The sequence below is a fragment of the Ideonella lacteola genome (assembly GCF_038066555.1).
Classification (GTDB): Bacteria; Pseudomonadota; Gammaproteobacteria; order Burkholderiales; family Burkholderiaceae_C; genus Ideonella; species Ideonella lacteola.
Window position 1 is genome coordinate 113,006 of record NZ_JBBUTG010000015.1, and the last position, 54,643, is coordinate 167,648.

General features: G+C 67.4%; 44 protein-coding genes, 1 other RNA gene and 1 pseudogene (1 of these 46 only partly in view). 23 read left to right on the forward strand and 23 right to left on the reverse strand.

Annotation, left to right across the window (positions count from 1 at the left end; translation table 11 throughout):
• The 4 genes in view from AACH06_RS20990 to AACH06_RS21005 are tightly spaced (at most 19 nt apart) and all read right to left on the reverse strand, a layout consistent with a single transcriptional unit that may run on beyond the window.
• A protein-coding gene (locus tag AACH06_RS20990) for an ABC transporter ATP-binding protein (RefSeq protein ID WP_341427723.1) crosses the window boundary here: on the reverse strand, positions 1–885 show its 5' portion. Its footprint begins 258 nt before the window's first position; the window shows 885 of its 1,143 coding nt (coding positions 1–885); its start codon is at positions 883–885; the stop codon falls past the left edge of the window.
• Between the two features lie 18 nt (positions 886–903).
• On the reverse strand, positions 904–1,803 hold the full coding sequence (locus AACH06_RS20995; RefSeq protein ID WP_341427724.1) for a carbohydrate ABC transporter permease: 900 nt from the start codon (positions 1,801–1,803) through the stop codon (positions 904–906).
• Positions 1,804–1,814: 11 nt separating this feature from the next.
• Entirely contained in the window at positions 1,815–2,744 is a 930-nt protein-coding gene (locus tag AACH06_RS21000; RefSeq protein ID WP_341427725.1) for a carbohydrate ABC transporter permease, read from the reverse strand.
• Between the two features lie 19 nt (positions 2,745–2,763).
• Complete coding sequence (locus tag AACH06_RS21005) at positions 2,764–4,014, reverse strand: ABC transporter substrate-binding protein (RefSeq protein ID WP_341427726.1); 1,251 nt, start codon at positions 4,012–4,014, stop codon at positions 2,764–2,766.
• Between the two features lie 362 nt (positions 4,015–4,376).
• On the opposite strand from AACH06_RS21005, the gene AACH06_RS21010 reads away from it, so the two are divergent.
• The 8 genes from AACH06_RS21010 to AACH06_RS21045 all read left to right on the forward strand — a co-directional run bounded on the left by AACH06_RS21010 (position 4,377) and on the right by AACH06_RS21045 (position 13,411).
• Positions 4,377–5,570, forward strand: coding sequence for an ABC transporter substrate-binding protein (locus tag AACH06_RS21010; RefSeq protein WP_341427728.1), 1,194 nt, complete (start codon positions 4,377–4,379; stop codon positions 5,568–5,570).
• Positions 5,571–5,586: 16 nt separating this feature from the next.
• Entirely contained in the window at positions 5,587–6,450 is an 864-nt protein-coding gene (locus tag AACH06_RS21015) for a TIGR02452 family protein (protein ID WP_341427729.1), read from the forward strand.
• A gap of 139 nt (positions 6,451–6,589) precedes the next feature.
• Positions 6,590–7,150 (forward strand): 3'-5' exonuclease family protein, encoded by a 561-nt coding sequence (locus tag AACH06_RS21020; protein ID WP_341427730.1) that lies wholly within the window; start codon positions 6,590–6,592, stop codon positions 7,148–7,150.
• A complete protein-coding gene (locus tag AACH06_RS21025) occupies positions 7,147–7,875 on the forward strand; it encodes a response regulator (RefSeq protein ID WP_341427731.1) in 729 nt (242 codons plus the stop codon). The genes AACH06_RS21020 and AACH06_RS21025 overlap by 4 nt, the downstream gene beginning before the upstream one ends.
• Positions 7,868–9,403: an ATP-binding protein gene (locus tag AACH06_RS21030; RefSeq protein ID WP_341427732.1), complete on the forward strand. Its 1,536-nt coding sequence runs from the start codon at positions 7,868–7,870 to the stop codon at positions 9,401–9,403. The genes AACH06_RS21025 and AACH06_RS21030 overlap by 8 nt, the downstream gene beginning before the upstream one ends.
• Positions 9,404–9,466: 63 nt before the next feature.
• The gene (locus AACH06_RS21035) at positions 9,467–9,811 is read left to right on the forward strand and encodes a hypothetical protein (RefSeq protein WP_341427733.1); all 345 of its coding nucleotides are present in this window, start codon (positions 9,467–9,469) and stop codon (positions 9,809–9,811) included.
• 246 nt (positions 9,812–10,057) lie between these two features.
• Positions 10,058–11,647, forward strand: a complete 1,590-nt coding sequence (locus tag AACH06_RS21040; protein ID WP_341427734.1) for an MFS transporter — start codon at positions 10,058–10,060, stop codon at positions 11,645–11,647.
• Positions 11,648–11,857: 210 nt separating this feature from the next.
• The gene (locus tag AACH06_RS21045; RefSeq protein ID WP_341427735.1) at positions 11,858–13,411 is read left to right on the forward strand and encodes a methyl-accepting chemotaxis protein; all 1,554 of its coding nucleotides are present in this window, start codon (positions 11,858–11,860) and stop codon (positions 13,409–13,411) included.
• A gap of 154 nt (positions 13,412–13,565) precedes the next feature.
• Here the strand turns inward: AACH06_RS21045 and AACH06_RS21050 are convergent, their stop codons facing one another.
• The 3 genes from AACH06_RS21050 to AACH06_RS21060 form a co-directional block, all read right to left on the reverse strand.
• Positions 13,566–13,787: a helix-hairpin-helix domain-containing protein gene (locus AACH06_RS21050; protein WP_341427736.1), complete on the reverse strand. Its 222-nt coding sequence runs from the start codon at positions 13,785–13,787 to the stop codon at positions 13,566–13,568.
• Between the two features lie 37 nt (positions 13,788–13,824).
• Entirely contained in the window at positions 13,825–14,115 is a 291-nt protein-coding gene (locus tag AACH06_RS21055; RefSeq protein WP_341427737.1) for a hypothetical protein, read from the reverse strand.
• Between the two features lie 370 nt (positions 14,116–14,485).
• Positions 14,486–14,872: a winged helix-turn-helix transcriptional regulator gene (locus AACH06_RS21060; RefSeq protein WP_341427738.1), complete on the reverse strand. Its 387-nt coding sequence runs from the start codon at positions 14,870–14,872 to the stop codon at positions 14,486–14,488.
• A gap of 188 nt (positions 14,873–15,060) precedes the next feature.
• On the opposite strand from AACH06_RS21060, the gene AACH06_RS21065 reads away from it, so the two are divergent.
• The 3 genes from AACH06_RS21065 to AACH06_RS21075 all read left to right on the forward strand — a co-directional run bounded on the left by AACH06_RS21065 (position 15,061) and on the right by AACH06_RS21075 (position 20,099).
• Positions 15,061–15,957 (forward strand): SDR family oxidoreductase, encoded by an 897-nt coding sequence (locus tag AACH06_RS21065; RefSeq protein ID WP_341427739.1) that lies wholly within the window; start codon positions 15,061–15,063, stop codon positions 15,955–15,957.
• A 278-nt stretch (positions 15,958–16,235) separates the two neighbouring features.
• On the forward strand, positions 16,236–17,894 hold the full coding sequence (locus AACH06_RS21070) for a glycoside hydrolase family 44 protein (RefSeq protein WP_341427740.1): 1,659 nt from the start codon (positions 16,236–16,238) through the stop codon (positions 17,892–17,894).
• A gap of 300 nt (positions 17,895–18,194) precedes the next feature.
• On the forward strand, positions 18,195–20,099 hold the full coding sequence (locus tag AACH06_RS21075) for a glycoside hydrolase family 9 protein (protein WP_341427741.1): 1,905 nt from the start codon (positions 18,195–18,197) through the stop codon (positions 20,097–20,099).
• A 65-nt stretch (positions 20,100–20,164) separates the two neighbouring features.
• Here AACH06_RS21075 and AACH06_RS21080 read toward each other — a convergent pair whose 3' ends face one another.
• Both AACH06_RS21080 and AACH06_RS21085 read right to left on the reverse strand, forming a co-directional pair.
• Positions 20,165–21,853: a phytase gene (locus tag AACH06_RS21080; RefSeq protein WP_341427742.1), complete on the reverse strand. Its 1,689-nt coding sequence runs from the start codon at positions 21,851–21,853 to the stop codon at positions 20,165–20,167.
• Positions 21,854–21,858: 5 nt separating this feature from the next.
• Complete coding sequence (locus tag AACH06_RS21085; protein ID WP_341427743.1) at positions 21,859–24,384, reverse strand: TonB-dependent receptor; 2,526 nt, start codon at positions 24,382–24,384, stop codon at positions 21,859–21,861.
• Positions 24,385–24,785: 401 nt separating this feature from the next.
• Between AACH06_RS21085 and AACH06_RS21090 the strand changes: the two genes are divergently transcribed.
• Positions 24,786–25,733 (forward strand): GGDEF domain-containing protein, encoded by a 948-nt coding sequence (locus AACH06_RS21090; protein WP_341427744.1) that lies wholly within the window; start codon positions 24,786–24,788, stop codon positions 25,731–25,733.
• The gene (locus AACH06_RS21095; RefSeq protein ID WP_341427745.1) at positions 25,730–26,806 is read left to right on the forward strand and encodes a helix-turn-helix transcriptional regulator; all 1,077 of its coding nucleotides are present in this window, start codon (positions 25,730–25,732) and stop codon (positions 26,804–26,806) included. The genes AACH06_RS21090 and AACH06_RS21095 overlap by 4 nt, the downstream gene beginning before the upstream one ends.
• 21 nt (positions 26,807–26,827) lie before the next feature.
• On the opposite strand, the gene AACH06_RS21100 is transcribed toward AACH06_RS21095, so the two are convergent.
• Positions 26,828–27,265 carry a PACE efflux transporter gene (locus AACH06_RS21100; RefSeq protein WP_341427746.1) on the reverse strand — a complete coding sequence of 146 codons (438 nt, stop codon included), beginning with the start codon at positions 27,263–27,265 and terminating at the stop codon, positions 26,828–26,830.
• A 446-nt stretch (positions 27,266–27,711) separates the two neighbouring features.
• Here AACH06_RS21100 and AACH06_RS21105 point away from each other — a divergent pair, with 446 nt between their 5' ends.
• A complete protein-coding gene (locus AACH06_RS21105) occupies positions 27,712–28,902 on the forward strand; it encodes a M20/M25/M40 family metallo-hydrolase (protein ID WP_341427747.1) in 1,191 nt (396 codons plus the stop codon).
• Between the two features lie 78 nt (positions 28,903–28,980).
• On the opposite strand, the gene AACH06_RS21110 is transcribed toward AACH06_RS21105, so the two are convergent.
• The 4 genes from AACH06_RS21110 to AACH06_RS21125 form a co-directional block, all read right to left on the reverse strand.
• Positions 28,981–32,094 carry an efflux RND transporter permease subunit gene (locus AACH06_RS21110; RefSeq protein WP_341427748.1) on the reverse strand — a complete coding sequence of 1,038 codons (3,114 nt, stop codon included), beginning with the start codon at positions 32,092–32,094 and terminating at the stop codon, positions 28,981–28,983.
• A complete protein-coding gene (locus AACH06_RS21115; protein ID WP_341427749.1) occupies positions 32,091–33,281 on the reverse strand; it encodes an efflux RND transporter periplasmic adaptor subunit in 1,191 nt (396 codons plus the stop codon). The genes AACH06_RS21110 and AACH06_RS21115 overlap by 4 nt, the downstream gene beginning before the upstream one ends.
• A gap of 53 nt (positions 33,282–33,334) precedes the next feature.
• Positions 33,335–33,724: a MarR family winged helix-turn-helix transcriptional regulator gene (locus tag AACH06_RS21120; protein WP_341427750.1), complete on the reverse strand. Its 390-nt coding sequence runs from the start codon at positions 33,722–33,724 to the stop codon at positions 33,335–33,337.
• A gap of 326 nt (positions 33,725–34,050) precedes the next feature.
• Positions 34,051–35,865: a tetratricopeptide repeat-containing diguanylate cyclase gene (locus AACH06_RS21125; protein WP_341427751.1), complete on the reverse strand. Its 1,815-nt coding sequence runs from the start codon at positions 35,863–35,865 to the stop codon at positions 34,051–34,053.
• Between the two features lie 234 nt (positions 35,866–36,099).
• On the opposite strand from AACH06_RS21125, the gene AACH06_RS21130 reads away from it, so the two are divergent.
• Positions 36,100–37,875 carry a serine/threonine protein kinase gene (locus AACH06_RS21130; RefSeq protein WP_341427752.1) on the forward strand — a complete coding sequence of 592 codons (1,776 nt, stop codon included), beginning with the start codon at positions 36,100–36,102 and terminating at the stop codon, positions 37,873–37,875.
• A 15-nt stretch (positions 37,876–37,890) separates the two neighbouring features.
• On the opposite strand, the gene AACH06_RS21135 is transcribed toward AACH06_RS21130, so the two are convergent.
• The 6 genes and pseudogenes from AACH06_RS21135 to AACH06_RS21160 all read right to left on the reverse strand — a co-directional run.
• Complete coding sequence (locus AACH06_RS21135; RefSeq protein WP_341427753.1) at positions 37,891–41,466, reverse strand: ABC transporter permease/M1 family aminopeptidase; 3,576 nt, start codon at positions 41,464–41,466, stop codon at positions 37,891–37,893.
• A gap of 77 nt (positions 41,467–41,543) precedes the next feature.
• A complete protein-coding gene (locus tag AACH06_RS21140; RefSeq protein WP_341427754.1) occupies positions 41,544–42,455 on the reverse strand; it encodes an ATP-binding cassette domain-containing protein in 912 nt (303 codons plus the stop codon).
• 286 nt (positions 42,456–42,741) lie between these two features.
• Positions 42,742–43,356 (reverse strand): hypothetical protein, encoded by a 615-nt coding sequence (locus AACH06_RS21145; protein WP_341427755.1) that lies wholly within the window; start codon positions 43,354–43,356, stop codon positions 42,742–42,744.
• A 174-nt stretch (positions 43,357–43,530) separates the two neighbouring features.
• Positions 43,531–43,627: signal recognition particle sRNA small type (gene ffs / locus AACH06_RS21150), an RNA gene on the reverse strand.
• A 122-nt stretch (positions 43,628–43,749) separates the two neighbouring features.
• A complete protein-coding gene (locus AACH06_RS21155) occupies positions 43,750–44,259 on the reverse strand; it encodes a universal stress protein (protein ID WP_423222067.1) in 510 nt (169 codons plus the stop codon).
• Between the two features lie 138 nt (positions 44,260–44,397).
• A pseudogene (locus AACH06_RS21160) lies at positions 44,398–45,054 on the reverse strand (TerC family protein); the annotation flags it as partial.
• A gap of 313 nt (positions 45,055–45,367) precedes the next feature.
• Here AACH06_RS21160 and AACH06_RS21165 point away from each other — a divergent pair.
• Both AACH06_RS21165 and AACH06_RS21170 read left to right on the forward strand, forming a co-directional pair.
• Complete coding sequence (locus AACH06_RS21165; protein WP_341427756.1) at positions 45,368–45,736, forward strand: LysR family transcriptional regulator; 369 nt, start codon at positions 45,368–45,370, stop codon at positions 45,734–45,736.
• A 140-nt stretch (positions 45,737–45,876) separates the two neighbouring features.
• Complete coding sequence (locus AACH06_RS21170; RefSeq protein WP_341427757.1) at positions 45,877–46,134, forward strand: hypothetical protein; 258 nt, start codon at positions 45,877–45,879, stop codon at positions 46,132–46,134.
• An 81-nt stretch (positions 46,135–46,215) separates the two neighbouring features.
• On the opposite strand, the gene AACH06_RS21175 is transcribed toward AACH06_RS21170, so the two are convergent.
• Positions 46,216–47,337: an AIR synthase-related protein gene (locus tag AACH06_RS21175; RefSeq protein ID WP_341427758.1), complete on the reverse strand. Its 1,122-nt coding sequence runs from the start codon at positions 47,335–47,337 to the stop codon at positions 46,216–46,218.
• Between the two features lie 122 nt (positions 47,338–47,459).
• Here AACH06_RS21175 and dnaX point away from each other — a divergent pair, with 122 nt between their 5' ends.
• Genes dnaX through recR form a run of 3 tightly spaced genes read left to right on the forward strand, consistent with a single transcriptional unit; the run spans position 47,460 to position 50,490 of the window.
• The gene (gene dnaX / locus AACH06_RS21180) at positions 47,460–49,523 is read left to right on the forward strand and encodes a DNA polymerase III subunit gamma/tau (RefSeq protein WP_341427759.1); all 2,064 of its coding nucleotides are present in this window, start codon (positions 47,460–47,462) and stop codon (positions 49,521–49,523) included.
• 45 nt (positions 49,524–49,568) lie between these two features.
• A complete protein-coding gene (locus AACH06_RS21185; RefSeq protein WP_341427760.1) occupies positions 49,569–49,895 on the forward strand; it encodes a YbaB/EbfC family nucleoid-associated protein in 327 nt (108 codons plus the stop codon).
• Positions 49,896–49,902: 7 nt separating this feature from the next.
• Positions 49,903–50,490 carry a recombination mediator RecR gene (recR, locus tag AACH06_RS21190; protein ID WP_341427762.1) on the forward strand — a complete coding sequence of 196 codons (588 nt, stop codon included), beginning with the start codon at positions 49,903–49,905 and terminating at the stop codon, positions 50,488–50,490.
• A 59-nt stretch (positions 50,491–50,549) separates the two neighbouring features.
• Here recR and AACH06_RS21195 read toward each other — a convergent pair whose 3' ends face one another.
• Both AACH06_RS21195 and gloB read right to left on the reverse strand, forming a co-directional pair.
• The gene (locus AACH06_RS21195) at positions 50,550–52,166 is read right to left on the reverse strand and encodes a transglycosylase SLT domain-containing protein (protein WP_341427763.1); all 1,617 of its coding nucleotides are present in this window, start codon (positions 52,164–52,166) and stop codon (positions 50,550–50,552) included.
• Positions 52,163–52,933 (reverse strand): hydroxyacylglutathione hydrolase, encoded by a 771-nt coding sequence (gene gloB / locus AACH06_RS21200; RefSeq protein WP_341427764.1) that lies wholly within the window; start codon positions 52,931–52,933, stop codon positions 52,163–52,165. Before gloB ends, AACH06_RS21195 begins: the two co-directional genes overlap by 4 nt.
• Here gloB and AACH06_RS21205 point away from each other — a divergent pair.
• The 3 genes from AACH06_RS21205 to AACH06_RS21215 form a co-directional block, all read left to right on the forward strand.
• Entirely contained in the window at positions 52,932–53,783 is an 852-nt protein-coding gene (locus AACH06_RS21205) for a class I SAM-dependent methyltransferase (protein ID WP_341427765.1), read from the forward strand. The two genes, gloB and AACH06_RS21205, sit on opposite strands and share 2 nt — an antisense overlap.
• A 17-nt stretch (positions 53,784–53,800) precedes the next feature.
• On the forward strand, positions 53,801–54,232 hold the full coding sequence (gene rnhA, locus AACH06_RS21210) for a ribonuclease HI (RefSeq protein ID WP_341427766.1): 432 nt from the start codon (positions 53,801–53,803) through the stop codon (positions 54,230–54,232).
• Positions 54,233–54,359: 127 nt separating this feature from the next.
• The coding region (locus AACH06_RS21215) for a transposase (protein ID WP_341427767.1) at positions 54,360–54,643 on the forward strand (284 nt) is incomplete at its 3' end.

Below are 54,643 nucleotides of genomic sequence, written 5' to 3' on the forward strand. Positions count from 1 at the left end.
CGTCGCGCCGGCCTCGGCCAGGCGGAAGTGCTCCGGACGCACGCCGATCTCGACCGCCTGGCCTTCAAGCAGCCGGGCCGTGTCGACCATGGCCCGTGCGGGTTGACCGAAGGGCAGCTCGAATCGCACCTCCGCACCGGTGGCGATCACTTTGGCCGGTAGCAGGTTGATCTGCGGTGAGCCGATGAAGCTCGCGACAAAGCGGTTGACCGGTTGCTGGTACAGCTCCAGCGGTGCGCCGGCCTGCTGTACGCGGCCTTCGTGCATCACCACGATCTTGTCGCCCAGCGTCATCGCCTCGACCTGGTCGTGGGTCACATACACCATCGTCGCGCCCAGGTCGCGGTGCAGCCGAGCCAGCTCGACGCGGGTCTTCACCCGCAGTGAGGCATCCAGGTTCGACAGCGGTTCGTCGAACAGAAAAAGCCGCGGCTCTCGCACGATGGCGCGGCCGATGGCGACGCGCTGGCGCTGCCCGCCCGAGAGCTCGCGCGGCTTGCGGTCGAGCAGGTGATCGATCTGTAATGAGCGCGCCGCCTTGTCGATGCGCCGCCGGCGCTCGGCCTTGTCCGCGCCGTGCAGCTTCAGGCCGAATGCCATGTTGTCGTACACGCTCATGTGCGGGTACAGCGCATAGCTTTGGAACACCATCGCAATGCCTCGTTGCGCGGGCGGCAGGTGGTTCACGACATCGTCGCCGATGCGCATCTCGCCGCCGGTGATGTCTTCCAGGCCGCACAGCATGCGCAGCAGCGTGGTCTTGCCGCAGCCACTGGGGCCGACCAGCACCACGAATTCGCCGCTCTCGATCTGCAGGTTCACGCCCTGCAGCACCGTGGTGTGGCCGTAGGTCTTGGAGACGTTGTCGAGGGTGACTCGGGTCATGGGCGGTTGGGGTTCAGGTCATTTGACCGCGCCGGCGGTGATGCCGCGGATCAGTTGGCGCGAGGCGAGGGCGTAGAGCAGCAGCACTGGCAGCACGGCGAGCGACAGGGCGGCGAGCACGGCGTTCCAGTCGGTGGCGAACTGGCCGATGAACTGCTGCACGCCGAGGGTGATCGTCTGCGTGCTTTCACCCGGCGCCAGGATGAGCGGAAACCACAGGTCGTTCCAGATGGGCACCATGGTGAACACCGCCACCGTTGCCACCGCCGGCATCAGCAGCGGCAGCACCACGCGGAAAAAGATCTCAAACTCGCCGACGCCGTCGCAGCGGGCCGCGTCTTTCAGCTCGCGGGGCACCTGCAGGATGAACTCGGACAAGATCATCACCGCCAGCGGCAGCCCCTGTGCCACATAGACGAGCACCAGGGCAGTGAGGGTGTTGACCAGGTCGAGCGCCACCATCGTCTGCAGGATCGACACCGACCCCAGGCGGATCGGCACCATGATGCCGAACGCCAGGAAGAGCGAGAGCCAGCGCCGGCCCGGGAACTCGTACTCGGTCAGCGCCCACGCGGCCATCGCGCCGAAAAGCAGGATGAGTGCCATCGACACCCCGGTCACGATGGCGCTGTTCAGGAACATGCCCGCCACCGCCGATTGCCCGAGCACCTTGGTGTAGCCCACCACACTGAAGGTGGTGGCGGTGGGCAGGGCGAGTGGGTCGTCGAAGATCGCCGCGCGCGTCTTGAACGAGTTCACCAGCACCAACAGAATGGGGCAGAGCACCAACAAGCTGTAGCCGCCCAGCACCAGGTGCACCCAGGCCGCCTTGGCCGTGGCGGCCCAGGCTGCGGGCCCAACGGCCGTGGGCCGGATGGCGCTCGGGCGGGCCGGGATGGCCGGGCGCTTGTCGCTCATGGCCGGTGTGCTCATGTGGCGGCCACACGGCGCAGCCGGCGTTGCACGAACACCAGGTACACGCCCACGCCACCCAGGATCACGAGGAACATCAAGGTGGCCAGTGCCGCGCCCATCGTCGCGCTGCCCACTTGCGATTGGTAGCCGAAGAAGGTGCGATAGAACAGCGTGCCGAGCAGATCGGTCGAGTAGTTCGGCCCCGCGAGGGCGCCCTTCACCGCGTAGATCAGGTCAAAGGCATTGAAGTTGCCCACGAAGGTGAGGATGTTCACCAACCCGAGCGTGGGCAGGATGAGCGGCAGCCGAATCGCCCAGAAGATGCGCCATGGCCCCGCCCCCTCGACGGTGGCCGCCTCGATCACTTCCTCCGGGATGGCGATCAGCGCCGCATAGATCAGCATCATCGGGATGCCGACGAACTGCCAAACCGAGATCAGCGCCAGCGTGGGCAGGGCCGTCTCTTCCATCCCGAGCCAGGGGGCGAATGCGTCTTGCAGGCCCACGAACCCCAGCAGTTTCTCGGCCACGCCCCACAGCGGCGAGAGGATGAGCTGCCACGCGAAGCCGATGATCACCACCGACAGCAGCGTCGGCAGGAACAGCACGGTGCGATAGGCCGCCGCGCCGCGCACCCCCTTGAGCGACAGCAGGGCAGCGAGCACCAGCGCGATCGGGTTCTGCACCAGCGAGTGGATGATGAAGAATTCGACGTTGTTGGCCAGCGCTCGGGTGAACGCCCCGAACCATTGCTCGTCGAGCAGCAGCCGGCGAAAGTTCTCCAGGCCCGCGAAGGCCATGTGGCCGTGCTCGTCGGTGGCATACAGGCCCAGCCGAAGCGTGTCGGCCAGGGGCCAGGCGCTGAACGCGGTGTAGACCAGCAGGGCGGGCGCCAGGAAGACCAGCGCCGGCCAGCCCGCCCGCTGCGGCGGTGAGGTGTGCATCGTCAAAGGGCCGGGCGGGTCATCGGGCCGGGGCGTACCACTTCGCGAAGCCGGTCTGGATGCGCTGGGCCGCCTCTTTGGGCGTCAGCTTGCCATTGAGCACCTGCGAGTTGACCGTCCACAGCTCGTTTTCCATGCTCGGCTCGCCACGGCTCAGGATTTGCGCGTTCAGCCGGATGGTCGACTTGCATTGCGCGCGCCACCCCATCATCTGGCGGGCCACCGGGTCCTTCACATCCACCGCATGCTTGGACAGGCTGAAGAAGCCGGTCGCCTTGTTGGTGAAGAGATCCGCGAACTCTTTCGAAGCCAGCCAATCGAGGAAGACCTTCGCATCCGCCTTGTTCTTGCTGGCCGAGTTGATGCCCATGCCGATGTCGGTGTGGTCCGACAGGTAGCAGCCGTCGCCCGCCTTGCGCACGGGCGGCGGGAAGGCCGCGAACTCCAGCGAAGGCTCTTTTCGATAGAACGCGATGTCCCATGAGCCGGTGGGCACGATGGCGGCTCGGCCCGAGGCGAACAGGTTCTGCGAATCGCCGTAAGTCTGGGCCTGATAGCCTTTGGGCAGGTAAGGCGCCCAGCGCGCCATCGTCGCCCACGCGTCGACGAACTCGGGGTCGGTGAACTTCTTCTTGCCTTCGATCAGGCCCCGGCGGCCCTCTTCACCCTTCCAGTAATTGGGCCCGATGCCGGTGAACACGATCTGGTTGGCTTCCCACTGATCGGCCGTTCCCAGCGCCAGCGGCGCCACTTTGCCGGCCGCCTTGATCTTGTCGAGCACCGCGAAGAATTCGGCTTCGGTGGCAGGGGGCTGGAGGCCCAGTTGAGAGAACACCTTCTTGTTGTAGAAGAAGCCGTGGATCACCGACGCCATGGGCATGCAGTAGGTGTTCTTCCCGTCATCCGTCTGCCAGGCCACCTTGGCCGAATCGGGAAAGTTCGCCAAGCCGGGCTCGCCATCGAGCTTGTCCAGGCGGCCTTTCTTGAACAGGTCAAGCGACACGTCGAACGGCCGGCAGGTCACCAGATCACCTGCGCTGCCTGCGGCCAGGCGGGCGGACAACACCGAGTTGTATTCGGGCGGCGCCGTCGGGGCGAACTTCACCGTGATGCTCGGGTGCGCTTTGGTGAACGCGGGCAGCAGCACCTCGTCCCACAGTGCCTTGTCGTCGGTGCGCCAGCTTTCGATGGTCAGCGTGCCACCAAAGGCGGGCAGGGCGCTGGCGGCGGCCAAAGCGAAGATGGCGACGGTGGTGCGGCTCGATGTCATGTGTTCGTGTCTCCTCGGACCAGGAAGGGCCGGCTGTGGCCGGGCTGCGGCGTGAAGGCTTCGGCGAGAAGCCCTGGCGCGCTGCGAGCGGGGCGCAAGGTACCATCGGCGCCCGTGTGACACGAGGGCTCAATCCGGGGCCTGCGCAGCGCGCACAAGTGCTTGTCAGCGCACGCTTTTTCGCCATGAGCCGCACGGCCCGCCTCACTCTTCATTACACGCAGCCCCGCCCTGTCGACGGGGTGCGATGCCGGCTTGCGCCGCTGCCCGCCTTACACAACATTGCACTTCGTCGGCAAACGAAAGGCAGTCGGTGGGCGCGGCTGCGCAGGGGCGGTCTTATGCTCGTCGCCACCTTCACGATGAGCGCGCATGCACAGAGCCTGGATGTCTTGCACTGGTGGACCTCGGCGGGCGAGAGGCGCGCGGTCGATCAACTGGTGCAGCAACTCGACAAGCGCGGCCTCGGATGGAACGACGCCGCCATTCCCGGCGGTGGTGGCATGGCGGCGGTGAAGGTGCTCAAGGGACGCGTGCTGGCGGGCGATCCACCCGATGTGGCGCAAGTCATCGGCCGAACGTTGACCGACTGGGCGGATCTCGGCCTCGTGCTGCCGCTAGACGACGTGGCGCAGCGTGGGCGCTGGAAGGGCGCGATGTTCCCCGTGGTGCTGCAGGTGGTCAGCCACGGCGGGCGCATCGTGGCGGCGCCGCTGGGCGTGCACCGCATCAACACCCTGTTCTACAACCAGGCCCTGTGGGCCCGATGGAAACTGCCGGTGCCCCGCAGCTGGGACGATGTCGCCCAGGCCGCCTCGGCACTGCGCCGCGCAGGCGTGACGCCGCTGGCCTGGAGCGACGAGCCCTGGCAGGTGGCCACCGTGTTCGAAACCCTGCTGCTGGCCGAAGGCGGCGCCTCGTTGTATGCCGAGCTGGCTGGCGCGCAGCGCCCGTCAGCCTGGGCCGACGCGCGGGTGCTGCGCGCCCTCACACGCCTGCGCTGGTTGCGCCAGCTGGCCGGCGAGTCGCCGGGCGAGCAACGCTGGACGAGCAGCGCGCGCCAGCTCTTCCGCGGCGAGGCCGGCATGCTCATCATGGGCGATTGGGTCGGCGGCGAGCTGATGGCCTGGGGCGCTCAGGCCGGCCGCGACTACGCCTGTGCGCCGGTGCCCGAGACGGCCCAGATGCACCTTTACAGCGTCGACACGTTGGCGATGCTGCAAAGCCGCCGCAAGCGCGATGCCGCGCAGGAAAAGCTGGCCGACATCGTCACCCAGCCCTCGGTGCAACTCGCCTACAACCAGGCCAAGGGCTCGGTGCCTGTGCGCACTGATATCGACCCCTCGCAACTCGACGACTGCGAGCGCGACTCCTGGCAGACGCTCGCCCATCCCGGCAGCCGCGTCGTCCCGAGCATTGCGCACCGCATGGCCGCCGATGAATCGACCAAGGATGCCTTGGCCGATGCTCTCCACCGGTTCGTGACCGACCCTCAACAGACCCCTGAGCGCGCGCAAGAGCGCCTGGTGGCGATCGTGAAGGGGGCGGCGCGGTGACGAGGACAATTTGGGCATGAACAGAGAACAAAGAGCCGAGCTCGCTCGGCAAACCATCGAAATCCTGCAAACCGGTGGCTACGTGATGCCTGATGGCACGGCGGTTCCGTTGGCAGCACTGCAACGGGCTTCTGAAATGGCAACCCGGCTCTTCCAGCCCGGGGAGCTGGACGAAGTACGGGAGCAGCAGCGCAATCGTTTGGCTGACTTGCGGAACGACCATGTTGCCGAGATCGAAGTTCACAACGAGACGACACTTCAAGGCATCGCGAGGCTGCAGCTTGCTGGTGCAGACGTGATCGCCGCATTGAACTTCGGTTCGGCCAACAATCCCGGGGGAGGCTTTCTTTCCGGCAGCCAGGCGCAAGAGGAGTCGTTGGCGCGCAGCTCTGGGTTGCACGGCTCACTGCTGAAGGCCTGGAGCTACTACGAGCACCATCGGGCACAAGGCTCCCCCATCTATTCCGATGCGTTGATCCTGTCCCCGGGGTGCCCCGTATTTCGAGATGATGCCGGCGCGTTTCTTCCGCGACCGTTACCCGTTCATTTCATCTCCGGAGCGGCTCCCAATGCCGGAGCCATCGCTAAGTCGAGACCGAATGAGCTGCCGACAATCCCTGCGATTCTGGAGCGCCGAGTCGCGAATGTGTTGGCGCTCGCGGCCTGTCAAGGCTATCGGCACCTCGTTCTGGGAGCATGGGGTTGCGGTGTGTTCCGAAACGACCCGGTGATGGTGGCGCAGACTTTCGTCCGACTTCTGCTGGACGAAGGTTGGGCACGTCATTTCGACTGCATCGTTTTTTCTGTGTTGGACACGTCGCCCAACCGTGAGGTCTTTTGTGCGTTTGGAGAGGCCCTCCGCTCAAGGGGGGCCGTATGAGATTCTTTGCTATCTCATTGACCGCTGGTGCGCGGCCGCTGCGAATCGGTGACTGTCAATTGGAGACAGTTCACCCCGACGCTACTGAAAACTTCAGCTTCTGATGCTTGGGCCACATGCAGGCCCGGATGAACACGCTGTGACAGCAGAAATCTACGTTTCCACCGACGTCGAAGCCGACGGCCCGATCCCCGGCCCGCACTCGATGCTCAGCTTCGGCTCTGCCGCCTTCAGTGCCGAAGGCGAATTGCTGTCGACCTTCAGCGCCAACCTCGAATTGCTCGAAGGCGCTGCAGGCAACCCTGAGACGATGGCGTGGTGGGCCGGCCAGCCCGAGGCCTGGGCGCTGACGCGCAGCAACCTGCAGCCGCCAGCCACCGCGATGGCGAACTACCTGGCGTGGCTGAAAGCCTTGCCCGGCAAGCCGGTGTTCGTCGGCTATCCCGTCGCTTACGACTTCCTCTTTGTCTATTGGTACCTGATGCGCTTCACCGGCGAGAGCCCGTTCAGCCATTCGGCCTTGGACATCAAGACGTTTGCCATGGCGATGCTGAAGCTGCCTTACCGCGAATCGACGAAACGCCACATGCCCAAGCGTTGGTTTCCCGCCAGCCCGCACACCCATGTCGCGCTCGACGATGCGATCGAGCAAGGGCAGCTGTTCTGCAACATGCTGGCCGAGCACCGCGCCCAGCCATGAACCTGCCTCGCAAGCGCACCATCCTGGCCGTGGACGACGACCAGAAGACACGACAACTGCTCAAGCTCTACCTCGAGAAGCATCAGTACGTGGTGCAACTTGCCGCCGACGGTGAGAGCTTTCGCCACGGCTTCGATCGCTACCGTGACGAGCTGAGCCTCGTGATCCTCGACGTCATGCTGCCGGACACCGATGGATTCGCGTTGTGCCAGATGGTGCGCCAGCGCGCGCCGATGCTGCCCATCATCATGTTGACCGCCAGTGCGGATGACACCGAACGCATCGTCGGGCTGGAGCTGGGTGCCGACGACTACATCGGCAAGCCCTACAACCCGCGCGAGCTGCTGGCGCGCATCAAGGCCATCCACCGGCGGGCGGGCATGGTCGGCGAGGGGGCGCCCCGCTACCTGAACTTTGCCGGCTTCAGGCTCGATCGGCTGGAGCGAACGCTCAGCTCGCCCGATGGCGACAAGGTGGTGTTGACCGCCATGGACTTCGACCTGCTGCGCCTGTTGGCCGAACACCCCGGCCAGGTGCTGGACCGTGCGCGCCTGATGGAGCAGACCCGCGGCCGGGACCTGGGCCCGACCGACCGATCGCTGGACGTGCAGGTGAGCCGATTGCGCCAGCGCCTGGGCGACGATGGCAAGCAGCCCACGCTGATCAAGACCGTTCGGGCCAGCGGCTACGTGTTCGCCGTGGAGGTGCAGGCGTCGCATGAGTGAGGGCCCGCAGGCCGCCGGTGCGCTGGGTGGCGCGGCCACGCCGGTCACCCCGAGATTCACCGCCTGGGCTGATCGGCTGTTGCCGCGTTCGCTGCGCGGCCGGCTGATGCTCACGATGGCGGTCGGGGTGTTGCTGAGCCAGGGCTTGGGCACGGCGATATGGGCCTGGCAACTGCACGACAGCGCCCTGCGGGACGCGCGCGAGGCGGCGCAGCAGACCGCCCGCAGCGCCACCGGCGCGATCCGATTCTTTCGCGACCTGCCTGAGCAGTACCGCCCGATCATCACCGAGCAACTGCGCACCATGGGCGGCACGCGCTTCTTCGTGCAAGTCAACCGGGCGCGCGTGCCGTTGAGGTCGATCGAGCGCTCGCGCCTGGCCGACACGGTGGCGGCCGACGTGCGCCAGCGCCTGGTGGCCGATCTGGGCAGTGGCGGGGCCATCGACACCGGATTCGTGCTGGCCGAGACGCAACCCGTGACCGACGATGGCCGCACGCTGCGAGACCTGCCCGAGCGCTGGGTGGAAGGCTCGATGCTGCTGCGGCCGCGCCCCGCGCCGCTGCTGTTGATCCAGGCCGAGTTCGAGCCCGGGGGCTGGCTGCTGCTGGCGACCACCATGCCCGACCCTTATTTTCTCGACAACGCCAACCCGCTCACACGGGACCGGCTGCTGTTGCAAGGCGCCACGCTGATGACGGTGCTGCTGCTGGTGTTGTGGCTGACGCGGGGGCTCACCCGTCCACTGCAACGCCTGGCGGGCGCGGCCAACGCTTTTGGCACGGCGATGCACCCTTCGAAGGTGCCCGAAACCGGCACGGTAGAGCTTCGGGGCACGGCGCGGGCGTTCAATGAGATGCAGGCGCGCATCCAACGTTTCGTCGAAGACCGGGAGAGGCTGTTCAGCAGCATCTCGCACGACCTGAAGACGCCCATCATGCGGCTGAAGTTGCGCACCGAGCTGCTCGATGACGACGCCGTGCGGGCCGATTTCCATGAAGACCTCGACGAGCTGGACGTGATGGTCAAAGGCGCGCTGCAAAGTGTGAAAGACAGCGACATCCACGAAAACCTGGCCGACATCCGCCTCGATCGGCTCATCGAGCGCCTCACCGACGCCGCCCGCAGCAGCGGTGCCCCCATCGAGCTGGACGTGCCGCCCATCACCGTGCAGGCGCGGCCCTTGGCCCTGCGGCGCGCGCTTGGCAACCTGATCGACAACGGCCTGCGCTACGGAGGCCGAATCGACATCACCGCGGCCACGTCGGGCCCGCTGGCGATCATCGACATCCGCGACCACGGACCTGGGCTGCCTGCGGCCTCACTCGAAGAAATCTTCGAGCCCTATGTGCGCCTGGAACACGGACGCGACGCCTACCGCGAAGGCTCTGGCCTGGGCCTGGGCATCGCCCGGCGGATCGCGCGGCAGCACGGCGGCGACGTGGTGCTCGCGAACCGGCCGGGCGGCGGGTTGGTGGCGCGATTGAGTTTGTTGCGGGGCGAGGACGCGACCACCGTCGATGCCTGAGCGCTCGTTGTTTCGTTCGTGCCAGCGTATGCTCGGCAGGGTCATCAACGGCGTCTGGCCCCCATGATGGAAGGCGATCGATCCGCCACCGAAGTGCGCTCCGCGTCTCGGCGGCAACTCGCCAGGAAGGCGCTCCTGGCCTATCTCTTTTTGGTCGCGGTTGGCACGGGTGCGTTGCTCGAATTCGTGCCCGAGGTGTTCAGCGGCTCCGAGTTGTCAGGTGTTCGCCTTTTCGCCGCCGCATTGGTCGGGTTCCTGGTCATGGCGCCGATCGTGGCGATCGGATACATGGCAATCGAGATGATGGTGGAGGCGGCCCTCTTGATGACCGCATGGCTGTTCAAGGCCGGCTATCGTGCTTTGGCATGCCGTGTGACGCGATGGTTCTCCCGACGCGGTGAGCCGTAGCCAATCCGCGCCAAGAGAGATTCGTTGAATGCCATGCGTCGGTCACCCACACGGACCGTGTAAGGGCCCGCAAGACATGCCGCTGGTGCGGAACAACGGAACGCCGCCTTTGCAGCGAGCGGTGTGACGCGTCGAGGCGCTGACGCGCCTCACTTTTGATCTCGCGCGACGCGATATGACGCGCCCCCGTCGGGGTGGCGTTTGCGTGGTGGTCGAGGCCCGCATCGCCTTGCGAGAATGCTTCCGATGTCGATGTTCCACCGCCCCTTCACGTTTTGGTTCGGCTGTCTGTTGATCAGCCTCGGTGTGGTGGCCCATGGCCCCATGTTCATGATGGGGCAGCACACGCACTGGCAGATGGTGGGCATGCCGATGACGTGGGAGATGTGGGTCGGCATGGCGATGATTCCCCTGGGCCTGGCGCTTTCGTGGTGGGGGTTGCTGCCGCCGGCCCGCCAGCTCGATCTGGCCGGTGCCACCATGCGGCACTTCCATGTGGCCGATGGCGTGCCCTTGAACCGCCAGCATCTGCGGCTCGTGGCGGTGTTGGTGGTGACGCTGGCCATCGATGTGATGAAGCCCGCCACCTTGGGCTTCGTGATGCCCGGCATGAGCCGCGAGTACGAGATCACGAGGCCGCATGCGGGCTTGCTGGCCTTGTTTGCGCTCACGGGCACCACCGTCGGCTCGGTCGTCTGGGGGCACATCGCCGATCGCATCGGCCGGCGTGCTGCGATCTTGCTGTCTGCCTTGATGTTCATGGGCACCGCCATTTGCGGCGCGATGCCCAGCTTTGAATGGAACCTGGCGATGTGCTTTCTGATGGGGGCCTCGGCGGGTGGCTTGTTGCCGATTGCGTTCACGCTGATGGCCGAGACGGTGCCCGCGCACCACCGTGGCTGGCTGCTGGTGGCGCTGGGCGGCGTGGGCACGTCGGCCGGCTATCTGTTGGCGGCGGGGGCGGCTGCATGGCTGGAACCCTTGTTCAGCTGGCGTGTGCTGTGGCTGCTCGGGCTGCCCACGGGCGCCGTCATCCTGCTGCTCAACCGCTACATCCCAGAGTCTCCGCGCTTCCTGTGGGCATCGGGGCGGCCGGAGATGGCGATGCAGGTGTTGCGGCATTTCGCTGGGCGCCGGTCGGCTCTCGAGCCGGACGACGCGGCCAACCCGGGCGCGCCGGACATCGATGAGTCGCACCCCGTTGCGGGCGTTCGCCAGTTGCTGAATGGGCCGCACGCGACGCTGACCTGGGCGCTGCTGACCAGCGGCACCGGATGGGGCCTGGTGAATTTCGGTTTCCTGCTGTGGCTGCCCTCCAACCTGGCCGCGCTCGGTGTGGACGCTTCGGCGGCGAGTGCCCTGCTGGCCAAATCGGCGGTGTACGCCCTGCCGGGCATCGCGCTGGTCATCTGGCTCTATCACCGATGGAGCAGCTTTCTCACGCTGGTGTGGTTCATCGGGATGTCGGTGCTGGCGCTGCTGGCTTTTGCTGCGGTGGCCACCTGGGGCGTGAGTGACGGGCGGGTCACGCTGGGCATCACGGTGGCACTGTTGGTGTCGGTGAGCGCCGTGATCGCGATGCTGATTCCGTATGCGGCCGAGATCTATCCGGTGCATCTGCGCGGCACCGGGGCCGGCCTGGTGGCCGCCAGCAGCAAGTTCGGCGGCATCGTCGGCGCGGCGCTCGCCCTGACAGGCTTCTTCGACCTGATGGCGTTCTCGGCCCTCGTGATTGCGGCGCCCATGGTGGTGGCCGCGGTGTTGCTCTGGCGAAGTGGCGTGGAGACGCGCGGCGTCCAGCTCGAAGACATCCAGAAGGCGCTGGTCGGCCGCTGAGCCGCTGGCCCGGGGCCTGCCCAGCTGTCATGCGCCGTCGCGCCGAACACGCCACCGCAGGCCACGTGCGAAGAATAGTGATGGGATTGGGGCGCTATTTCTGGCGAGGTGGGGCTCGTTCTGCCTCTAACGTTCGGGTTCAAGTGTGTGGTGGCGCCTCTTGGGCTTCACCCTACGCCTTCAGCCTCGAACCATCTGGAGAAGACTTCCATGGCCTTCTGGAAGAACTGGCGCGTGTCGACGCGCTTGTCCATCACCTTCGCCCTCGTGGGCATGACCTGCATGGCGGTCCTGGGCGTCAGCTATGTGCAGCAGCGGCAGTCCGATGCCGCGATGACGGCGTTGGCCGAGGTCGAACGCGCCAAGCTGGCGGACGTCTATGAGCTGGTGGCCTTTGCCAAAGACACCACACCGCGCATCGTGGCGCTGAACACCTCGAAAGATCCGGTGTTGCACCAGGCGTTCGGCCCGCAGATCAAGCCCAAGGTCGATCGCATCAATGCCCAGCGGGAAAAGATCAGGGCCTGGGTGGCCACCGACGAAGAGCGAGCCTGGTTCAAGGAGTTCGATGGCATTGGCCTGCGCATCCTCGCCGCGCTCGAAGAGATGGGCAAGGCCCGAGCGGCGGGTGACGATGCCGCGGCGCAGCGCGCGTTCGAATCGAGCTTTATGCCCAATGTGCAGCAGTACGACGACATGCTGATAAAGCTGGTGAAGATCGAGAACGACCGCTTTCATGCCGTGGTGGACGAGTCCAAGAGCCGTGCATGGTCTTACTGGATGTCGGGCGCCCTGGCGGCGGCGGTGCTGTTGTCGATGGTGGGCCTGCTGGTGCTGGCGCTGCTGCGATCGATCAGCGCCGGGATGAACGAAGCCAATCGTGTGGCCGCCGAGGTTGCCAAGGGCAACCTGATGGTTCGTGCCGACGTGACGGGCGAGGACGAACTGTCGCAACTCAACCGGTCGCTGTCGGCCATGGCCACCTCGCTGCAAGAGGTGGTTCAGAAGGTGCGGGGCAGCACCGACAGCATCGTGACCGCCTCGCAGCAGATTGCCTCGGGCAACCAGGATCTCTCGTCACGCACCGAGCAGCAGGCCAGCCATTTGCAGCAGACCGCCTCGACGATGGAAGAGTTGTCTGCCACGGTGAACCAGACGGCGGAGAGCGCCTCGCAGGCCAATCAGTTGTCCAGTCTGGCGCGGGACATCGCCGAGCGCAGCGGGCATGCGGTGGAGCAGGTGGTCACCACGATGGGCGAGATCGAGCAGTCGTCGCGGCGCATCGAAGAGATCATCGGTGTCATCGATGGGATCTCGTTCCAGACCAACATCCTCGCCTTGAATGCGGCGGTTGAAGCAGCGCGTGCCGGTGAGCAAGGCCGCGGCTTCGCCGTGGTGGCGGGCGAAGTGCGCCAGCTCGCGCAGCGCTCAGCCGGGGCCGCCAAGGAGATCAAGCAGCTCATCGCCGATTCGTCCGAGAAGGTGCGTGCGGGCAGCACCCAAGTGCAAGCCGCGGGGCAGACCATGTCGGAACTGCAGTCTTCGGTGCAGCAGGTGACCACCCTGATCAGCGAGATCAGTGCCGCCGCGGCAGAGCAGCGGGGCGGCATCTCGGGCGTTAGCCACGCGGTTGTCGAGCTGGATCGGTCGACGCAGCAGAACTCGGCGCTGGTCGAACAGGCGGCGGCGGCCGCGGCCTCGATGCGCGATCAGGCGGCGCAGTTGTCGCAAGCCGTCGCGGTGTTCCGGGTCGAGTCGCATTGAGAGGGGTGAGGGCCGGCGCGCCCGGCAGCAGCATCGCGCAGCATTCGGCGCTGCAATTTGGGCCAGGGCTTGCTCGCGGCCGCGTCCTCGAGCAGGCTCGTCGCTTCCCCGTGGCCTTCACGCCAGCCGCTGCGACGGCGGGAGGCCTCGCCACCTATGGCGAGTTGAAATCGTTCAGGCCATGCGCCAGATCGATGATCGCTTGAATTGAGGCTCTGGCTTGCGGGCTGTTGTGCCAGCACGTCGAGCCCATCATCTGCGAAACCTGCTTCGTTACGAAGCCCGCATCTTCGTCAGCCAGCTGCGACAGCGAAGAGAAGCCGATCTGCTCCAGGCGAGCAACCACGGTTGCTCCCACGCCCTTGAGCGAGAGCATCAGCGCCCTCTCTTCCGCTGAGAATCCCATTTCTGTTTCAGGCTTGGCTCAATACGCTGATCGAGACCGTCTCCGGTTGCACCAACGACAGCAACTTTAGCAAGCTGGTCTTCTGCGCCATACGCTCGTTGGAGCGCTCTGCATCGGCGACCGTTTCCCAGTGGTACACGTCGACCCATTCGCCGCCGCCCGAGTACAGCGTCTTGCTGATGAATCCTCCAACTGCCTGAAGGTCAGGGACCAGCGCCGCCGCAGCCTCGACCACATCGCGATCCAAAACGCCGGGCTTGCTCTTCCACTTCACGATCTCTATGACTTCGGTGCTCACGGTTTCCCTTCAAAGGGGGCAAAGCCGCGAACTATCCTCACCGGATACTGACAGCGTGGTGTCAGTAGCGATGCACTGGATCGACCGAACGCACGACGTCGTGCTCCGACTGGAACCGTCACCTCGCCGCCGAATAGTGTCGGATCCATGTCGCCGCCAACGCCCCGGCACGCAGGATCTCCCGGGCCTGGGTGTCGATGAGGCAATCGGCGGTCTGGTAGACGGGCATGGCGGTCGGGTCGTCACAAGGCTGCGGGTGTGGGCCTGGGCGGTTTGCTCAGATTCTCGCGAAGCCCGGCATCGAGCGCGGGCAAGGCGCGCGTGGATGCCCTCGCGCTGGAACGGTGCCGTGAAGCCCGCCCGGCGTGGCTTACAGCGCCGGCACCGCCTGGGGCGGCTGATAGGCCCGGCGTGCGGCCCGCACTTGCTCGTGGTTTTCCGCGGCCCAAGCCAGCAATTGATGCATGGGCTTCAGGAAGGACTGGCCCAGAGGGGTGAGGGCGTAGTCGACCCGGGGCGGCACCGTGGCGTAAACCGTCCGCTGGACCAGACCATCCTGCTCGATGCGGCGAAGCGTCTGGGCCAGCATGCGCTGCGAGATGTCCGGTATGCGCGACTTCAGCACCGAAAAGCGTTGTGTGCCAGCCTCCTCCAACGTGAAGAGCACCAGCATCGTCCAACGGTCTCCGAGTCGTTCGAGCACATCGCGGATGGGGCAACGGTCGGCGAAGTCAGCCGAGGACTTGTGCAGCGTCATGGTGCGACTCCCGGTGGGCTTGGTGACGTGGAGGTAACCAGGTGACGTTCGGCTCCCTTCTTGCGAAGGCGTACCGAACAGTTCAACATTCTAGTACTTGCTTCCGAATATGAAGCAAGTATTGAATCAATACCAAAGCAATCCTCTGCACACCCCGCGCCACATCGGCAGCGAATTCCGGAGCCCCCATGTCCCAAAAGCTACTCGTCACCGGCGCGTCCGGTCAGTTCGGCCAACGCGTCATTCACCATCTGCTCAACACGCTGGGCGTCGAGCCGTCTCGCATCGTCGCTGCGAGCCGCAAGCCCGCTTCGCTGGCCGTGCTGGCCACCCGCGGGGTGCAGGTCGTCGCGGCCGATTTCGACGATGCCGACTCACTGGCCAAGGCCTTCGCCGGCATCGACAGACTGCTGCTGATCAGCACCGACGCGCTGGACCGCCCGGGCCTGCGCCTGCAGCAGCACCGCGCCGCCGTGGCCGCGGCCGAGAAGGCCGGCGTGCGTCACGTGGTCTACACCTCGATGCCCAATCCGAAGGAGTCCACCGTGCTCTTCGCGCCCGACCATGCGGGCACCGAAGACGCACTGGCCGCCAGCACCTTGCCCGGCTGGACCGTGCTGCGCAACCACTGGTACTTCGAGAATCTGTTCATGACGCTGCCCGGCGTGCTGGCGATGGGCGGCCAATGGTTCAGCGCTGCCGGCGAGGGCAAGCTGGCCAGCATCTCGCGAGACGACCTCGCGCGCGCCGCCGCCATCGTCCTGGCCGGTGACGGCCAGGGCAAGAGCACCTACACGCTCAGCGGCGAGGAAGCGCTGACCACGGCCGAGCAAGCCGCGGCCATCGCCAAGGCGCTGGGCCGGCCGATCACCGTCATTCCGGTGCCGGTGGAGGGCTTGATCCAGGGCATGGTGGGCGCCGGCGTGCCGCCGCCGCTGGCCCAGGTGTTTGCCTCCTTCGACACCAACACGGCGGGCGGCCACATTGGCCGCGTGACCGGCGACTACCGCCAGATCACCGGCCAAGCCCCACAGCGCTTGGCCGACTGGCTGGAAGCCCACAAGGCCGCACTGGCCGGGAAGTGATACACAAGGCAGGGCCTTCAGGCCTTGCCGTCGTCCCCGGCCGCTCAACTGCGCTCTGGGGAGCGCAATGTGTAAGCACTTTAGTTCGAGCACTGAACGAAATTCCGGGTGGGGAGGTGGAGGAAATCCCAGACGCTCGCGTGAGCGCCCTGTAACTCCTCGTTGCAGCGTGATGCGCCGGGCTGACAACGCTATCCATAGGATGTCCAACGACGGCGCGACCGGCTTCGGTGGCGCCGTCGTCCATAACAGAGCAATGACATTCGGAGATAACCCCCATGACACGCAAGATTCAGTTGAGCGCGATAGCGGCCGCCGCCTGCTTCGCACTGATGCCAGCCGCCTGGGCTGCCGCCGGGCCGGCCATCACCGTGGATGCCACCGCTGATCAGCACGACATCAGCGACGACATCTACGGCATGAACTTCGCCGACGAACAGTTGGCCAAAGAGCTGTCGCTGCCCGTGCGGCGCTGGGGTGGCAACACCACCACCCGCTACAACTGGCAGCTGGACATCGACAACCGCGGCAGCGACTGGTTCTTCGAGAACATTCCGTATCCGCTGCCCACCGATGGCCGCGTGCTGCCGAATGGCTCGAGCGCCGATCGCTTTGTTGAGCAAGACCGCCGCACGGGTACCAAATCCCTCGTCACGCTGCCGATCTCTGGCTGGGCCGCCAAGCGCCGGCCACCGAACGACAACCACCCGTTCGACTGCGGCTTTCAGGTGTCGCGCTACGGCGCCCAGCAGTCGGTGGACACCTGGGACACCAACTGCGGCAATGGTGTGAAGCCCGATGGCACCCTCATCACCGGCAACAACCCGGCCGACACGAGCGTGGCCATCGGCACCACCTTCGTCCAGGATTGGGTGCGCCACCTCGTCGCCAACTATGGCAATGCGAAGAACGGCGGCGTGAAGTTCTACGAGATGGACAACGAGCCCGAGCTGTGGCGTACGACGCACCGCGACGTGCGCACCACGCCGCTGAGCTACGACGAGCTGCGCGACCGCACTTGGCAATACGCCTCGGCCGTCAAGGCGGTGGACCCTGGCGCGAAGATCCTTGGCCCGTCCAGCTGGGGCTGGGTGGCCTACTTCTACTCCGATCTGGACACTTCGCCCGGCGGCGACTGGTGGAACAACCCGAAAGACCGCAACGCCCACGGCGGCGTGGGGCTGGCCGAGTGGTACCTGCAGCAGATGAAGGCCTACGAGCAGCAGCACGGCGAACGCATCCTCGACTACCTGGACGAGCACTACTACCCGCAGGCCTCGGGCGTGTGGGGCGACGGCACCGACGCCAACACCGCCGCACTGAGGTTGCGTTCCACCCGTTCGCTGTGGGACCCGACCTATACCGACGAGAGCTGGATCAATGACAAGGTCAATCTGATTCCGCGGATGAAGACCTGGGTGGCCAACAACTACCCGGGCACCAAGCTCGCCATCACTGAATACAGCTGGGGCGCCCTGGGCCACATCAACGGGGCCCTGGCGCAGGCCGATGTGTTGGGCATCTTCGGTCGCGAGGGGCTCGATCTGGCCACGCTGTGGTCGCCGCCCAAGTCCAGCGACCCGGCCGCTTTCGCCTTCCGCATGTACCGCAATGTCGACGGCCAGGGCGGCCGCTTTGGCACGCGGGCCGTGCGGGCGACCAGCGCGGACCAGGGCCAGCTCTCGGTCTACGCCTCGCGCCGTGGCAAGAATGGCGCGCTGACGCTGATGGCGGTGAACAAGTCCGGCACCGCACTGAGCAGCAAGATCACGCTCAGCCACTTCACCGCCGGCAAGAAGGCGCAGGTGTACCGCTACTCGTCGGCGAACCTGTCGGCCATCCAGCACCTGGCCAGCGTGCCGGTGAGCTCGGGCGTGATCAACGCCGAACTGCCGGCCGACTCGATCACGATGTACGTGGTGCCCGTCAAGAAGTGATGCAGTAGTCGCATCCCGGGCTGCGCGCCGGTCCTGGCACGCAGCCCGCCTTTCAACCGGCTTCATCGCGAGCGTAGACGCCGCTGTGCGCAGCGGCGCGCCTGGCTCGTCGTCCCGCGCTTGTCGTCTCGCTCTTTTGCGCCACCACGTCAGGCGCGGGCCGACGTGCGCGCATGGCCACGTGAGCTATGGCCGAGCCTGCCGAGCCTGCCGCGGCGCCCCGAGCGCCAGACAGGGGCCGCACAGGCCCACCGCGACCCGTCGTCCAACGCGTCGCGAACCCTTGGAGAAACAGTCACCATGAACCCAGGTTCAAACTCTCGCCGTCGGATGCGAGCCCCGCTTCCAGCCCTTTTGGCGTTGCTGACGCTGATGGGCCAAGCAGGCGCCGCGCCCGCCGACATCACGCCTTACATCAAGGTCGATCAGTTCGGGTACCTGCCGGACAGCCGCAAGCTGGCGATCGTTGTCGACCCCCAGGTCGGGTCGAATGCAGATGAAGCGTTCAACCCAGGGGTGGGCAAGAAGCAGTACGAGGTTCGCCGTTGGGATGATGACGGCGTGGTGTTCAGCGGCACGCTCCAGGCCTGGCGCGACGGCGCCACGCACACCCAGTCGGGGGACCGAGGCTGGTGGCTCGACTTCTCGAAGGTGAAGGCGCCCGGCAACTACTACGTCTTCGACACGGTGAACCAGGTGGGCACCGGCCGCTTCAAGATCGGCAAGAACGTTTACTCAGAGGTGCTGACCCAGGCGCTGCGGATGTTCTACCACCAGCGGCTGGGTGTGGCCCATGGCCGCAAGTTCGCAGGGGCGAAATGGGCCGATGACGCCAACTACCAAGGCCCACTGCAAGACCGCTTCGCCACCAGCCGGTACGCCAAGGGTGACCTGAGCACGGCCAAGGACCTCAGCGGCGGCTGGATGGATGCCGGCGACACCAACAAGTACACGACGTTTGCGCAAGATGCGGTGCTGCAGTTGCTGCAGGCCTACCGACTCAGCCCCGCCGTGTTCACCGACGATCTGGGGATCCCCGAGTCGGGCAATGGCCTGCCCGACCTGTTGGACGAGATCAAGTGGGAGCTGGAGTTCATCAAGCGCATGCAGGACGCCACCGGCACCGATGGCCTGTTCCTCAAGATCGGTGTAGACACCTATTCGGGCGGCAGCAGCCCTCTCAGCAGCGACACCCGTCCGCGCTACTACCTGCCCGAATGCACCTCTGCCACCCTGGCCGGCGCGGCGATGTTGGCATCGGCCGCGGTGGTGTACCGCGGCGTGGCTTCGCAAGCCGACTATGGGGCCGATCTGCTCGGCCGGGCCAAGCGCGCGTGGGCCCGCGCCAAGGTCACCACCAGCGACTTCAGCAACTACCAGTCCGCCTGCGACGACGGGGACATCAAATCGGGCGATGCCGACTTCGATGCCCAGACCCAGCTGGAAAGCGCCTTCGTGGCGGCCGTCTACCTCTTCGAAGCGACCGGCAAGGACGAGTACCGGGCGTTTGTCGACGCCAACTACACCAAGATGCGGCCCTACAGCTTCCAGTGGTGGGGGCCCTACTGGGCGCCGGTGCACGAGGCGCTGCTGCGCTACGCGAGCCTGCCCAAGGCCACCGCCGGTGTGGCCAGCAACATCCGCAGCCAGAAGGCCAACCAGAACGGCGTGGTGTCGATCGACGACGACACGGCGGGCACCGACCTGTACCGTGCCTACCTGGCCGACGCCGAGTTCAACTGGGGCCACAACCGGACGCGCTCGAACGCCGGCAACCTGAACCTGGACTTCGTCACCTACGGCATCAACACGCCGCAGGCGACGGCCTATCGCGCGGTGGCCGAGCAGCACCTGCACTGGCTTCACGGCGCCAACCCCTTGGGCCTGGCCATGTTGACCAACATGGGCGCCTACGGTGCCGAGTCGTCGCTGAACCAGATCTATCACAACTGGTTCACCGATGGATCCATCTGGGACGATGCGCAAACGTCGCCCAACGGGCCGCCCCCGGGTTACTTGTCCGGCGGGCCCAACAAGAGCTACAGCGGCACGCTGCCCCACATCAGCGACCAGCCGCCGCAGAAGGCCTATCACGACTGGAATGGCAACTGGCCGGAAAACTCCTGGGAGCTGACCGAGCCAGCGATCTACTACCAGGCGGCGTACGTTCTTCTGCTGAGCCGCGTGATGGCTGCGGCCAAGTAGCGGCCATCTAGCGGCCATCCAGCCGCCCGTTGGCGCCACCACCGGTGGCGGATCGGTTCCGGCCGCTACCGGTCTTCCAGGCTCAGTGCCCGCATCACGTCGTCCCAGGCGACGAACTTGAAGTTCTGCGGGCCATCGGGCAGACGCTTGTGGCCGTCCTGCACCACCAGCATGCCTCGGGCGTAGCGTTCACCCAGCGCGGCCGAGGTCACATCCAGGCCATCGGTTTCCGATGCGCCGTCGATGCCGGCATCGGCCGCGATGCCGATGCGAAACGCGCCGCGGGGCGTGTAGGGTGGACGGGCATCGAGCACCACATAGCTGTCGTTGCCCTGGCTCGATGCAACGAGCCAGGTGGTGTGTCGGCCGCGGTAGAGCGCGAGGCCCTCGACATCGGCCTTGAGCAGCGGGCCGACCGCCATCACCAGCTCGGGCTGGGCCGGCGCATCGCCACGCGATGAAAGCGCCCAGATGCCGCGGTCTTCCTCGCCCACGAAGAGGCGCTCGTTCGCTTCGTCGACCACACACCCTTCAGGCTGGCTGGCCAGGCGGAAGCTGCGCAGCCGTTCGGCCGCCCAGGTGGGGGCCCCGTCGCCCGAGGTGCGTGCCACCACGCGCAGGTGCACGAAGCGGCCATCCTTGTCGTTCGCAAAGACGTCCAGCCCCTCGTCGCGATTGCGTGCCGCGCAGATGCCGTAGAGGTCGTCCAGCCCACTGGGCAGCCGCGCCAACTCGGTGACCGCGCCTTCGGCATCGATGTCGAACAGCACGATCGAGCGGTCGTCGCGCTGGGTGGCGACCGCGAGGTCGCGCCAGCCCGTGCCGATGCGAATGCGTTGGCGCAGGTCGACATTGTTCAGGCGGCCGCTCTCCAACAACTGGCGCTGGCGGCCCTGCAGGTCGTACACCAGCAGGCCTTGCTTCTTGTTGGTGGCGAGCACGCGGCTGTCGGCAGGCCGGGCCGGATGCTCCCAGATGGCTGGGTCGTCGGCCGCATCACCCAGGCGGGCGACCGGCTCGGTCTGCTGGCGCGGCATCACCACGGGCAGGGGCGCGGTGGGCCGCCCCGGCCGGGCGGCGGCGTGCGCCGTCTGGCGGCCGTCTTTCGATGCCCAGGTGATGCGTTGGTCGCTCCACTGCAACCGGTGTGGCGCGAAGCCCAGGGTTCCCCAGGGGCGGCGCAGGGCGACGGGTTCGCGGGCGTGACTGCCTTCTGCGCCGATGTCGTAAGCCCACACGCCCAGGGCCGGCTCGGCCACATACAAGGTCTGCGCGCGGTCGTCCGCCAGGCAGGCGGTGGCTCCGCTGGGAAGGGCCCAGTGCCGCCAGAGCAGCGAGCCTTGGGGGCGGAGCAGCCACTGCTCGGCCCGACCGTCTTCGCCCAACAGGAACAGGTGCGGCAGGCCCTGCGCATCGGCATGCAGACAGAGCGCTTCTAACGCCAGGCTGGTTTGGGGCGGCTGGGGCCAGATGCGCCAGGTCATGTCGCCACCATCCTGCGCAGGGGCGCTGATGATCACGGGCTGGCTGGTGTCCGCGTCGAAGACCGCCGCCAGCAGCATCGCGCCGGCTCCTTGGCCGAGCACGTGGGTGTCGATCTGCTTGGCGCGCAGGGCCAGGCGTTGTCGGACCTGGCCTCGCGCATCGACCAGCGCCACGCCGTGGCTGTCGAGCGTGATCTGGGCGGCGAAGGTGGGCTGGCCGAGGGTGGCCGCGCACAGAGCAAGGGCCGAAGCCCGGATAAGACAGTTCATGTGTGTCAGAACGCGGTGTACTTCAGGCCCAACTTGAAGGTGCGGCCGTACTGCTCGTGCTGCACATTGTGGTCACGCGAGCCGGCATGGACGTCGTAGCTTTCGTTGGTGAGGTTTTGCACCTGCGCGCTCAGCTGCCAGTCGCGATCGATCTGACAGCGGGTGGTGAGGTCGAGCTGCGTCTGGGCGGCCACCCATTGGTCCTGGCGGGCGTCCGACACGTCAGGCACTTCAAGCAGATAGGCGGACTTGTGCGTGGCCGCCAGCCGCACACTGAAGGGGCCGGCCTCATAGCCCAGCATCAGGTTGACGCTCCGGTCGGACTGGCTGGGCAGGCGGATGTCCCTCGAGGCGCCATCGGGGCCGCCATCGGTGATGCGCGCACGGCTGCGGCTGAAGGTGGCGTTTGCGCCCAGCACCAGGCCATCGAACGGCGCCGGCAATCCGCGCAGCGCCTGTGCCCACGAGAGCTCGATGCCGCTGACTTGCGCGCGGCCACCGTTGACGTAGGTCTCGGCCTCGTCGAAGCCCGCCCAGTCGCCTGAACCGGCCAGATCGGTGCGGTAGACGAAGTCGTGCAGGCGCTTGTGGAAGGCGTATGCCGAGATCGCGCCATCACGGCCCAGGCGGCGTTCGATGCCGAGGTCGAAGTGGGTGGCGCGCGTGGGCGCCAAGTGGGGGTTGCCGAACGAGGCCTCGTCGCCATCGATCACGGTGCCCGGGGCCAATTGTTCGAAGGTGGGGCGCACCAGGGAATGGCTCCATGCGGCGCGCACGCTGGTCTGGTCGTCCAGGTCGTACCGGGCGTGCACGCCGGGCAGCCAGGCGTGGTGGCGCTGTTCGGCGCGAAGGGCGCTGAAGTCGCCGTCGATCAGCGCGGTGCCTTGGGCGAGAAGGCGCGCGCTTTCATGCCGCACTCCGGCGATCCAGCGCCAGCGGCCGATGTCGATGGTGGCCTGCAGGTAGGCGGCATCCACGTCTTCGCGCAGGTCGTAGTCGGCGACGCGCGATTCTTCATCGTCCACGAAGTCGGCCAGGTCCAGCCCCTTGAGCGCAGCCCACAAGCGGCTGGATGACAAGGCCGGGCCGAAGGCGCCGAGCGCGTAGTCGACCTGCCCGTGGGTGTAGTCCGACATCGATGTCGCGGCCACCGCATCGCTGTCCACCACCCAGCTGTCTTCGTTGTTGCGCTTGTGCCGGCGGCTGATCTTGGTGCCGAGCTTCCACTCACCGGCCCATTCTTCGCCCGACCAGCGGCGGGCCACGTCCAGCTGGGCGTGTTGCTCGTTGTCGGTCGTCATGCCGCGCGCCACTTCGATGCTGTCCAGGCTGTAGCTGCCGGCGTCGTACAGGCTGGCCGGTCCGATCAGCCGGGGCTGGCTGGGGCGGGTGAAACCGACGCCGGAAAAGGTGTCCAGGCCTTCGAAGGCCGCACCCGGAATGTGGCGAGGCAGGTCTTCACCGGCCTGGCTGGCGCCCAACGATGCTTGCAGCTTCCAGTCGCCCAGTCGGCGCTCGGCTGCCAATTGAAGCGAGAGGATGTGCTGCGTCTCGGTGCGTGATTTCAGCTCGCGGGTGACCTCTGCATCGCCGGTGTCACCGGGCAGCTGCGCGTCGTTGAATTCGATGACCTGGGCTTCGCGGTGCTCGGTGTCGGCAAAGCGGCTGGCGAAGCTGCGCAGCATGTAGCGCTCGCCGTCGGCGGGGCGGTAGTCGAGGTTCAACGCGAGGGCGTCGCGCTGGCGGGTGATGAGGTAGTCGCGCCGTTCGAATTCTTCGAGCTTGTCGCCATCCCACGCGCCGCCGGTCTCGACGTTGTCTGAGCCAAAGCGGCGCTGCTCGCTGCTGGCGCCCAGCGCCACGCCGAGTTTGCCGTCCAGGAACCGGTCGCTCCAGATGACGTTGCCGCGCGGGCTGGTGCGCCCGGTGAGGTCGTCATGGCCCAGGCCCAGCTCGGCGCTGATGAACCGTCCCCGGTGATCGAAGGCCGAGAGGGTCACCACCTCGACGTGCCCGCCGATGGCGTTCGCGTCCTGGTCGGGCGTGAGCGTCTTGCTCACCTCCAGCGAGCGGATCAGGCCCGCGGGCAACACATCCAGCGCCACCGCGCGCCGGCTGCTTTCGGGCGAGGGCACCAGGGCGCCGTTGATCGACACGCCGTTCAGATCAGGGCCCAGGCCACGCACCCGCACGTAGCGGCCTTCGCCCTGGTCGTTCTCGATCGACACGCCGGGCAGCCGCTGCAGGGCCTCGGCCGCATTGCTGTCTGGCCATTGGCCGATGCCATCGGCGCGCACGATGCTCACGATGCGATCCGCCTCTTGCTGCGCATCCAGCGCATGGCGCAGGTTCGCGGCCTGGCCGGTGACCACCACCGTTTGAGCGCCGGGCGTCTGTACGCTGGGGTTCGGTTGCGATTCGCCGGCAGTGGGTGGGCGAGGCTGCGCCACCGCGCCGGCAGCGGCCACGAGTGCCAGGGCGGCCAGCGCGGTGGGGCGGCGCAGGAAGAGGGGGTTTGAATCGGAGCGCATACGGTCGACTGCTTTTCGGGTTCGGCCCGCCGGCTGGCGGACGACGGCCGCGACTGTCGAATCACGCGATGACGCTCCCGTGACAGCACCGTGCCCGGCGCCGCGCCGGGGCCGGTGCCTCGGGGGCCCGTGAGCCGCTTGCACCGTGCAGGCTCGCAACCGCGCGCTCGGTGCGCCCGGGCCGCTGGGCGCGGCCCGGATGCGGGGTGAAGGCCAGGGATGACGCCGCCGGCTTGAGCCGTTTGAACCCCCCGGCGTTCGTTCATTCATTCCAGACGCCACACCCCAGGCACACGCGGCACCGTTGACACGGCCGAGTCACAATCGCCGGCTAGCCTCAGCCCCCTTTTTTCCATCCCCTAGCCCCGGCTCGTGAGCCGAGGTGGCTGATCAACCCCACCATGCGCCTGATGCCTTTGAACTTCTGGCTTCGCTGGAGTGATGCTGTCGTTGCCGCCTGGGGCCGGTGGGCGCCGCCGGGTGGGGTGCTGCTGGCGCTGCTGTGCAGCCTGCTGATGGCCGTCTACTCCGAGTTCGGCGAGGCCAAGCCGATGGAGATGTGGCAGTGGCTGGACATCGCCGGCGAAGGGGGCAGCGCCGTCATGGCCGGCCTGTGGTGCCTGATGGTGGTGAGCTCGCGACCCCGCGGGCGCGTGACCACCTTGCTCGCCTGCGGCCTGGGGATGATCGCCCTCGGCAATTGGGCCGACTGCCTCGATGAGTTCTACCGCATCCCCCACGAGGCGTGGTGGGACAACGCGGTCGAGGCTGCGCTGATGCCCGGTGGCATGCTGGTGCTGACGTGGGGCCTGTTCGCCTGGCGCAAAGAGCAGCGGCTGCTGAACGAACACCTCCAGCAGCGCGAGCGTCTGCTGCGCGACCACCGGGGCTTTGACCGCGTGACGCAACTGGCCGACGCCGGCTACCTCAGGCAGTTGGTGCGCCTGGAGCGGCGTGAGCACCCGGGCGAGCCCTGCGCGGTGGTGATGCTCGATGCCGACCAATTGCCGCGCTGTCTGCGCGAGCACGGGCAGGCTGAGGGAGACCGACTCCTGCAGGCGCTGACGCACCTGCTGCTGCTGAACCTGCGGCCCACCGACGTGCTGTGCCGCTATGCCGGTGATCGCTTCGCGGTGCTGTTGCCACTCACGGATGCCGATGTGGCCACGCGCCTGGCGGCCCAGTTGCGCCAAGCCGTGGCCAGCCTGAGCTTCTACACCCGCGACGGTGTCTTGATCGAGGCCCGGGCGCCCCACGTGGTGCTGGCCGAGATGGACGACAGCGAAGCCGACCCTGTCGATGCGCTGGTGGCGGCGCTCAACCGCCACCGGGCGTCGAGCGCGCCATGACATTGGCCCTGGCCGGTGGTGCGCAGCTGCACCGACCGCCGGCAGGGCGGGCCTATGAGGCGGACACGGCGTTTCTGCCGGGCCATCACCACGCCGGCCTGCTGTTCGAATACGCCCGCCAGCGGGAACTGACGCTGCCGGCGGCGACCCAACGCCTCGCCCAGGTGCCGAGCCTGAGCCCGCGTGACCTGCTGGGTGTGCTGGCCGATGTGGCTCGCGCCGATGCGGCGCCGGACACGGCCTTCCTGCTGGCCCAGGCCTGGTGGCCCGGCCACGCCGGTTCGGCAAGCCACGCCTTGGCGCACGCGGCCGATCTGGCGCAGGCGCTGTCGATGCTCGTCAGCCACTCGGCCACCTTGAGCCCCTTGCTCACGCCGCGTTGCCTCATCGGTCCGCGGCACGCGGTGTTGTACTGGCTGGACGCTGTCGGCGCGCCGGCTCAGCGCAACCTGCTGGTGGACCTGCACCTGAGCGCTTTCATCGCGATGAGCCAGTGGCTTTCTGGCCAGCGCTGGCCTTGGGTCGTGTGCCTCAACCGCACCGAACCCCGGGACCGGGCCCAGCTCGACACGTACCTCGGCGCTTCACTGCGTTTTGGTTGCCAGTTCGACGCGCTGCTGATCGACGCCCAGTGCTTGCACAGCCCCTGGCCGCGCGGGCAGGGCATGGCGGCGCAGGCCGCGCGACGGGCGGCCGAGGCCAGCACGCAGGCCCAGCCCGTGCGCAGCGTGCTGGCGGCGCTCTATGACCACCTGTTGTCGCAGCTCCTGGCCGGGCCCGAGGGCGGCGCGCCTGTTCAGCCCACGTTGGACCAGGCCTGCGCGCACTTCGGCACCAGCCCGGCCTCGTTCAAGCGCCTGCTGGCTCGCCACGGCACCCACTTTCAGGCCGAACTCGACCAGGTGCGGGCGCATCTGGCCATGCACTGGTTCCAGCACGAGGGTCTGCCCAATGAGGCGGTAGCCCGGCAGCTGGGCTTTCACGACAGCACCAATTTCCGTCGCTCGTTCAAACGCTGGACGGGTACGACCCCCAGCCTCCTTCGCGCGGCCCTCGGCGCCGTGGGCCTTTGAGGCGGTGACGGGCGCGCGTATTCAGCTGGCTTCGCCGTGCGGCAGGGCCGAAGCCGGCAGGCCGAACACCTTGTCGAACCCGAGGTTGAAGACGTAGGTGTAGACGAGGAAGAAGACGATCAGGCCGATGTCGTACACCACCGCTTCCCACCACGAGATGCCCAGCACGAAGGCGAACAGCGGCACCGTCATCAGCATCAGGCCGAGTTCAAAGCCGACCGCATGCACCGCTCGCCGCCGGAAGCCGCGGCCCTTGATCGGCTGGCGCGCTTCCCAGCGCTCATAGAGGGTGGTGTAGACAAGATTCCACGCCAGCGCGATGACCGATGAGCCGAAACCTGCGACCGTGGCATTCGCGGGCGCGCTGCCCGAAAGCTGCGCGAGCCCCACACTGGTGAAGACGATGGCCAAGCCTTCGAACAGCGTGGCGTAGATGAGTCGACGACGGATGACATGCACGGGCGGCCCCTTTGGCGATGAGGACCGGGCCGTCCCGGGCTTTTTTCCGCGGTGCGGCCCCTGGGGCCGGCTGCGGGGAGGTCGTTCCCCCTGTGAAGCGGCGAATTTTAGGCAACCCAGAGGGGCCGGGGGCCAAGTGGGGCATTGGCGGCGCTTCGCCGCCGCCGGGGCGCCGAGAAGCTCGCCACCTGAGGCTCACCCGTCAAGACGACGCCGTGTGAAGTTCCATGAAGGGAGCAGTCCGATGGAATAATCGCCGCGCCCGTTTGATACCCCGACGGAAACCCCAGGAAACTGAAGTTTCTTGATGCTTGTGCGGGCGTATCACTGGAAAGTGGCGGGGCGGCGAATCGCGCTGGCCCTTCCAGAATGAAGTGCCTGGCCAGCGCCCATCCATCGTCTGCTGGCTTTTGGCCAATCACATTCAGGGCGCCCGAAAGCGGGCAATGGGAGGAAACTACATGGTCAGATATATGACAACCGGTACGCGTGCGGCCCATCTGGAGGCGATCGCAGGCGCGCACACCGCGGCGACGGCGGCCAAGACCACGGCGGCGCTGGCTTTGGCCGTGACGCTGGCATGCAGCGGCAGTGCATGGGCCCGAGCGGCCGATGACGGCGCGACCTCGGCGCCGTCGATCGCCGCCGCCGCCGTGGACCCGGACGTTCTGGCGGCACGCGATGGCATCAGCCAAAGGCGGATGAGTGATGTCGTTCTGGAACTCACCCAGCCCCAGTACAACGGCCGCTTGCCCGGCACGCCTGGCGATACGCTGTCTCGCGATTGGATCGTTGGAGAGTTCAGCGACATCGGCCTGACACCGGCGGGTGTGGAGGGCTACCTGCAACCGTTCACCACCAAGATCACCCAGCCAGACGGCAAGACCAAGGGCACGCCGAAGAACCCGCTCTACGGCCAGAAGGCCAGCAGCAGCAACATCATCGGGATCATTCCAGGCAATGACCCGGTGCTTTCCAAAGAGGTCGTGATCATCAGCGGGCATCGTGACCACCTGGGCTATGACCCTTCCGCGATTCAGTATCCCGGTGCCAATGACGATCTGAGTGGGGTGGCGGCCACGCTCGAACTGGCTCGCGCGTTCTACAAGCTGAAGGCGAAGAACAAGCGCACCCTGATGTTCGTGGCCTATGGCGCGGAGGAGCAGGCGCAGATGGGGTCGATGCACCATGTGGACCACCCGGTGGCTGCTGCGCCCAACAAGAACATCGTCTTCATGACGACCATCGACATGATCGGCCGGGGATTCGATAAATGGGCTGATTTCTCCCAGTCTCAGATGGATTCGTATTCGAACCGGTGGTTTCGGGAGGTTTACAACGGTTCAAACAAGGACCGTGATGCCTATTCCCACGAGTATCCGAAGGAAAACGGCAAAACCTTCGACTACGACGCCGGGCCGTTCGCGAAGATCGGAATCCACACGCGCGTGTTCGGCTTGGCCGAAGGTATCGCCAATTACCACAAGACGACCGACACCTGGGAAAAGGTGCATTTCGAGCCGATGGTCAACGTGACGCGGACCATCTTCGACTTCATCTGGAAGGTGGATCAGGATCCGCGCATTCACGTCAAGCCGTTGACTGCGACCCGTCCCGGCGCACGAACCGGCCAATGACCCGGCCAGCGCTGCCCTGAGGGCCGGCTTGGTGCTGCCGGTCGGGCGCGCCCGCACGGCGCGCCCGATCGGCGCGCTCTAGCCGGCGCGCGCACGGTCGCCGCCGCCAGCCGCCGACTCCTCGGGCGTGGTGACCGGCCCGCGGCCGCTGAAGCGATCCAGGGCCAGGTAGATCACGGGCGTGATGTACAGCGTGATGGCTTGCGAGAAGACCAAGCCGCCCACGACCGCCAGGCCCAGCGGCTGACGCAGCTCCGCGCCGGCGCCCAGGCCCAGTGCGATCGGCAGGGCGCCCATCAGTGCGGCCAGCGTGGTCATCATGATCGGCCGGAAGCGCAGCACGCAGGCCTCACGGATCGCCTCGGCCGGGCCCATGCCATGGTGGCGCTGGGCATCGAGCGCGAAGTCGATCATCATGATCGCGTTCTTCTTGACGATGCCGATCAGCAGCACGATGCCGATGGTGGCGATGAGGGTCAGGTCCTGGCCGAAGAGCATCAGCGTCGCCAGCGCCCCCACGGCCGCGGAGGGCAGGCCGGCGAGGATGGTGAGCGGGTGGATGAAGCTCTCGTACAGCACGCCCAGCAGCACGTAGATCACCAGCAGTGCCGCGATGATCAGCACGGCCTGGTTGCCCTGTGAGCTCTTGAACACGGCGGCATCACCGCCGTAGCTGGCGACGATGGTCGATGGCATCTGGATGGCCTGGCGGGCAGCCTCGACCTTGGCCGTGGCGTCGCCCAGCGCCACGCCCGGCGCCAGGTTGAAGGACACCGTCACGGCCTGCAGCTGCCCCACGTGGTTCACCGAGGTGGGGCCGACGGTGCGCTCGATCGTGGCGAAGGCCGACAGCGGCACCAGGGCGCCGGTGGTCGAACGCACGTAGATCCCGTTCATTGCGCGCTCGTCCTGCTTGGCCTCCGGGGCCACCTCCATGATGACCTGGTAGCTGTCGGTCGGCAGGTAGATGGTGGACACCTGGCGCTCGCCGAAGGCGTTGTACAGCGCGCTGCGTATGCCGTCGATGGACACGCCCAGCGTGTTGGCGCGGTCACGGTCGATCTTCACTTCGGCCTGCAGCCCGCGCAACTGCGCATCGCTGTTCACATCGCGGAACATCGGGTCGTTGCGCAGCTGCTCTTGCAGGCGGTTGGCCCAGGTGCCCAGCTCGTCGGCGCGCACGCTTTGCAGGATGTACTGGTAGCGAGCCTTGCTCTGCCGCCCACCCAGCCGCAGGTTCTGCACCGGTGTCATGAAGACCGTGATGCCGGCCACTTCGCGCAGGTCGCGTCGCAGGCTGTCGATCACCTTCTTCATCTCGGGCCGTTCGTGACGCGGCTTGAGGTTCAAGAACATCCGCCCCGAGTTCTGCGCGCCACCGCTGCCGCCGTTGAACGAGCTGACGGTGGCCACGGCCGGGTTGGCGCGCACGATGGCGGCGGCCCGCTCCTGCAGCCGGACCATCTCGGGGAACGAGGTGTCTTCGGCCGACTCGGTCGTCACCTGGATCTGGCCGATGTCTTCTTCCGGGAAGAAGCCCTTGGGAATCACGATGAAGAGCCACGCGGTGGCCACGAAGGTGAGCAGGGCGACGAAGAGCACCAGCGGGCGGCGGCGCAGCGCGGCATCCAGCGATCGGCTGTAGACCGCCAGCAGGCGGTCGAAGCCCCGCTCGAAGGCGCGCACCAGCGCGCCGGGCCGCTTCTTGTGCTCTTCATCGGTCAGGAAGCGGCTGGCCAGCATGGGCACCAGCGTGAGCGACACGAAAGCCGACACCACGATCGACAGGCCCACGATCACCGCGAATTCGTGGAACAGCAAGCCGATCACGCCCGGCATGAAGAAGATCGGGATGAACACCGCCACCAGCGAGGTGGAGATCGAGATGATGGTGAAGCCCACCTCTCGCGAGCCGCGCAGCGCGGCCTGGAAGGGCGGCTCACCGCTCTCGACGTGGCGGACGATGTTTTCGAGCATCACGATGGCGTCGTCCACCACCAGCCCCACCGCCAGCGTCAGGCCCAGCAGCGAGATGTTGTCGAGGCTGTAGTTCAGGCCCCACAACAAGGCCACGGCGCCCATCAGCGAGATGGGCAGCGACAGGGCCGGGATGGCGGTTGCCACGAACCGGCGCAGGAACAGGAAGATCACCAGCACCACCAGCGCGATCGTTCCCAGCAGCGTGAGGGTCACGTCATGCAGCGCTTCGCGGATCGACACCGAGCGGTCGTTGACCGGCGTGATCGTCACCGACTGCGGCAGCTCTTTCTGAAGCTCGGGCAGCGCGGCGCGCACCGCATCGACCACCTTCACCGTGTTGGCGCCCGGCTGGCGGAACACGGCCACCGAGATGGACGGATCGCCGTTGAGCGTGGCCCAGGTCTTGAGCGATTCGATGCTGTCTTCGACCGCGGCCACGTCCTTCAGCCGCACCGAGTTGCCCGCCCGGGTGGCGATGATCAGGTCGGCGAACTCGGCGGCGTTGTGCAACTGGCGATTGGCCTGCAGCGTCAGCGTCTGCCGGGGCCCTTCGAGCGTGCCCACCGGTGTGTTCACGTTGGCCGCGCGCAAGGCGGCGCTGAGTTCATCGAGCCCGATGTTGCGGGCCGCCAGCGCTTCGGGATTCACCCGCACGCGCACCGCATAGCGCTTGGCACCGAAGATGTTGATCTGCGCCACGCCTTCGATCGTCGACAGGGCCGGAGAGATCAGGTGCTCGGCGAAATCCTGCAGCTCGGTGGGGGCAAGCGACGGCGAGGTCAGCGCAATGAAGAGCACCGGTGCATCGGCCGGGTTCACCTTGCGGTAAGACGGTGGCGACGTCATGTCCTGCGGCAAACCCCGTTGGGCCCGCAGCAGGGCGGCCTGCACATCGACCGACGCGGCATCGATGTCGCGGTCTTCCTCGAATTCGAGCGTCAGCGAGGTGTTGCCCAAGGTGCTGGACGAGCTGATCGTCTTCAGACCTGGGATGGTCTGGAACTGCTTCTCCAGCGGCAAGGCCACCGAGGTGGCCATCGTTTCCGGGCTGGCGCCGGGCAATGACGCGCCGACGTTGATCACCGGCGTGTCATAGCTGGGCAGCGCAGCAATCGGGATGCTGCGGTAGGCGATCACGCCGGCCAGCACGATGGCGGCGTTCAGCAGCACCGTCATCACCGGACGGCGGATGAAGAGTTCGGACAGGTTCATGGTGCCGAGGCCTTCTGGCTGGGACCCGCCGCGCTGGCAGGGCGCGACGCGCCTTCACGTGGCCGCTCGGCCACCGCCGAGCCGGGGCGCAGGTTCTGGCGGCCGTCGAGCACGACCTTGTCGCCCGGATTCACTCCGGTGACGGCGGCGATGTCGCCCTCAGCGTGCAGCAGCTGGATCGGACGCGGCTGCGCCTTGCCGCCGTCCACCACATAGACGATGTCGCCGCGGGCGCTCTGGATGATGGAGGCCTGCGGGATGACGGTGGCGTCTTTCAGCTGCCGGGCCGTCATCCTCACATTGACGAAAGCGCCGGGCCACAGCGTGCCGGCCGGGTTGTCGAAGACCGCCTTGACCTTGACCGTGCCGGATGCCGCATCGACCTGGTTGTCGACGAACTTCAGCCGCCCCGACACCGGCTGGCGCTGATCGGGCAGTGTGGCCGCGACGGCCGCACCGCCATCGGGCAGGGCCGCGAGGGCGTCGGGCAGGTGGCGCTGAGGCAAGCTGAACGCGACCGCGATCGGGTTGAGCTGGGTGATGGTGACCAGCGAGGTGGTGTTGGCCTGCACGGCGCTGCCTGCATAGACATTGATGGTGCCCACACGGCCGGCGCTCGGCGCCGTGATCCTGGCGTAGGAGAGCGAGACCTTCGCGGCGGCCAGCGCGGCCTGATCGGCCGCCACCAGCGCCGTCTGGGCATCGACCTGGGCCTGGTTCGCGTCGACGGTGCCTTGGGAGATGAAGTTCTGCGCCAGCAGCTCGCGGCTGCGGGTGAGCTGCCGTTGCGCCTCGGCCAGCGCGGCCTGGTCGCGGGCCATCTGGGCCTGCGCCTGCGCCACCTTGGCCTCGTCGGTGCGTGAATCGAGCGTGAACAGCAGCTCACCGGCTTTGACGAACTGGCCCTCGCGGATGTGCACCTTCGAGATCACGCTGGTCAACTGCGAACGGACATCCACGCTCGACAGCGGCGTGACCGTGCCGGTGGCTGCGAGCTCCACGGGCAGATCGCGCCGCGTTGCGGCCACGGTGGTCACACCCACGGGCGGGGCGGACGCCGCGGCGGCGGGCCCGGATGCGGCGGCACCTGGGGCAGCGGCCTGCCCCCCGGGTTGGCAGGCGGCGAGCAGCGCGGCCGCGGTGGAAGACAGCAGCAGTGCGCGGCAGATCAGAACAAGCCTGGTCATGGATCGTGGGTTGTTGGAGTTGTCGTCGACATCGGCCAAGACTGCGCTTGGCATCAAGAGGCCGCCGGGGCGGCAAATACCTGGCGAAGAACGTCCAGGCCGGTGGCCAGCGCGCGCAGCTCGTCGGCTGAACGGCTGGCCAGCACCTGCGCCAGCTCGGCGCGTGCGCCGAGGCGGATTTCGGCCAACTGCGCTTCGCCGGCCGACGTGAGGTGCAGCAGCGAGCGGCGCCGGTCTTCGGCCGCCGTCTGCGGCTCGATCGCGCCGGCGCGGGCCAGGCGATCGACCATCGCCGAGGCCGTGGGCAAGGTGACGCCCAGGAAAGCCGCCACCGCACTGACCGAGGCCCCCGGGTGCAGGGCGATGAACTGAAGGCAGCGGAACTGCGGCACCGACAGCTGCTCGCCCACATGGCTTCGCATCGCGTGGCGTAGCGCGTCCATGACGGCGGGAATCACTTCTAACACCTGAGAGGCGCTCTCGGCCGGCGAAGGGGCCGCAGGGGCCTGGCGGACGGCGGTGGAGCGCTGGCGGGGCATTGCTTAGCTGAGCTAACCAAATACCAAGCGTAACACCTGAGGCCCTTCTGACGGGCGCCTGGGGCGATCTGCCGGCCGATCTTTACCGGACGGCAACGCGGCGGCGCCGCACGGCGGAACTCACCCTTGGCGGGCGGTGTGCTGAGCGGGTGGGCCTGTCACGAGAAGAACTGGCAAAGAACGGGCCCTGCGTGGCTTCTCGTGTCCCCTCGGGGCGGCGGTCGCCGCTTTCAGGCGGCGGTCGTGGCAACGCCGACGCGGTTGCGGCCTTCGCGCTTGGCGGCGAGCAGCAGGTCGTCAGCGGCCTTGAGCAGGGCGTGGGGTGAATCGCCGGCCAACGAGGTGTCGGCCACACCGGCGGAAAAGCTCAGGCCCTGCAGGCGTGTGCCGCCGAGGTCGAAGCTTTGGGTGCGCCAGCGGCGCAACAGCGCCTGTACCTTGCGGCTGGCGTCGGCGGCCTCGGTGCGGGGCATCAGCAGGCAGAACTCTTCGCCGCCATATCGGCATGCCACATCACTGCGCCGGCATTGCGCCGCCAGCATGTCGCCGAACGCCGCCAAGAGGCGATCGCCTGCAGCGTGGCCGTGGCGGTCGTTGACCAGCTTGAAGTGGTCCAGGTCGATGATCGCCAGCGCCATCGTGTGGGCGTCGCGTTGCGCCAGTGCGAAGAGCGTGGGCAGCGCATCGTTGAGGTGTCGGCGGTTGAACAGGCCCGTCAGCGGATCGCGCGTGGCCTGTTGCACCAGCGCCTGCTGCAGCGACTCGACCTCGGTCACTTTCGCCTGCAGCGCCTCGTTCGCGGCGGCCAGCTCGGCACGCGCGCGTTCCAGGCTGCGGCGGTGGGCGTCGTTCTCGTCCAGCCGGTGCTGCAGGCGCAGCAGCTCGGTTTGCAGCGCGGCCGCCTGGTAGCGAGCCAGCGATGCCTTCTGGGTCTGCTGGCGGTACAGGCGCTGGCATTGGCGCAAGGCGGCCAGGGCACGCGGTGCATCGCCACAGGCCTCGTGGGCTTCGCTGAGCACGGCGAAGAACTGGGCCCGCATGCGGATGCTGAGCCCGTCGGTCAGGTCATGGGCCGCAGCGGGTTCGGCCGGCAGCAGGGCGGCGAGGGCGTCGGCCTGTCGGCCTTGTGCCAGCGCGAGCAAGGCGGTGGCGGTGTAGCGCTCGAGCCGCTCTTCAGGCAGCAGGGCATCCCCAAGTGCCCAGGAGCGGTCGACCAGCTGGGAGCCGAGTTCCAGATCGCCGGCTCGTATCGAAGCGATCGCGAGTGTTTCGAAATGCGCCGCCATCCGGCCGCGGCCGGTGGCGTCAGCGGGCAGGGCCAGCAGGGCATGCACGTCGGGCATCGCCTCGGCGGCGCGGCCCAGCTCGGTCAGGCCGATCACCCGGTTGATCCACAGCACGCTTTGCAGCCGCGCATTCTTCAGCGCGCCACCGCGTGCCATGCCCTGGGCCACATGCATCAGGGCATGCTCGTAGTCGCCGATCTGCAGCAGCTCATGAGCGAGGTTGCAGTGCAGCACGGTGTCGAAGCCACGGCCACTTCGGGGCCCGGCGTTGCGCAGCGCCTCGAACATGTAGGCGAAGGCCTGCGCCGAGTTGCCCTGGGCCGAGTAGCACCCGGCGACCGCGTTCAGCAGCACGCCGAGCTGCTCGTGCTTGAGCACATGCACGCCGCGGTCGCGCAGCGACAGCACCAGATCGAGCGCCTCTTGCACGCGACCCTGACGCCAGAGCGAGCGTGCCATGCCGGCGCCGGCGATCAGGTGGCCGGCCCGGTCGTTGACGCTGTCGAAGCAGGCCTGCGCGCGCTGCAGTTCGGCCCCCGCCTCGGCGGCGGTGGCGTAGTACAGCAGGTGGAACCCCAATGCCAGCCGGCCCCAGCCTTCGGCCGCCACATCCGCCGTGCGCCGGGCCCCCTCGATGGCGCGCTCGGCCAGCGCTCGAGCTTCGGCCGAGTCCACGTGCAGCGCGTTCCAGGCGCGGCGCGCGAGGCGCTGTGCGGCAGACGGTGGCGGGCGCTTGGCGGGCATCAAGAACGGGGGCAACTCGGTGTCCTGTCTCGGAAAAACGCAGTTTCAGCGGCCGGCTCTGGTCCGGTACGAAGGGGTGCCGCCGCGAACGGCGGGGCGCGTGAGGCCGTGGCGGGGGGCTCCAGGCCGGATTCCCGACCCCTTGGGCCCGCCGCGGTCGTCGGCATTCTTGCCGCCGACACGCATCGGGGCGGAATGGTAGCGGTCCCGGAACGTGATAATCCGGGCTACCTTTTTTGCTGTTCCCAGATGCTCGACAGCCCCGAGGATCGCCCTCCCACCACCGACCAGCCCACGGCAGACGAACTGAACGCCCTGCCCGTGGGGACCACCTTCGGGGCCCTCGAGGTGGTGCGCACCCTCGGCGTGGGTGGCTTCGGCATCGTCTACCTGGCACAAGACCACGCCCTGCAGCGCCTGGTGGCGGTGAAGGAGTACATGCCAGGGCAGTTGGCCCAGCGAGGCAGCGGCTCGCAAGTGTCGCTGCGGACCTCGGATGACCAGGACACGTTCGAGCTGGGCCGCCGTTCTTTCGTGAACGAGGCGCGCCTGCTCGCCCGCTTCGACCACCGCTCGCTGCTGAAGGTCTATCAGTTCTGGGAGGCCAACGGCACGGCGTACATGGCGATGCCGTTCCTCCAAGGGCAAACCCTGAAGCAGGTGCGCAAGGCGATGGTCGGCCCGCCCGACGACGCCTTTGTGCTGAAGGTGCTGCTGCCCTTGCTGGATGGCCTGAGCCTGCTGCACGCCGAATCGGTCTATCACCGCGACATTGCGCCCGACAACATCCTGCTGCCAGATGGCGGTGGTGACCCGATCCTGCTCGACTTCGGCGCGGCGCGCCATGCGATCGGCGACCGCACGCAGATGTTCACCGCCATCCTGAAACCGAGTTTCGCGCCGATCGAGCAGTACGGGGAGTCGGCCAGCCTGCGACAGGGCCCGTGGACGGATCTGTTCGCCCTTGGCGCGGTGGCCCATTACCTGATCACCGGCCGCACGCCACCGGCCGCCACCACCCGGGTGGTGAGTGATTCGTACCAGCCGCTGGTCGAGATGACGCGCCTGGGCTTGTCCAGACACCTGCTGTCGGCGGTCGACTGGGCCTTGCAGGTCAAGCCCGAAGACCGGCCGCAATCGGTGGCCGAGATGCGCGCCGCCCTCACCGGCGAGAAGCCGGCACCGGTGCGCGCGGTGAAGCCGCCCGTGCCTGAAGAGCCGGTTCATCACGATGAGAACGGCCCGGCCTTCCAGCCGACGGTGCAGATGTCCACCATGCCGGGCCAATTGGCGGATTTGCCGTTGCCCAAGACCATGCCCTTCGATCGGGCGCGGCGTGCGGGGGCGGCGGCGCGAGGGCGCCTGTGGCGCTCGGGCCGCGATGCCACGCGCAGCGACATGTTCCGTTCGGGCTCGCCCAAAGACGGCACGCACTGGCTGGGCACCGCGATGCTCTTCGGCGGCGCGGCGGTGGTGGCCATCGCCGCTGCCGGCTTCTGGTGGAGCAGCCGAACGCCCCACGCCGACGGAGTCGAGCTGCAGGGCGCGCCGGCCGTCGATGGCGCGGCAGCGTCATCTGCCACGCCGATGGCAGCGCCTTCGCAGCCTACGATGGCCGCGCCCACCACGCCCGGCGGCAAGGCCGGCGGTGAAGCGGCCGGCGAATTGCCGGTGGTGCGCATGAGCCCACCGCCGGCCGGCTCGGACAAGCCCATCGTGCGCGAGGTGTCGCCGGGCAAGGCGCCGGTGCGCGACCTGTCCATCCCGGCCAGCGCGCTCGAAGGCGGCTCATCCGCCGCCGACCCCAAGCCGCTTCCGGTTTCGCGGGTGCCGGCAGGCGATGAATCACCGGCGGTGGTGGCCGCCGGCACGGCCGACCCGCGGGCCGCGTGCGGGAAGAAGGTGTTCCTGGCACTTGCTTTGTGCATCGATCGTCTCTGCCGCGACTCCACCTACAGCAACCACCGCGAATGCGTGCGGTTGCGCGACTTGCGCGACCAGCGCGACCAGCAGCGGCAGCACTGATCGCGGGGCTGGGGCTCAGCCCTGGTCGACCTTCACCAGGTTGTCGCCCGAGTTGCGATCGATGCGCTTGTTGTAGGGATCTACGCCCACATAAGCCGGCAACTGGTCGACCACCACCGTCACCGTCTGCTTGCCGGTGTGGATGCGCTGGCGGGCGAACGACAGCACCGAGGCCGCCGTGTAGCCAGGCCGCCCGGGTTCGGCGCTGAACACGCCGATGTCGAAGGGCTCGTCCAACGGTGCCTCGGTTTCCTTGCCTTTGCCGTCGGCATAGAGCTTCTTGGCTTCGACCTCGAACGTGACCTCGTACTTGCCATCGGCTCGGCGGATGCTCTTGGCGTTGGTGGCCTTTGCGTCGACCAGCGTGATCTTCTCGAACAGGTCGGTGATCAACTGGTCATGCTCGGGGCCGGCCTCGGCGCGCAGCAGGCGCAGGAAGTCGGTGGTGTTCGGGAACGGGGCGCTCTTGAAGGCGTACTGCTGCAGCATCTGGGCCATGGCACGGTTCACCTTGTCTTCCCCGATCACCTCTTTCAGCCAGTAAAGCGCCAGCGAACCCTTCTGGTAGTGGATGTAGGGCTGGTTCTCCACCCGCGCCAGCGGCTGCTCTTCCACCACCTCGCCGCCGCGGCGGCGCAGGTAGCGGTCGAGCTCGTACTTCAGAAACTTGCGCATCTGCTCTTTGCCGTAGGTCTTTTCCATCACCAGCAAGGCCGAGTACTGCGCGAAGCTCTCGACCAGCATCGTCGCGCCTTGTTGGTTGCTCGGCACCAACTGGTGGCCCCACCACTGGTGGCCGATCTCGTGCGCGGTCACGTAGGTGGCCACGTCGATGGCATCGTCGTCGCCGAGCTTGGTCAGGAAGCCCAGGTTCTCGGAGTACGGGATGGTGTTGGCAAAGCTCTGCGCAAAATCCGCGTAGCTCGGGAACTCGAGGATGCGCGCCTGGTGGAACTGATAGGGCGAGAACTTCTCGTTGAACATCGCCAGCGAAGTCTTCATCGCCCCCAGCATGCGGTCGACGTTGTATTCGTGGCCCGGGTGGTAGTAGACGGCCAGATCGACGTCGCCGGCCTTGTCGCGCTTGACCTCGTAGCGAGCCGATTGGACAGAGAAGAAGTGGTTGATCGGTGCGTCGGAGACGAAATGCGCCGTGCGCCGGCCATTGGCGGTCGTGTCGGACACGGTGCGCCCCGGGGCGATCGGCGTCTGGTCGGCGTCGGTCGTCACGGTGATGTCGGCATCGACCCAGTCACCGGCCACCATGAAGATGCTGCGCGAACGGCCTGATTCGTCTTCGAGCGTCGGCGGACGCAGGTCGGCCGGCAAGCCGTATTTGCGGCGCTTGGCGCGGTCGGTCAGCAGGCCATCGCGGGACATGCCGACGCTCGGCGTGATCTCGCTGTTGTTGACGAAGCTGCCGTTTTCCACCAGCCGCGTCAGTGGTGCACTGTTGGGGAAACCGCGCTCCTGCAGCGTGGTGGTGAACTTCATCTCCCGCACCTCGCCCGGTTGCATCGCGGGCTGCAGGCGGTAGATGCGGTACGGGTACTGCTCGTAAGCCTTCTCAAGAGCTGCACCATCGATCGCCAATTGGTCGATCTTCAGCTGCTCGCCCCAGGCCACGTGCACCTGATCGATCGGCTGGTTCGAGCGGTTCTCCAGCTTGAAGCGGCCGTTGGTGACGGCCCGCACCTCGCGGGGGTAGAGTTGCACGTCGAGTGTGACCGCGGTGACATGCGGCATGGGCACCTTCTCGTAGGGCAGCAACTCTTTCTCGGCGTTGGCCAGCCACTGCTCATGCTCCGGCGCCGTCTGGTACTTGTTCAGGATGTTGGTGTTGTAGAAGATGAAGGCACCGGCACCGGCCCACACCGCCAAGCCGGCACCGCCGGCCAACAGCGCCCCGCCGCGCAGGCGCCGGGGCAGGGCCGCCAGGCGCGGGCGCAGTGCGGTGGTCGTACCGCGGCGCCACAGCGCGTAGGCCAGCACCGCCAGCACCGTGGCGAAGCCGCTCCAGTAGACCTGGAACCAGGCTGCGCCAATCCAGAAGCGGCCCATGCCGTTCATGTCCGACAGCGGCACCGGCGACGTGCCGCTGTAGTTGTACAGGTTGTGCTCGAAGCCGGCCGAGGCCATGGCGATCGAAGCCACCACGTACACCAGCATCACGCCCCAGCCAATGAACTTTTGCGGTACCAACACCTGCACGAAGACCGACAGCACCGCCAGGTGCATGGCCGTGATGACGGTGGGCAGGACCCACCACAGGCCATAGGCGGCCAGGTCGAATTGCGTGTAGCCCTTGGCGAGCTGCACGGCCATGCCGGCCAGCGCGGCCACGACCGATGTCGCGGTGAGGACGAGTGCATTCGCCAGGATCTTGGGCAACAGGTGGGCCCAGTCGGGTGCTGCGGTCGAATCAACGATCTCGTGCACCCGGCGCTCGCGGTCGCGCCAGACCAGCTCACCGGCGTAGTAGATCGCGATGATCATCTGGATGAAGGCGAAGGCCTCCTGCAAGGACTTCACCATCAGTCGCGTCACGGGGTGGGCGTCGGTGCCGTACCAGTCGAACGAGAACCACAGCGAGAAGCCCGCATTGATGATGCCGATGCCCAGCAACACGAAGAACGCCGGGCTGCGGAACACGAAGGCCATGTCGAAGCGCGCCAGGGCCAGCGCCTGCGCCAAGCGCGTCGCGGCATTGGCCTTGGGTGCGGGCAGGGCGCCGATGCGGGCGGCAGGTGCCGTGGCCGCCTCGCGCTCGGCCGGCTTGGCCGCGGCGCTGCCGGCACGCGTTTCGAAACGGAAGATGCGCCAGGTGAAGGCGAACAACGCGGCCGCCACGCCGACCCACAGCAGGCGGTTGGCGAGCAGCAGGCCCGTCAGCGGCGGCATCATCGTGTTGCGGTCCGACGCCGTCCAGTACTTGGTGGTGATCGACAAGGCCGAGATGCCGAAGGGGTCGGTCAGCGCCGCGATCGTGTCTTGCTGCAGCTCTCGCAGCCAGATGCGCGAGACCGAAAAGCCCACGAGCATGGCCACGGCGCAGACATACGTCCACATCATCGAGCGCGTGGCGGTGGCCAGCGCGAAGAACGCGGCGCCGGTGATCAACAGCGAGGGCAGGCCGAAGACGAAGAGCGCGTAGAGATAGTGCGCGGGCACGAACGGGCCGACCTTCTCGGCGTCCAGCCAGGGCATGAAGGAGCCGATGGCCACGGCCAGCGGCACCGCGGCCAACACCAGCAGGGCCGCCGCGACTGCGCCGCTGAAGCGGCCGCCGAGGTAGGCGCCTTTGCCCACGCGTGTGCTGCGCAGGATGGGGGCGAAGCCGGTCTCGTCATCGCGGATGACCGGGCCAGCCACCATGGCCACGACCACGAACACCGCCATCACGGTCATGATGGCCATCATCTGCACGATGGCGAAGGGCGAGTTGATGTTGACGTTGCCGCGGCTGCCGATCTGGATCGTGTCGACCGTGGTGGCGCCAAAGGCGAAGAGGAAGAACAGCAGGCACCCGACCCAGAACACCGGGCTCTTGATCTGGTAGCGCCATTCGAAGCTGGCAATGCTGGCGAACATGGAAACTCCTGCTCCCTGGGGCGGGTGAACGGGTCTCTGCGAGAGGGCATGGGCCCCTGCGGGCGGCCGGGCGGCGGTCATGCCGCCTTCTTGGGCTGGGCGGCCACCGAGGCTTCGGCCTGGCGATGGCGGGTCAGCGTCGCGAAGTAGACGTCTTCAAGCCCCGCATCGACGGGTGTGAACCCCACCCCTGGCGAGCCGTCCGCCAATACGCGTATCACGGTGCGTCCGCCGCGCAGCCGCGTGGCGATCAAGTCGTGGGCCTTCTTGACGGCATCGAGTTCGTGCTTCTCGATGCTCGCCTGCCACACGTGCCCCTGCAGTGCCGCGATCAGCTCGGTGGGCGTGCCGGTTTGCACGATGCGACCGCCCACGAGGATGGCCATGCGCGGGCACAGGTCCGTCACGTCGTCAACGATGTGGGTCGAGAGGATCACCACCACGCTCTCGCCGATCTCCGACAGCAGGTTGTTGAAGCGGTTGCGCTCTTCGGGGTCGAGGCCGGCGGTGGGCTCGTCGACGATGATCAGGCGCGGGTTGCCGATCAGGGCTTGCGCGATGCCGAATCGTTGACGCATCCCGCCCGAGAAGCCGGCGATCGCCTTTTTGCGCACATCCCACAGGTTCACCTGGCGCAGCAGCGTCTCGATCGTCTCTCGCCGCTCGCCACGACCGGCAATGCCCTTGAGCACGGCCAGGTGGTCCAGCATGTCTTCGGCCGAGACGCGCGGATAGACACCGAAATCCTGCGGCAGGTAGCCCAGCGTGGCGCGCAGCGAGGCGGGCTGGGCCAGCACATCGATCTCGCCGAACCGGATCTGGCCCGAGGTGGGCACCTGCAGCGTGGCCAGGCATCGCATCAACGACGACTTGCCGGCGCCGTTGGGGCCCAGCAGACCGAACATGCCGGCAGGGATGTCGAGCGACACACCGTCCAGCGCGCGGGTGCCATTGGGATAGACGTGGGTGAGGTCTCGGATGGACAGCATCGGGGGCTCGCTTTCAGGGCTGACGGCGGCCGACAAGCCGCGACGGCGCGAACTGTATTGGTCAGCCAACACACCGCGCAGCGCCAAACGACAGACCGCCGGGCGCACGCGACAGGCTGCTGAAACTGCAGCACGAACGGTGAGGCGGCGAGGCCCCAACGGTGGAGCTTCAGGCGATGTGCAGGACCGCCAGCGCGCTGGTCCAGCCGCGCCGGAGCGCGATCAGCGTGCGGGAACCCGGGCGGGCATCAGGGCGGGAATGTCTGGGCGGGAGTCTGGGCGGCCATCAAGGCGGGCACCGCAGTACCGCCCCTTGCAGCGTGCAGGCACCGCGAGGTCCGATCAACTGCGGGCCCGAGCGCTGCAGACGCGTGCCGTCGCTGGCCCAGCAGCCCGTGGCATCGCAACCGACGATGGTGACCATCGGTTCGGAACGCAGGGGAACGACCGGCTCGGTGGTGGTGGGGGGCGGTGCCGTCGGCGTGAGCAGGCCCCGCGGTGGCGAGGCGGAAGGTACGGTGATGGGCGTCTGGACCGTGCGCTGCGATCTGGCTGGGCCGGATGTTCCAGGCCCCAGGCACAACCGAGCGGCGCGCTCACGCAGGCCGATCAAGGCTTCGGCCGGGGGCGTGGCGCTGGACCCCTGACCGACCGGCGCGGAGGCGGCAGCCGGTGCACCTGCCTGCGGCGCTGCGCGGCGCCGGGCCTCGAGCAAGGCGGCCTCTTGCGCCTTGACCTCCGCCAGCGCCTGCCGGCAGGCTGCCGATTCCATCGAGCTGCCGCGGTCGGGCACGCCGGCCGTCTGGGCGAACGCGGTGGTGCACGTGCTGGCGACAAGGCCGCCAAGCAGCGTCAGGGCCCAGCGGGTGCGATGGCGGAAGCGGGCAGGCAGGGGATGCATGGGGAAGACCACGTGAACACGGGCTCCGACGATGTCGAAGGCTGAGTTCCTGCGGGCAAGCGCCGTGCCCTCGTCAGCCCTCGGCAGCCGTTGTGGGCCCTTCTGGTGAGTCAGCCCCCAAACGACAAGGCCGCCGGGTGGAGTGCCACCGGGCGGCCTTGAAGGCGAGAAAGGGGTGACGAGCCTGACCCCGGCACTGGTCACAACGGTTAGGGCTGCTTGGTTCCCCACCTGACCCGGTTGGCCGCGCTTCCATGCGAGGAGGCCCGTCGCTGACGATTGTAAGCGACGGCCTGAGCCCTCTGTGGCGAGAAGGCGTCATCAGACCGCTGTGCTGGCCATTTGACTCTGGCCATCGGCTGGAAAGGAGCTGGCCCGCCCGGGCCCCGTGCCTCAATCAGCAGCCAACCAGAGCAAGCCGGTGGCAACGCCCAACGCGCCCATCGGCACGCCCCAGCGCTCGATGCGGGAGACGGCCGGCCCGGTGACCACTTCCACCGGCACGGGCGTTTCCTCCAGCACGCGGTGGGTGACCGAGTCTTCCAGCATGCGGGTGATCGAGTTCTTGCGAGCGGTGCCCATGACGATGTGGTGAGCCTTCAGGCGTTGGGCCATTTGGCAGATGGCCTGGGCCCGGTCACCGACCGTCCAGTGCGTCTGGTAGGGCACTCGGGACTGGTCCAGCTCGGCCTTGGCGCCCGCCAGCGCCATGTTCGCCTGCGATTCGTGCCAATCGCTGCGGTCGCGGCGACTGAGAAAGCGGGCCACGTGCTGTGACAGCGTGGGCTGCACGTTCAGCAGGTGAAGTTCGAGCTGGTGGTCGCGTTGGTACTCGGCCATCGCGTGGCGGACCGCGCGCAACGCGTTGGTCGAGTTGTCGACCGGGACGAGGACTCTGAGCATGGCAGGGGCTCCTGGGGTGGCGGAAGGGGTGGCGGAAAGGGTGGCGGAAAGGGTGGATGTTGCGAGCGCAGACCGGCTGGCACCCCGAGGCAGGCGGGGCGCCAGTTCGGCCAGGCGAGCGTGGATGCGCGAATCCAGCCGGCGGTGGTTGGCCAGGAAGCCCGCCCACAGCACCGCCGGGATGGCGAGCCAGGCCGCGGCGTACACCGCCGGGTTGTCGGCCAGCCATGGTGCGATCAGCGGCTCGCTGGTGATCATCTTCACAGCGGTCCACACCAGCACCGCGGCGCCCAGGTAGACAACGGCCGGGAAGCGGTCGACCACCTTCAGCACGAGCGTGCTGCCCCAGACCACGATGGGTACACTGATCAGCAGGCCCGCGACGACCAGCAGGTAGTTGCCATGCGCGGCGCCGGCCACGCCGAGCACGTTGTCCAGCCCCATCACGGCGTCGGCGATCACGATGGTGCGCATCGCTCCCCAAAACGTGGTGGCCGAGGGGCCGTGCTCGTCTTCGCCGGCTGCATCTGGCAGCAGCAGGCGGTAGGCGATCCACAGCAGCAGGCCGCCCCCGACCATCAGGAGGCCCGGTATCTTGAGCAGCCACACGACGACGACGGTCATCATGCTGCGCACGGCGATGGCACCCACAGTGCCCCAGATGATGGCCCGCCGCTGCAGGTGGGCGGGCAGGGCTCGTGCGGCCAGGGCGATGACGATGGCGTTGTCGCCCGCCAGCACGATGTCGATGACGACGATGGCCAGCAATGAAGACAGGAAGTCCGCAGCGTCCATGCGGTGATGCTGGGGCGGCCCGCCACGGGCATCGATTGAGATTCGCAATGGATCGCGAATTTCGATGGAAGAACGCCGATGGCGTGATCCACCGCCGCATGCTAAAAACGTGACTCGTTGCCGGTGCCGTTGTGGCCCCGGCCGTGCCGCAAAGCGGGAGTAGTTCCGCGTCCGGGCCGCCGCTGGACGTACCGTGTCGTCGTCAGTACGGGCTTCGATCTGAAGCCCCGGCGAACGGATTGCCGAGGGCCAGTCGTGGTCGCCGGCATGAGCGAGACCTTTGCCTTCCGATCGATGAACCCCAGGAATGGCAATGGACATCTCGTCAAGCCTCACGGGCCGTTCAACGGCCGCCCCGCGTCGCTACATCCGCCACGGCATGTTGCCGCAGTTGGCTGCGTTCGAGGCCGTGGTTCGATTGGGCAGTGCCACCCGTGCGGCGGAGGCGCTGTGCATGGCGCAGCCCACCTTGTCGGGCCATTTGCGCAAACTCAGCGAGGCGTTGGGTGTGCGCTTGTTCGAGCAGCAGGGCAGGCGCCTGGTGCCCACCGAGGCCGCCTTGGTCTTGCTGGCGGGCACACGCGAGGCGTTTGCAGCCTTCGATCGGTGCGAGCAGGTGCTGGCGGGCATGCGGTCGGCCCCCGCGGCGCCGAGGCAGGCCGCGATCTGTGAGCCGAAGTAGCAGCCAAGCGCTGAATCGCACGCGGCGCAAGAAGTGACCGTTGGCCAACCGGCGGGGGCCGTTTGGAATTCGTTACGTGGGGTGCTTGGCCCGCGGCTATGCTGCCGCCGGCGCAATCTGCTATCCCAGGAGCCTAACGAATGAAGTTCATCCACACCTTGGCCGCCGCTGCGATGCTGGCCGCTGTCTCGCTGCCGTCGTTTGCCGATCAGCCGCACATGGAAGCGGCGTTGCAGTACCTGGAGCAAGCCCGTGCACAGCTGCAACAGGCCTCCAACGACAAGGGCGGCAACCGGGCCGACGCGATCCGGGCTGTCGACAAGGCGATCAATGAAGTGCGCCGCGGCATCGAATACGACCGCACGCACCAGAAGCCGGGCGAGCAGTTCCGCCGCTGATCGGTGGCCGGGCAGAGGCCCGGCACCGTCGCATGAAAAACGGGCAGCCTTGGCTGCCCGTTGTCTTTGGCAGAGTGGCGATCAGCGCAGTTGCAGGTCGTCGTCGCCAAAGCGAATGTTCAGCGGCTCGATCACCACCTGCTTGTCGCCAGCCTCGACCCGGCCGGCCACGATGGCCTCGATCCCCTGAGCCTTGGCGATCTCGACCGTGCGCTCGGCGTCGGCAGCGGCCACAAACAGGGCGAAGCCTGCCCCCATGTTGAGGGTGGAGTAGGCCTCGCGGTCGTCCTGTTGCGCGTGCTGCTGGATGAACTTCAGCACGGGCGGCACGGCCGGCACGGCCTGGATGCGATAGGTGAGGCGGCTGGGGTGGCGCAGCAGCTTGCGCCAGCCATGGCCGGTGATGTTGGCGCAGTAGTGCATCGAGATGCCGGCCTTGGCCAGGGCCTCGGTGACCGGGCTGTACAGCGTGGTGGGCGCCAGCAGGGCGTCGCCATAGCTCAGGCCCGGTACCACTTCGGTGAGGTAGCCGTTGGGCAGGCGCTCGACGAGCTTGCGCGCCAGGCTCAGGCCGTTGGCGTGGATGCCGCTGGAGGCCAGCAGCACGATGGCATCGCCGGGCGCCAGCGCATCGCCGACACTCAGGCGTGTCTTCGGGTTGATGATGCCGGTGCAGGAGGCGGCCAGATCGATGCGCCCGCCTTCGACGATGCCGGCGAGCGCCGGTGTCTCGCCACCGCCCCAGGCCACCTGGCACACGTCGCAGGCCTTCTTCCAGCCCTCGACCAGCGCCTGGGCGCGTTGCGCATCACCGAACCAGTCGCTGCCGCCGGCGGCCCAGTAGGCCTGCACCACCAGCGGCGTGGCGCCCACGGTGATCAGGTCGTTCACCGCCATCGCGATGGTGTCCTGGGCGATGCCGTCGTAATAGCTCTTGCCGGTGAGGGCCTTCATCTCGTCGGCCACCAGGGCTTTGGAGCCCAGGCACTCGACGATGCTGGCCAAGTAGAACGGCCCCACGTCCACCACGTAGGCCGATTCGCCGCGCGAGGCCTTCACTTCAGAGAAGCCGTGGGCCGACAGATGGCCCGCGGTGGCGGCCGCGGCCCGCTGGGCGGCGACCTTCAGCGGATCGATCAGGTCGTAATTGACGCCGGCCTGTTCGTAGCTCAGCGTGCCAGGGTTGGTGGAGGAAGAACTCATGGGGGCGATTATCCGCCAGCCGTCTGGCTCCGCCGCCGCTGCACGTCCGGGCACGCCGGGCCCAGGTTGATCTGACCCTGATACGCCGGTGGGCGCAGGGCGGCGCCTCGTAGAATGCGTGGATGAGCTATGTCGTCCTGGCACGCAAATACCGTTCGCGCAATTTCGAGGAAATGGTCGGCCAGGACCACGTGGTGCGCGCCTTGACCCACGCGCTGGAACAAGGTCGCCTTCACCACGCCTATCTGTTCACCGGCACCCGCGGCATCGGCAAGACGACCGTCTCGCGCATCCTGGCCAAGTGCCTGAACTGCGTGGGGCCGGACGGCAACGGCGGCATCACCGCCCAACCTTGCGGCGTGTGCACCGCCTGCCGCGAGATCGATGCGGACCGCTACATCGACTACACCGAGCTGGATGCCGCCAGCAACCGCGGTATCGACGAAGCGCGCGACCTGATCGAGCGCGCTTCCTACAAGCCGAGCGTCGGCCGCTTCAAGGTCTTCATGATCGACGAAGCGCACCAGTTGACGAAAGACGCGTTCAACGCGCTGCTGAAGACGCTGGAAGAGCCGCCCGAGTACCTGAAATTCGTGCTCGCGACGACCGACCCGGAGAAGATGCTGCCCACGGTGCTCAGCCGTTGTCTGCAGTTCAACCTGCGGCCGATGGCGCCCCAGACGGTGGCGGAGCATCTGCAGAACGTGCTGGCCAAGGAAAGCGTGCCGGTCGAGCCCGGGGCACTGCGCCTGCTGTCTCGCGCCGCGCGGGGCTCGATGCGCGATGCGCTGTCGCTGACGGACCAAGCCATTGCCTACGGTGGCGGCAAGCTCGAAGAGACCGCTGTGCGGGCGATGCTGGGCAGTGTCGATCGTCGGCACGCCCAGCGCCTGATCGAGGCCCTGGCCGCGCGCGATGGCCGCAGCCTGCTGACGGAAGCCGAGGGATTGCGCAGCCAGGGTTTGTCGGCAGCGGGCACGCTGGAGGAAATGGCACGCCTGCTGCAACAGATGGCGATTGAGCAGGCCGTGCCGGGCGCACTGGACGCGACCGACCCCGACACCGAGGCCGGGCGGCAGCTGTCGCCGCTGTTGGCGCCGGATGAAACGCAGCTGCTCTACAGCATGGTGCTGCAGGGCCGAGCCGAGCTGAGCCTGGCGCCGGACGAATACGCCGGCCTGGTGATGGTGCTGCTGCGGTTCCTGGCATTTCCCGCCGGTGGTGGCGATGCGCGCGCCGAGCGCCCGGCCGGGGCGGGGGCGGCCTCGCCCTCTTCGGCGGCCTTGCAGGCACGCGTGTCGGAACGGGCGCGCGCTCCGGTTCCACCGGCCGCCATGCCGCCGTCACGCCCACCCGCGGCGGCCGTGCCCGCGAATCCGCCGGGCCCTTCAGCGAACGCGCCGGCGGCCAGGGTGGCTGCTCAGATGCCAGGCCAGACGCTGTCCCATACGTCCACCACGGCGGCGGCCCCGGCTCCGACGGCAACGCGGCCTGTCGCCCCTGCTGCAGCGGCGGCCCCGGCGGCGGCTGCTCCAGTGCCGGCGCCCACACCTGTCTCGGCCCGGCCCAAGCCGGCGTCGGCACCTGCGGCGGATGAGCCGCCGCCCTGGATGGACGAGGCACCGTTCGAGGGCGAGGAGGCCGCCGCGCCCCGAGCTGCGCGGCCGCAGGCCCCGGATGATGGCGCCGCCCCGACCGACGACGAAGGCTTGCCGCCTGTGCCGCCGCCGGTCGCCGCAGCCCCGGTGCTCGCCACCACGTCCATCCCTGAAGTGCGGCGTACACCCCTGGGCGACCGCTGGGCCGAAGCCGTGGGCACCTTGCTGGCGGCCAACGCCATCTCGGCACTGGCGCGCGAACTGGCGATGCAGGCTGAATTGATCGCGATCGACGCGGGTGACGATGGCATCGAACGCTGGACGCTGAAGGTCGAGCGCGAGACGTTGCGGGCGCCGACGCTGGCAGACAAGCTGCAGACGGCTCTCGCGACCCACACCGGCGCCAAGGCCCGGCTGGAGGTCGTGGCAGGGGTGCCCGGTGATTCACCGGCGCGCCGCGAGGCCGAATCGGCCGCGTTGCGACAGCGCGATGCCGAGAACATCATTCACAACGATCCCCTGGTCCAGTCGCTGCTGGCGCAGTTTTCGACCGCGCGCATTGTGCCCGGCTCGATACGGCCTGCCTGAGGCCACCAACACCTTTTCACCGAACCACTTTCGAGGACGTACACCATGATGAAGGGTCAACTCGCCGGCCTGATGAAGCAGGCCCAGGCCATGCAGGACAACCTGCGCAAGGCGCAGGAAGAGCTGGCGACGATCGAGGTCGAGGGCCAGTCGGGCGCTGGCCTGGTGAAGGTCGTGATGACCTGCAAGAACGACGTGAAGCGCGTCACCATCGATCCGAGCCTGCTGGCCGACGACAAGGACATGCTGGAAGACCTCGTGGCGGCTGCCTTCAACGATGCGGCGCGCCGCGCCGAGGCCACCACGCAGGAAAAGATGGGCAAGCTGACCGCCGGCATGCCGCTGCCCCCTGGCATGAAGATGCCGTTCTGATCCGCGCATGACGACCAGTCACCTCGACGCGCTGGTCGATGCGCTGCGCAAGCTGCCCGGCGTGGGGGTGAAATCCGCGCAGCGCATGGCGTTTCATCTGCTGCAGCACGATCGCGCCGGCGCGCAGCAATTGGCGCGTGCCTTGGACGAGGCCGTTCGCGGCGTGCGCCACTGCGCGCGCTGCCACACCTTCACCGACCAGGCGCTTTGCGCCATCTGCAGCGACACCCATCGTGACGCGCGCCAGCTGTGTGTGGTCGAGACGCCCGCCGACCAGGCGGCGCTCGAGCGCACCGGCAGCTACCGCGGGTACTACTACGTGCTGATGGGGCGCATCAGCCCGCTGGACGGCATCGGGGCCAGTGCGCTGGGCGCTGCCGGCCTGATGGCCCGTGCGACCGAGGGTGATGTGGAAGAGGTGATCCTAGCCACCAGCTTCACCGCGGAAGGTGAAGCCACGGCGCACGTGTTGTCCGAAGGCCTGAAGGCCCGCGGCTTGAAGGTCACTCGGCTCGCCCGTGGGGTGCCCGCAGGCAGTGAGCTGGAATACGTCGACCTGTCGACCATCGCGCACGCGCTGGTCGACCGGCGCTGAGTTGCGTCAAGCGCGCACCGGTCGTTGCCGGTGGCGCCGTGGGCGAGCGCCGTCCCGCCTTACTTGCGTGTCATCCTGACGGGGCCGGCTTTCGGGGCCGCCGCCGAACGCGCCACCGGGCGGGCCGCCGCCTTGCCGGCAGATCGTGTGGAAGGCGCGGCGGCAGTGCGCGTCGTGCTCTTGCCTGACACATAGACGACGATCGTGCTGCCCGCCTTGAAGCGGCCGTTGGCCGACGTCTTGTTCCACTGCGCCACCTGGGAAGCCGACACGCGATAGCGCTGCGCCACCGAGGCCACCGTTTCCCCGCGCTTGCCAGCGCGCAGCGTCAGGCGCTTCAGTGGCGGCGCATCCGGCGCAAAGGCGAGCACCGCGTTGTCGGCCAACTGCTCGGAGACATCCGTGTCGCGATTCGGGCTGCGGTGCACCAGCAGCGTCGAGCCCGCCTTCACCAGCATGCGCGGCGGTATGCGGTTCACCTCGCGCAGCGTCGCCTCGCTCATGCCCACCTGCTTGGCTGCATCGGCGGGGCGCAGCGTCTTGGGCGCCACCCAGGCCGTCCAGGTGGCCAGCGCGCCGTGGTGGTTGGCGATCGCCTTCACGAACAGGTTCGCGTTGTCGTAGGGCAGCAGGATCTGCTCAGTGCCCGCAGCCAGGATCACCGGCTTGTTCATCTGCGGGTTCAAAAAGCGGAACTCTTCAAGTGACACGTCGGCCAGCTTGGCGGCCAGCGCCACATCGATGTCGCGCTCGATCGGCACGGCCAGGAAGTAAGGGTGGTTCTGCAGCTCAGGCAGCTCCAGCCCGAAAGCTTCGGGGCGCATGACGATGTTTTTCACGGCCTGCAGCTTGGGCACGTACATGCGGGTTTCGTCGGGCATGCGCAGGCTGAGGTAATCGGTCGGCAGGCCCGCTTTCTCATTGCGCGCAATGGCGCGCTGCACATTGCCTTCGCCCCAGTTGTAGGCGGCCAGAGCCAGGTGCCAGTCGCCGAACATCTTGTACAGGCGGCTCAGGTAGTCGAGCGCCGCACGCGTCGAGGCGAGCACGTCGCGCCGTTCATCGCGGAAGATGTTCTGCTTGAGGTCGTAGTCCTTGCCGGTCGACGGGATGAACTGCCACATGCCCGAGGCACGCGCCACCGACTGAGCTTGAGGGTTGAACGCGCTCTCAATGAAGGGCAGCAGCGCCAGCTCCATCGGCATGCCGCGCTTGTCCAGCTCTTCGGCCACATGGAAGAGGTAGCGGCTGCCGCGCTCGGTCATGCGTTGAACGTAATCGGGGCGTTGCGCGTACCACTGCTCGCTGCGGCGCACGAGGTCGGTGTCGATGTCGGGCATCGCGAAGCCGGTGCGAACGCGGGCCCACAAGTCCACCCGCGCCTTGTCGTCAAAGAGATCGACCGGCCGTCCGGGCTCGACCGGGTCGATGGGTTTGGCGACGAAGCTCTCGTCGCTCTCGGACGGAGGGGGCAGGTTGTCGACCGCCACCACCGTGGTGTTCGCGGGTGCGGCCGGCGCTTCGATCGCGCCGGCCGCGGGCGGGGCGCTGGTGATCGCATCAACCACCGTGGTCTGGCCATTGGGCGTGGCACAACCAGTGAACCAGGGGGTGAGGGCCAGGGCCAGCCAGAGGGTGGCCAGCGTCGGCCGACGGACGGTGTGAAGTTTCTTCATCGGTAGTTGTTCTTCCATTCGCGCAGTGCGGCAAAGACCTCGATGGGGCCGGTGCCGTTCGCGCCATGTGCCGCTGCCGTCTCGACCAAGGCCGGCTCGGTGCAACGCATGAAGGGGTTGATCAGTCGCTCCAGTCCGATGGTGGATGGCAGCGTGGCTTGGCCCTGGGCGCGCAGCGCCTCGCAATGGGCGAGGTGTTGAGTCACCGCGGTATTGCCGGGTTCCGCAGCGTGCGCAAATCGGAGATTGGACAAGGTGTACTCATGGGCACAGCACACGCGGGTGGCCGACGGCAACGCGGCCAGTGCCGCCAGCGAGGCATGCATCTGAGCGGGTGTGCCTTCGAAGAGCCGGCCGCAGCCGCCAGAGAACAAGGTATCGCCGCAAAACAGCAGCGGCCCTCCAGGGGCCGCTTCGGCGTAGTAGGCGATGTGCCCGGCGGTGTGACCCGGTACATCCAGCACCGCGAAGTCGATGCCCTGCCATCGCACATGTTCGCCCGCCTGATGGGGCACCACGGGCACTGGCATGGCCTCGCGCGCCGGGCCATGCACTGGGCCGCGCAACACCGCTTGCAGTTCAGCCAGGCCGCCCACGTGATCACCGTGGTGATGCGTCACTAGAATGCCAGTCAACGCGAGCCCAAGCCGGCTCAGCGCGTCGAGCACCGGCGCCGCGTCACCCGGATCGACGACGAGGGCCTCACGGCCATCGTGGAGCATCCAGATGTAGTTGTCGGCGAAGGCGGGCAGGGCGACCAGATTCATGACGCAAATCGAGTCAATTATAGAGTTGGGGCTCTGGTTGACGACCCCTCCCGGCCGGTATCTGCTGGCCTGGGAACAAGAGCGCCTGGACCAGGCGGTGACCGACATCTTTGGTTTCCACGCGTTGCAGTTGGGTCTGCCTGAAATCGACGGCCTGCGCAGCAATCGCATGCCGCATCGATGGATCGCCAGTGACAGCCTCACCTGGCCCGATGCGATCGACATGCCACCCTCACTGGACGAGTATGGCGAGCCTTTGTCGATCGGGCCGGCGCCCGTCGCCCTGCATTGCGAACCCGATGCCCTGCCCTTCGGGGATCAAGTCCTCGATCTGGTGGTGATGCCGCACACGCTGGAGATGGCCGCAGACCCGCACCGTGCATTGGCCGAGGTGGCGCGGGTGCTGCGACCTGAAGGCAAGGTCGTAATCGTCGGGTTGAATCCTGCGAGCCTGTGGGGTGCGCGTCAGCGCCTTGGCCATGCGCGCCTGAAGCTGGCGGGCGGGCAGCGCAGCCTCTTTCTGCCCCGTGCCGGTGAGTTCATTGGCTACTGGCGACTGCGTGATTGGCTGCGCCTGCTGGGCTTTGAGATCGAGGCAGGCCGATTCGGCTGCTGGCGGCCGCCGATGGCGTCCCAGCGGTGGCTGGACCGTTTTGGTTGGATGGACCGCATCGGCGCCCACTGGTGGCCGGTGTTCGGTGCCGTCTATTGCGTGGTGGCCGTCAAGCGGGTGCGCGGCATGCGCCTGATCGGGCTGGCGCGCAGCGAGCGTGGGGTACCCAAGACCGCGCCTGCACCGGTGGCGTTGAACCGCCATCAGATTCATCGTGAAAGAGAAGGAAACCAGTGACAGAAGAAGCGACCGACGTGACGATCTACACCGACGGGGCCTGCAAGGGCAACCCGGGGCCGGGCGGTTGGGGCGCCTGGCTGAAGGCGGGTGAGCACGAGAAGGAAATGTTCGGCGGCGAAAAGCTGACGACGAACAACCGGATGGAAATGACGGCGGTGATTGAGTCGCTGGGCAGCTTGAAGCGCCGTTGTCGCGTGGCGATCTACACCGACAGCGAGTACGTGAAGAACGGCATCACGACCTGGATCCACAACTGGAAGCGCCGCGGCTGGCGAACGGCCGACAACAAGCCGGTGAAGAACGCCGAGCTGTGGCAGAAGCTCGATGAACTGGTGCAGCAACACCAGGTCAGCTGGCATTGGGTGAAGGGGCACGCGGGTGACCCGGGCAACGAGCGCGCCGATGCGCTGGCCAACAAGGGCGTGACGGCCGCCAACGTCAGGTAGCCTGGCTGCTGAGGCAGGGCCGCTAGCCTGGATATTTCGCGAGTGAGCGGTCGGCAGCCCTGATTCCGAGGGCGTTGTTAGAGGTATCTGACGCCAATAACGACGCCTGTTGAGGAGAGGGCTGCCAATGCCAAAGTGTACGGATGCGCCGATGCTGATCGGCAAGGTGGGGCGCCGGGTGGTGCAGGCGGGCTTTGACGGTGGGGACATCGTCAGCGACGGCGGCGTGATGCTGCTGCGCCAGGCCGACGAGCGCATCGGCCTGACTCGATCGGCGGCCAGGGTGTTTGCCGATGGTCGCCGCGCCGCGAGCGTGCGCCACAGCATTCACAGCCTGCTGGCACAGCGCGTGTACGGGCTGTGCTGCGGCTGGGAAGACGTGTCGGACCACAACACGCTGCGCCGGGACCT

Excerpts from the sequence above, each read along its gene's own strand:
- AACH06_RS21085 (WP_341427743.1), bottom strand. The coding sequence starts at position 24,384 with ATGCGCTCCGATTCAAACCCCCTCTTCCTGCGCCGCCCCACCGCGCTG.
- gloB (WP_341427764.1), bottom strand. The coding sequence starts at position 52,933 with ATGAATCTGGTCGCCCTGCCCGCCTTCGCCGACAACTACATCTGGATG.
- AACH06_RS21070 (WP_341427740.1), top strand. The coding sequence starts at position 16,236 with ATGACACGCAAGATTCAGTTGAGCGCGATAGCGGCCGCCGCCTGCTTC.
- AACH06_RS21090 (WP_341427744.1), top strand. The coding sequence starts at position 24,786 with ATGCGCCTGATGCCTTTGAACTTCTGGCTTCGCTGGAGTGATGCTGTC.
- AACH06_RS21030 (WP_341427732.1), top strand. The coding sequence starts at position 7,868 with ATGAGTGAGGGCCCGCAGGCCGCCGGTGCGCTGGGTGGCGCGGCCACG.
- AACH06_RS21060 (WP_341427738.1), bottom strand. The coding sequence starts at position 14,872 with ATGACGCTGCACAAGTCCTCGGCTGACTTCGCCGACCGTTGCCCCATC.
- AACH06_RS21170 (WP_341427757.1), top strand. The coding sequence starts at position 45,877 with ATGAAGTTCATCCACACCTTGGCCGCCGCTGCGATGCTGGCCGCTGTC.
- AACH06_RS21080 (WP_341427742.1), bottom strand. The coding sequence starts at position 21,853 with ATGAACTGTCTTATCCGGGCTTCGGCCCTTGCTCTGTGCGCGGCCACC.
- AACH06_RS21185 (WP_341427760.1), top strand. The coding sequence starts at position 49,569 with ATGATGAAGGGTCAACTCGCCGGCCTGATGAAGCAGGCCCAGGCCATG.
- AACH06_RS21135 (WP_341427753.1), bottom strand. The coding sequence starts at position 41,466 with ATGTTCGCCAGCATTGCCAGCTTCGAATGGCGCTACCAGATCAAGAGC.
- AACH06_RS21155 (WP_423222067.1), bottom strand. The coding sequence starts at position 44,259 with ATGCTCAGAGTCCTCGTCCCGGTCGACAACTCGACCAACGCGTTGCGC.
- AACH06_RS21165 (WP_341427756.1), top strand. The coding sequence starts at position 45,368 with ATGGACATCTCGTCAAGCCTCACGGGCCGTTCAACGGCCGCCCCGCGT.
- AACH06_RS21035 (WP_341427733.1), top strand. The coding sequence starts at position 9,467 with ATGATGGAAGGCGATCGATCCGCCACCGAAGTGCGCTCCGCGTCTCGG.
- AACH06_RS21110 (WP_341427748.1), bottom strand. The coding sequence starts at position 32,094 with ATGAACCTGTCCGAACTCTTCATCCGCCGTCCGGTGATGACGGTGCTG.
- recR (WP_341427762.1), top strand. The coding sequence starts at position 49,903 with ATGACGACCAGTCACCTCGACGCGCTGGTCGATGCGCTGCGCAAGCTG.
- AACH06_RS21120 (WP_341427750.1), bottom strand. The coding sequence starts at position 33,724 with ATGGACGCGCTACGCCACGCGATGCGAAGCCATGTGGGCGAGCAGCTG.
- AACH06_RS21115 (WP_341427749.1), bottom strand. The coding sequence starts at position 33,281 with ATGACCAGGCTTGTTCTGATCTGCCGCGCACTGCTGCTGTCTTCCACC.
- AACH06_RS21130 (WP_341427752.1), top strand. The coding sequence starts at position 36,100 with ATGCTCGACAGCCCCGAGGATCGCCCTCCCACCACCGACCAGCCCACG.
- AACH06_RS21050 (WP_341427736.1), bottom strand. The coding sequence starts at position 13,787 with ATGCTCTCGCTCAAGGGCGTGGGAGCAACCGTGGTTGCTCGCCTGGAG.
- AACH06_RS21140 (WP_341427754.1), bottom strand. The coding sequence starts at position 42,455 with ATGCTGTCCATCCGAGACCTCACCCACGTCTATCCCAATGGCACCCGC.
- AACH06_RS21205 (WP_341427765.1), top strand. The coding sequence starts at position 52,932 with ATGACGCAAATCGAGTCAATTATAGAGTTGGGGCTCTGGTTGACGACC.
- AACH06_RS21075 (WP_341427741.1), top strand. The coding sequence starts at position 18,195 with ATGAACCCAGGTTCAAACTCTCGCCGTCGGATGCGAGCCCCGCTTCCA.
- AACH06_RS21145 (WP_341427755.1), bottom strand. The coding sequence starts at position 43,356 with ATGCATCCCCTGCCTGCCCGCTTCCGCCATCGCACCCGCTGGGCCCTG.
- AACH06_RS20995 (WP_341427724.1), bottom strand. The coding sequence starts at position 1,803 with ATGAGCGACAAGCGCCCGGCCATCCCGGCCCGCCCGAGCGCCATCCGG.
- AACH06_RS21000 (WP_341427725.1), bottom strand. The coding sequence starts at position 2,744 with ATGCACACCTCACCGCCGCAGCGGGCGGGCTGGCCGGCGCTGGTCTTC.
- AACH06_RS21095 (WP_341427745.1), top strand. The coding sequence starts at position 25,730 with ATGACATTGGCCCTGGCCGGTGGTGCGCAGCTGCACCGACCGCCGGCA.
- AACH06_RS21195 (WP_341427763.1), bottom strand. The coding sequence starts at position 52,166 with ATGAAGAAACTTCACACCGTCCGTCGGCCGACGCTGGCCACCCTCTGG.
- dnaX (WP_341427759.1), top strand. The coding sequence starts at position 47,460 with ATGAGCTATGTCGTCCTGGCACGCAAATACCGTTCGCGCAATTTCGAG.
- AACH06_RS21045 (WP_341427735.1), top strand. The coding sequence starts at position 11,858 with ATGGCCTTCTGGAAGAACTGGCGCGTGTCGACGCGCTTGTCCATCACC.
- AACH06_RS21025 (WP_341427731.1), top strand. The coding sequence starts at position 7,147 with ATGAACCTGCCTCGCAAGCGCACCATCCTGGCCGTGGACGACGACCAG.
- AACH06_RS21010 (WP_341427728.1), top strand. The coding sequence starts at position 4,377 with ATGAGCGCGCATGCACAGAGCCTGGATGTCTTGCACTGGTGGACCTCG.
- AACH06_RS21065 (WP_341427739.1), top strand. The coding sequence starts at position 15,061 with ATGTCCCAAAAGCTACTCGTCACCGGCGCGTCCGGTCAGTTCGGCCAA.
- AACH06_RS21015 (WP_341427729.1), top strand. The coding sequence starts at position 5,587 with ATGAACAGAGAACAAAGAGCCGAGCTCGCTCGGCAAACCATCGAAATC.
- AACH06_RS21005 (WP_341427726.1), bottom strand. The coding sequence starts at position 4,014 with ATGACATCGAGCCGCACCACCGTCGCCATCTTCGCTTTGGCCGCCGCC.
- AACH06_RS21040 (WP_341427734.1), top strand. The coding sequence starts at position 10,058 with ATGTCGATGTTCCACCGCCCCTTCACGTTTTGGTTCGGCTGTCTGTTG.
- AACH06_RS21175 (WP_341427758.1), bottom strand. The coding sequence starts at position 47,337 with ATGAGTTCTTCCTCCACCAACCCTGGCACGCTGAGCTACGAACAGGCC.
- AACH06_RS21105 (WP_341427747.1), top strand. The coding sequence starts at position 27,712 with ATGGGAGGAAACTACATGGTCAGATATATGACAACCGGTACGCGTGCG.